Origin of the sequence: Nonomuraea antimicrobica (assembly GCF_039536965.1) — a bacterium.
Lineage (GTDB): Bacteria > Actinomycetota > Actinomycetes > Streptosporangiales > Streptosporangiaceae > Nonomuraea > Nonomuraea antimicrobica.
Genome location: NZ_BAAAZP010000033.1, coordinates 1 through 57,199, shown reverse-complemented (window position 1 = coordinate 57,199; position 57,199 = coordinate 1). Strand labels below are relative to the sequence as shown.

The 57,199-nt window shown below is 71.6% G+C and carries 51 protein-coding genes, 2 tRNA genes and 1 pseudogene (1 of these 54 cut by a window edge); 31 read left to right on the top strand and 23 right to left on the bottom strand.

Annotation, left to right across the window (positions count from 1 at the left end; genetic code table 11):
• Both ABD844_RS09980 and ABD844_RS09975 read left to right on the top strand, forming a co-directional pair.
• Positions 1-439 carry the 3' portion of a PH domain-containing protein gene (locus ABD844_RS09980; RefSeq protein WP_344875263.1) on the top strand. It extends 65 nt beyond the left edge of the window, so 439 of the gene's 504 nt are visible here — the last part of the coding sequence; its start codon lies off the left edge, out of view; its stop codon occupies positions 437-439.
• Complete coding sequence (locus tag ABD844_RS09975; RefSeq protein ID WP_344875261.1) at positions 436-2,028, top strand: PH domain-containing protein; 1,593 nt, start codon at positions 436-438, stop codon at positions 2,026-2,028. Before ABD844_RS09980 ends, ABD844_RS09975 begins: the two co-directional genes overlap by 4 nt.
• A gap of 74 nt (positions 2,029-2,102) precedes the next feature.
• Here ABD844_RS09975 and sepH read toward each other — a convergent pair whose 3' ends face one another.
• Entirely contained in the window at positions 2,103-5,408 is a 3,306-nt protein-coding gene (gene sepH / locus ABD844_RS09970; protein WP_344875259.1) for a septation protein SepH, read from the bottom strand.
• A gap of 160 nt (positions 5,409-5,568) precedes the next feature.
• Positions 5,569-6,516, bottom strand: coding sequence for a protease inhibitor I9 family protein (locus ABD844_RS09965; RefSeq protein ID WP_344875257.1), 948 nt, complete (start codon positions 6,514-6,516; stop codon positions 5,569-5,571).
• Positions 6,517-6,628: 112 nt separating this feature from the next.
• Here ABD844_RS09965 and ABD844_RS09960 point away from each other — a divergent pair, with 112 nt between their 5' ends.
• Positions 6,629-7,387, top strand: coding sequence for a hypothetical protein (locus ABD844_RS09960; RefSeq protein ID WP_344875255.1), 759 nt, complete (start codon positions 6,629-6,631; stop codon positions 7,385-7,387).
• 28 nt (positions 7,388-7,415) lie between these two features.
• Here the strand turns inward: ABD844_RS09960 and ABD844_RS09955 are convergent, their stop codons facing one another.
• The 3 genes from ABD844_RS09955 to ABD844_RS09945 all read right to left on the bottom strand — a co-directional run bounded on the left by ABD844_RS09955 (position 7,416) and on the right by ABD844_RS09945 (position 10,715).
• Positions 7,416-8,693, bottom strand: coding sequence for a D-arabinono-1,4-lactone oxidase (locus tag ABD844_RS09955; protein WP_344875253.1), 1,278 nt, complete (start codon positions 8,691-8,693; stop codon positions 7,416-7,418).
• Between the two features lie 42 nt (positions 8,694-8,735).
• The gene (locus ABD844_RS09950) at positions 8,736-9,413 is read right to left on the bottom strand and encodes a polysaccharide deacetylase family protein (RefSeq protein WP_344875251.1); all 678 of its coding nucleotides are present in this window, start codon (positions 9,411-9,413) and stop codon (positions 8,736-8,738) included.
• 99 nt (positions 9,414-9,512) lie between these two features.
• Positions 9,513-10,715 carry an MFS transporter gene (locus ABD844_RS09945; RefSeq protein ID WP_344875249.1) on the bottom strand — a complete coding sequence of 401 codons (1,203 nt, stop codon included), beginning with the start codon at positions 10,713-10,715 and terminating at the stop codon, positions 9,513-9,515.
• A gap of 92 nt (positions 10,716-10,807) precedes the next feature.
• On the opposite strand from ABD844_RS09945, the gene ABD844_RS09940 reads away from it, so the two are divergent.
• Positions 10,808-11,983, top strand: a complete 1,176-nt coding sequence (locus ABD844_RS09940) for a lytic transglycosylase domain-containing protein (protein ID WP_344875247.1) — start codon at positions 10,808-10,810, stop codon at positions 11,981-11,983.
• Here the strand turns inward: ABD844_RS09940 and ABD844_RS09935 are convergent.
• Positions 11,974-12,960: a ferrochelatase gene (locus ABD844_RS09935; protein WP_344875245.1), complete on the bottom strand. Its 987-nt coding sequence runs from the start codon at positions 12,958-12,960 to the stop codon at positions 11,974-11,976. The genes ABD844_RS09940 and ABD844_RS09935 overlap by 10 nt on opposite strands.
• 11 nt (positions 12,961-12,971) lie before the next feature.
• Here ABD844_RS09935 and ABD844_RS09930 point away from each other — a divergent pair, with 11 nt between their 5' ends.
• Together ABD844_RS09930 and ABD844_RS09925 are read left to right on the top strand one after the other, a co-directional pair.
• Complete coding sequence (locus tag ABD844_RS09930; protein WP_425568530.1) at positions 12,972-14,993, top strand: S9 family peptidase; 2,022 nt, start codon at positions 12,972-12,974, stop codon at positions 14,991-14,993.
• Positions 14,993-15,781, top strand: coding sequence for an inositol monophosphatase family protein (locus tag ABD844_RS09925; protein ID WP_344875242.1), 789 nt, complete (start codon positions 14,993-14,995; stop codon positions 15,779-15,781). The genes ABD844_RS09930 and ABD844_RS09925 overlap by 1 nt, the downstream gene beginning before the upstream one ends.
• Positions 15,782-15,856: 75 nt before the next feature.
• On the opposite strand, the gene ABD844_RS09920 is transcribed toward ABD844_RS09925, so the two are convergent.
• Positions 15,857-16,021 carry a hypothetical protein gene (locus tag ABD844_RS09920; protein WP_344875240.1) on the bottom strand — a complete coding sequence of 55 codons (165 nt, stop codon included), beginning with the start codon at positions 16,019-16,021 and terminating at the stop codon, positions 15,857-15,859.
• Between the two features lie 233 nt (positions 16,022-16,254).
• On the opposite strand from ABD844_RS09920, the gene ABD844_RS09915 reads away from it, so the two are divergent.
• The 4 genes from ABD844_RS09915 to ABD844_RS09900 all read left to right on the top strand — a co-directional run bounded on the left by ABD844_RS09915 (position 16,255) and on the right by ABD844_RS09900 (position 19,753).
• Entirely contained in the window at positions 16,255-16,908 is a 654-nt protein-coding gene (locus ABD844_RS09915) for a response regulator transcription factor (protein WP_344875238.1), read from the top strand.
• Between the two features lie 38 nt (positions 16,909-16,946).
• Positions 16,947-18,212 carry a sensor histidine kinase gene (locus ABD844_RS09910; RefSeq protein ID WP_425568532.1) on the top strand — a complete coding sequence of 422 codons (1,266 nt, stop codon included), beginning with the start codon at positions 16,947-16,949 and terminating at the stop codon, positions 18,210-18,212.
• Between the two features lie 321 nt (positions 18,213-18,533).
• Positions 18,534-18,833: a DUF4193 domain-containing protein gene (locus ABD844_RS09905; protein ID WP_020542847.1), complete on the top strand. Its 300-nt coding sequence runs from the start codon at positions 18,534-18,536 to the stop codon at positions 18,831-18,833.
• Between the two features lie 92 nt (positions 18,834-18,925).
• Positions 18,926-19,753: a hypothetical protein gene (locus ABD844_RS09900; protein ID WP_344875233.1), complete on the top strand. Its 828-nt coding sequence runs from the start codon at positions 18,926-18,928 to the stop codon at positions 19,751-19,753.
• Positions 19,754-19,818: 65 nt separating this feature from the next.
• Here the strand turns inward: ABD844_RS09900 and ABD844_RS09895 are convergent, their stop codons facing one another.
• The 3 genes from ABD844_RS09895 to paaI are packed head-to-tail and all read right to left on the bottom strand — an operon-like array spanning position 19,819 to position 22,104.
• Positions 19,819-20,424 carry a TetR/AcrR family transcriptional regulator gene (locus ABD844_RS09895; protein WP_344875231.1) on the bottom strand — a complete coding sequence of 202 codons (606 nt, stop codon included), beginning with the start codon at positions 20,422-20,424 and terminating at the stop codon, positions 19,819-19,821.
• A 4-nt stretch (positions 20,425-20,428) separates the two neighbouring features.
• A complete protein-coding gene (gene paaK, locus ABD844_RS09890) occupies positions 20,429-21,736 on the bottom strand; it encodes a phenylacetate--CoA ligase PaaK (RefSeq protein ID WP_344875229.1) in 1,308 nt (435 codons plus the stop codon).
• On the bottom strand, positions 21,733-22,104 hold the full coding sequence (gene paaI / locus ABD844_RS09885; protein ID WP_344875364.1) for a hydroxyphenylacetyl-CoA thioesterase PaaI: 372 nt from the start codon (positions 22,102-22,104) through the stop codon (positions 21,733-21,735). Before paaI ends, paaK begins: the two co-directional genes overlap by 4 nt.
• A gap of 110 nt (positions 22,105-22,214) precedes the next feature.
• On the opposite strand from paaI, the gene ABD844_RS09880 reads away from it, so the two are divergent.
• Genes ABD844_RS09880 through ABD844_RS09870 form a run of 3 tightly spaced genes read left to right on the top strand, consistent with a single transcriptional unit; the run spans position 22,215 to position 26,160 of the window.
• Positions 22,215-23,162 carry an MBL fold metallo-hydrolase gene (locus ABD844_RS09880; protein WP_344875227.1) on the top strand — a complete coding sequence of 316 codons (948 nt, stop codon included), beginning with the start codon at positions 22,215-22,217 and terminating at the stop codon, positions 23,160-23,162.
• Positions 23,159-24,700, top strand: a complete 1,542-nt coding sequence (locus tag ABD844_RS09875; RefSeq protein ID WP_344875225.1) for an FAD-dependent monooxygenase — start codon at positions 23,159-23,161, stop codon at positions 24,698-24,700. The genes ABD844_RS09880 and ABD844_RS09875 overlap by 4 nt, the downstream gene beginning before the upstream one ends.
• A 26-nt stretch (positions 24,701-24,726) precedes the next feature.
• Complete coding sequence (locus tag ABD844_RS09870; RefSeq protein WP_344875223.1) at positions 24,727-26,160, top strand: alpha,alpha-trehalose-phosphate synthase (UDP-forming); 1,434 nt, start codon at positions 24,727-24,729, stop codon at positions 26,158-26,160.
• On the opposite strand, the gene ABD844_RS09865 is transcribed toward ABD844_RS09870, so the two are convergent.
• Positions 26,093-26,377 carry a DUF4235 domain-containing protein gene (locus tag ABD844_RS09865; RefSeq protein ID WP_344875221.1) on the bottom strand — a complete coding sequence of 95 codons (285 nt, stop codon included), beginning with the start codon at positions 26,375-26,377 and terminating at the stop codon, positions 26,093-26,095. The two genes, ABD844_RS09870 and ABD844_RS09865, sit on opposite strands and share 68 nt — an antisense overlap.
• 78 nt (positions 26,378-26,455) lie before the next feature.
• Here ABD844_RS09865 and valS point away from each other — a divergent pair, with 78 nt between their 5' ends.
• Complete coding sequence (valS, locus tag ABD844_RS09860; RefSeq protein WP_344875220.1) at positions 26,456-28,966, top strand: valine--tRNA ligase; 2,511 nt, start codon at positions 26,456-26,458, stop codon at positions 28,964-28,966.
• Between the two features lie 5 nt (positions 28,967-28,971).
• On the opposite strand, the gene ABD844_RS09855 is transcribed toward valS, so the two are convergent.
• Positions 28,972-29,481, bottom strand: a complete 510-nt coding sequence (locus tag ABD844_RS09855; protein WP_344875219.1) for a helix-turn-helix domain-containing protein — start codon at positions 29,479-29,481, stop codon at positions 28,972-28,974.
• A 57-nt stretch (positions 29,482-29,538) separates the two neighbouring features.
• Here ABD844_RS09855 and ABD844_RS09850 point away from each other — a divergent pair, with 57 nt between their 5' ends.
• Positions 29,539-30,774: an MFS transporter gene (locus ABD844_RS09850; protein WP_344875217.1), complete on the top strand. Its 1,236-nt coding sequence runs from the start codon at positions 29,539-29,541 to the stop codon at positions 30,772-30,774.
• Positions 30,775-30,788: 14 nt separating this feature from the next.
• On the opposite strand, the gene ABD844_RS09845 is transcribed toward ABD844_RS09850, so the two are convergent.
• Complete coding sequence (locus tag ABD844_RS09845) at positions 30,789-31,661, bottom strand: aldo/keto reductase family oxidoreductase (protein ID WP_344875215.1); 873 nt, start codon at positions 31,659-31,661, stop codon at positions 30,789-30,791.
• A gap of 136 nt (positions 31,662-31,797) precedes the next feature.
• On the opposite strand from ABD844_RS09845, the gene ABD844_RS09840 reads away from it, so the two are divergent.
• Positions 31,798-32,658, top strand: coding sequence for a helix-turn-helix domain-containing protein (locus ABD844_RS09840; protein WP_344875213.1), 861 nt, complete (start codon positions 31,798-31,800; stop codon positions 32,656-32,658).
• 43 nt (positions 32,659-32,701) lie between these two features.
• Here ABD844_RS09840 and ABD844_RS09835 read toward each other — a convergent pair whose 3' ends face one another.
• Positions 32,702-34,852, bottom strand: a complete 2,151-nt coding sequence (locus ABD844_RS09835; protein ID WP_344875211.1) for a DUF6351 family protein — start codon at positions 34,850-34,852, stop codon at positions 32,702-32,704.
• A 216-nt stretch (positions 34,853-35,068) separates the two neighbouring features.
• Here ABD844_RS09835 and ABD844_RS09830 point away from each other — a divergent pair, with 216 nt between their 5' ends.
• From ABD844_RS09830 to ABD844_RS09800, 7 genes are all read left to right on the top strand, one after another.
• A complete protein-coding gene (locus ABD844_RS09830; protein WP_344875209.1) occupies positions 35,069-36,316 on the top strand; it encodes an AI-2E family transporter in 1,248 nt (415 codons plus the stop codon).
• 76 nt (positions 36,317-36,392) lie between these two features.
• Positions 36,393-36,947, top strand: a complete 555-nt coding sequence (locus tag ABD844_RS09825) for a PaaI family thioesterase (protein WP_344875207.1) — start codon at positions 36,393-36,395, stop codon at positions 36,945-36,947.
• Positions 36,944-37,435 carry a dUTP diphosphatase gene (dut, locus tag ABD844_RS09820; protein WP_344875205.1) on the top strand — a complete coding sequence of 164 codons (492 nt, stop codon included), beginning with the start codon at positions 36,944-36,946 and terminating at the stop codon, positions 37,433-37,435. The genes ABD844_RS09825 and dut overlap by 4 nt, the downstream gene beginning before the upstream one ends.
• 82 nt (positions 37,436-37,517) lie before the next feature.
• Positions 37,518-38,156: a DUF3710 domain-containing protein gene (locus ABD844_RS09815; protein ID WP_344875203.1), complete on the top strand. Its 639-nt coding sequence runs from the start codon at positions 37,518-37,520 to the stop codon at positions 38,154-38,156.
• A gap of 28 nt (positions 38,157-38,184) precedes the next feature.
• Positions 38,185-38,571, top strand: coding sequence for an OB-fold nucleic acid binding domain-containing protein (locus ABD844_RS09810; protein ID WP_344875202.1), 387 nt, complete (start codon positions 38,185-38,187; stop codon positions 38,569-38,571).
• 4 nt (positions 38,572-38,575) lie between these two features.
• Positions 38,576-39,244, top strand: coding sequence for a DUF3159 domain-containing protein (locus ABD844_RS09805; protein WP_344875200.1), 669 nt, complete (start codon positions 38,576-38,578; stop codon positions 39,242-39,244).
• Positions 39,245-39,536: 292 nt separating this feature from the next.
• A complete protein-coding gene (locus tag ABD844_RS09800) occupies positions 39,537-39,776 on the top strand; it encodes a hypothetical protein (protein ID WP_344875198.1) in 240 nt (79 codons plus the stop codon).
• A gap of 257 nt (positions 39,777-40,033) precedes the next feature.
• Here the strand turns inward: ABD844_RS09800 and ABD844_RS09795 are convergent, their stop codons facing one another.
• Positions 40,034-40,693 (bottom strand): potassium channel family protein, encoded by a 660-nt coding sequence (locus ABD844_RS09795; RefSeq protein WP_344875196.1) that lies wholly within the window; start codon positions 40,691-40,693, stop codon positions 40,034-40,036.
• Positions 40,693-41,358, bottom strand: coding sequence for a potassium channel family protein (locus tag ABD844_RS09790; protein ID WP_344875194.1), 666 nt, complete (start codon positions 41,356-41,358; stop codon positions 40,693-40,695). Before ABD844_RS09790 ends, ABD844_RS09795 begins: the two co-directional genes overlap by 1 nt.
• A 103-nt stretch (positions 41,359-41,461) precedes the next feature.
• On the opposite strand from ABD844_RS09790, the gene ABD844_RS09785 reads away from it, so the two are divergent.
• Entirely contained in the window at positions 41,462-43,513 is a 2,052-nt protein-coding gene (locus ABD844_RS09785) for an APC family permease (RefSeq protein ID WP_344875192.1), read from the top strand.
• Here ABD844_RS09785 and ABD844_RS09780 read toward each other — a convergent pair.
• Positions 43,500-45,131: an alpha/beta hydrolase gene (locus ABD844_RS09780; RefSeq protein ID WP_344875190.1), complete on the bottom strand. Its 1,632-nt coding sequence runs from the start codon at positions 45,129-45,131 to the stop codon at positions 43,500-43,502. The two genes, ABD844_RS09785 and ABD844_RS09780, sit on opposite strands and share 14 nt — an antisense overlap.
• Positions 45,132-45,198: 67 nt before the next feature.
• On the opposite strand from ABD844_RS09780, the gene ABD844_RS09775 reads away from it, so the two are divergent.
• The 6 genes and pseudogenes from ABD844_RS09775 (at position 45,199) to ABD844_RS09750 (ending at position 48,759) form a co-directional block, all read left to right on the top strand.
• Complete coding sequence (locus ABD844_RS09775) at positions 45,199-46,449, top strand: class I SAM-dependent RNA methyltransferase (protein WP_344875188.1); 1,251 nt, start codon at positions 45,199-45,201, stop codon at positions 46,447-46,449.
• Between the two features lie 323 nt (positions 46,450-46,772).
• A tRNA-Met gene (locus ABD844_RS09770) sits at positions 46,773-46,848 on the top strand.
• A gap of 74 nt (positions 46,849-46,922) precedes the next feature.
• Positions 46,923-47,011 (top strand) — tRNA-Leu (locus ABD844_RS09765).
• Between the two features lie 115 nt (positions 47,012-47,126).
• A pseudogene (locus tag ABD844_RS09760) lies at positions 47,127-47,273 on the top strand (class I SAM-dependent RNA methyltransferase); the annotation flags it as partial.
• A gap of 209 nt (positions 47,274-47,482) precedes the next feature.
• The gene (locus tag ABD844_RS09755) at positions 47,483-47,620 is read left to right on the top strand and encodes a hypothetical protein (RefSeq protein WP_344875186.1); all 138 of its coding nucleotides are present in this window, start codon (positions 47,483-47,485) and stop codon (positions 47,618-47,620) included.
• Positions 47,617-48,759, top strand: coding sequence for a methyltransferase domain-containing protein (locus ABD844_RS09750; RefSeq protein WP_344875184.1), 1,143 nt, complete (start codon positions 47,617-47,619; stop codon positions 48,757-48,759). Before ABD844_RS09755 ends, ABD844_RS09750 begins: the two co-directional genes overlap by 4 nt.
• 34 nt (positions 48,760-48,793) lie before the next feature.
• Here ABD844_RS09750 and ABD844_RS09745 read toward each other — a convergent pair whose 3' ends face one another.
• Complete coding sequence (locus tag ABD844_RS09745) at positions 48,794-49,108, bottom strand: DUF1330 domain-containing protein (RefSeq protein WP_344875182.1); 315 nt, start codon at positions 49,106-49,108, stop codon at positions 48,794-48,796.
• 73 nt (positions 49,109-49,181) lie between these two features.
• Between ABD844_RS09745 and ABD844_RS09740 the strand changes: the two genes are divergently transcribed.
• Positions 49,182-49,916 (top strand): TetR/AcrR family transcriptional regulator, encoded by a 735-nt coding sequence (locus tag ABD844_RS09740; RefSeq protein WP_344875180.1) that lies wholly within the window; start codon positions 49,182-49,184, stop codon positions 49,914-49,916.
• A 24-nt stretch (positions 49,917-49,940) separates the two neighbouring features.
• Here ABD844_RS09740 and mug read toward each other — a convergent pair whose 3' ends face one another.
• From mug to ABD844_RS09715, 5 genes are all read right to left on the bottom strand, one after another.
• Entirely contained in the window at positions 49,941-50,450 is a 510-nt protein-coding gene (mug, locus tag ABD844_RS09735; protein ID WP_344875178.1) for a G/U mismatch-specific DNA glycosylase, read from the bottom strand.
• Positions 50,451-50,460: 10 nt separating this feature from the next.
• A complete protein-coding gene (locus ABD844_RS09730; RefSeq protein WP_344875176.1) occupies positions 50,461-51,861 on the bottom strand; it encodes a sugar porter family MFS transporter in 1,401 nt (466 codons plus the stop codon).
• A 77-nt stretch (positions 51,862-51,938) separates the two neighbouring features.
• Positions 51,939-54,401 (bottom strand): polynucleotide kinase-phosphatase, encoded by a 2,463-nt coding sequence (locus tag ABD844_RS09725; RefSeq protein ID WP_344875174.1) that lies wholly within the window; start codon positions 54,399-54,401, stop codon positions 51,939-51,941.
• Positions 54,385-55,974, bottom strand: coding sequence for a 3' terminal RNA ribose 2'-O-methyltransferase Hen1 (locus ABD844_RS09720; protein WP_344875172.1), 1,590 nt, complete (start codon positions 55,972-55,974; stop codon positions 54,385-54,387). Before ABD844_RS09720 ends, ABD844_RS09725 begins: the two co-directional genes overlap by 17 nt.
• 87 nt (positions 55,975-56,061) lie before the next feature.
• Positions 56,062-56,976 carry an LLM class F420-dependent oxidoreductase gene (locus ABD844_RS09715; RefSeq protein ID WP_344875170.1) on the bottom strand — a complete coding sequence of 305 codons (915 nt, stop codon included), beginning with the start codon at positions 56,974-56,976 and terminating at the stop codon, positions 56,062-56,064.
• Positions 56,977-57,199: the final 223 nt, after the last annotated feature.

The window sequence follows — 57,199 nt, the reverse complement described above, 5'->3', positions numbered from 1 at the left end:
CGCGTTCGCGTTCTTCCTCGGCGGTGCGCTGCTGGTGTCGCAGTGGGTCGGCGGGAGCGGCTGGGCGTGGGTGCCGGAGTGGTTCGCCCGTGACTCCTGGCTGCTGCCCGCCGCGGTCGTGGTGCTGGTGCTGCCGTTCCTGGCGGCCGAGCCGTTCGTACGGTACGCCGTACACCGCTGGGAGCTCGCTGGGGACGTCGTCTACGCCCGGTCGGGCTACCTGACCAGGGAGTGGGTTTTCGTGCCCGTGAGCCGCATCCAGACGGTCGACAAGGGCCAAGGGTGGTTCGAGCGGATGCTCGGTGTGGCCACGCTGGAGGTCCGTACGGCGTCCCACGCCGGGTCTTCGACGATCAAGGGACTCGACTACAGAGTGGCGGCCGGGCTCGCCGAGCAGCTCGCGCGGCGGGCCGAAGAGCTGAGGGACGACGCGACGTGACCGGCCCCCACCCGGACGACCCGTCACCCTCCCGGGAAACCCGTCCAGGACCGCCGCAGTACGGCCCGTGGGAGGGCGGCCCGCCGCAGTACGCACCGGGGCAGGCGGCCCCGGTCGCGCGGGCGCCGCAGCACCTCAGCCCCAAGCTCCTGCTCATCGACCCCGTACGCATGCTGCCCTCCCTCCTCCTCCCCCTGGTCGGAGTCCTGTTCGTGGGCGGCTTCTCGGCCAGGTCGTACGGCTTCGCGGCGGTGGGCGTGGTCGGCGCCGTGGTGTTCTCGATCATCAGGTGGGCCACCTTCACCTACGAGATCGTCGGCGACCGTCTGGAGACCAAGCGGTCGCTGGTCAGCCGCTCCATCCGGACCATTCCGCTGGATCGGATCCGCGGCGTCGACGTGTCCACCCCGCCCCTGCACCGGCTGCTCGGCCTGGCCGTACTGAAGATCGACACAGGGGCGAGCGGCGACGAGGAGGAGGCCAAGCTCGACGGCGTCACCCTCGACGAGGCCGAACGGCTCAAAGTACTCCTCCTGCGCCGCACCGCCGAGCCCGAGCGGGATCAGGCGGCCGACGCCGCGACGCCCGCCGGTCCCAGGGAACGGCCCATCATCCGCGTGCCCCGCAAATGGCTGCTGTACGGGCCGCTGTCGGGCGCGTACCTGCTCACGCCCTTCGCGTTCGCCGGTGGCGCGGTGGGGCTGGCGTTCCAGCTCGGGGACAACTTCGGCATCAGCGGGGACACCGCCTGGAGCGCGGGGGAGTGGCTGTGGGAGCACCCCTACTTCCTGCTGGCCGTGGCGGTGCTGCTCGTGCTGGCCATGCCGTTCGCGGGCGGGCTCATGTACGCGATCTTCAACTGGGACTTCCAGCTCAAGCGCCGTGACGGCTACCTGGTGGCGGAGCGCGGGCTGGTCAACCGGCGCAGCGTGTCGCTGGAGTCCCAGCGGGTACGCGGCTACGAGATCGTGGAGGGCCTGCCAGAACGCTGGGCCGGGGTCGCCCGCGTCTGGGCCATCGTGACGGGGCTGGGCGACTCGGAGACGCGGGGGCAGCTCCTGCCGGACGTACCGCGCGAGGTGGCCTTCCAGGTGACCGGCGACGCGGTCGGGCCCTACCACGGCCCGCTCGGTGCCCACCCGCCCGTGGCGCGCAGGCGCCGTCTGTTCCGTGCGGTCTTCCCCTGGCTGGTCGTGGCCGTGCTGAGCGCCGCGGCGGCGTGGGCCACCGGGTCGATCCTGTGGTGGACCCTGCTGGTGTTCGCGCTGCTGCTGGCGGGCGTCGGGGTGCCGCTGGGGCTCGACCGGTACGCCTCGCTGGGCCACGGCTACGACGGCGTCCGGCTGGCGGTGCGGTCGGGGTCGCTGCGCCGCGCCCAGGCCGTGGTCGAACGCCGGGCCGTGGTGGGCTGGCGGCTACGGCAGACCTGGTTCCAGCGGCGGGCCGGGGTCCTCACGCTGATCGCGGGGGTGGGAGCCGGGAAGGGCGGCTACTCGGCGATCGACGTGTCGGTGAGCGAGGGGACGGCCTTCCCCACGGAGGTCACGCCCGAATGGCTGGCGCCGTTCCTGGAACGCGACGCGTCCTGACGCGGTGTGGCCCCGCAGGTCTCGTGGCGTGCGGCGTCCCGTCCAGGGCGTCCTGGCGTGGGTGGGAGCGGCGGTCAGTCCTGGCGGCGGGCGCCGAACATGATCTCGTCCCACGTCGGCACGGACGCCCGGCGGCCCCTCGACCCCTTGCGCGCCTGGCGGGCGGCCGGAGCGGGCGGAGGCGACGGCACCGGTACGGGCGGCTCCTCCTTGACCTCGTCCTTGCCCGTCCGCGCGGCCGGGACCGCCGGGGCGGGCTTCGGCTTCGGCGCGGGCCGCGGCGGCCTGGCCTCCGCGGCGGGCTGCTCGGGCTCCCGCTCGCGCTGAACGGCCTTCTTCTCGACGACCTTCTCGACGACGACGGGCTGCTCGGCGACAGGTTGCTCGGTGACCGGTTGCTCAGCGGTCGGCCGCTCGGAGGTCGGCGCGGTCGGCTGCTCGGGAGCGGCCGGTGTCTCCGTGGCGGTGGGCTTCCCGGGCGCGGGCGACGTCGTGGGCGAGGCAGGCTCGGCGGCGGTCTCGGCTGGGGTCGTCACGGCAGTGACGGTCGTGCCGCCATCGGTGCTCTCCGGCGTCTCCGGCTTGTCGGCCTTCTCGGTGGTCTTCTCGACGGTGTCGCGGGCCTCGGTGGTCTCCGTCTCGGGGGGCTGGGGCGTGGCAGCGGCGGCCGGGACGGTCTCAGCGGACGCGGCCGGGGCAGCGGGCTCGGTGACCGTGGGCTCGGCAGCGGGCTCGGCAGCGGGCTCGGCTGCGGTGGATGCCGCAGTGGGCTCAGCGACGGTGGACGTTTCGACGGGCTCGGCGGTCGTGGATGCCGCGATCGGGTCGGCGGCCGTGGATCCCGAAGCGGGTTCGGCAACAGAGGCGGCAGCGACGGACTCCGTGGCGGTCCTCGTGACGGACTCCGTGGGCGCACCGGCGGCGGTCTCCGTGGCGGCCGTCTCCGGCTGAGCGGCGGTGGTCGCCGCCTCGGCCGGTGTGGCGATAGCGGCTTCGGCCTTGGGCTCCGTAACGGGCGCAGACTGCACGGGCGCGCTCGGCAGGGCGACGGTGGCCGCATGCTCGGCAGCCGTCTCCTGGACCTTGGCCTCCTGGCGCTGCGCCTCTTGGACCTGCGCCTCTTGGACCTGCGCCTCTTGGACCTGCGCCTCTTGGACCTGGGGCCCGTCCTCCGACACGACATCCGCACGGGCGGCGGGCTCGGCGACGGCGGCGGGCGATTCCGCGACGGCAGCCGTCTCCGTGACCGCAGCCGTCTGCGGAGCGGTGGACGTCTGCGGGGTGGTGGACGCCTGAGGAGTGGCGGACGTCGTGGTGTGCTCCGGGACCGGCGTCACGGTCGCGTCCGGCGTGGGCTCGGTGTCCGGTTGCGGCGTCGAGGCGGCCGTCGCGGCGGGTCCGGTCGGAACAGTGGACGCGGCCGGTGCAGCCGACGCGGCGGATGCAGTGGACGCGGCCGGTGCAGGCTCGGCGGTCGGCTGAACCGCCATGGCGGCGGTGCCCTGGGCCGGTGTGGCGGCGGGCTGCGTCCCGGTCACGGCGGCGTCCGCGCTTGTCACGGCGGCGGCGCTCGGCGTGGCAGCGTGCTGGGCGGGTGCGGCAGCGGGCTGCGCTCCGGTCGCGGTGGTGTCGCCGCTCGCTACGGCGGTGTGCTGGGCCGGTGCGGCGGTGGGCTGTGCTTCGGTGGTGGCCAGGTCGCCGCTCGCCACGGTGGCGTGCGGGGTTTCCGGCGCGGGCTCGTCCCTGGCAGTCATGGCGGTGGTGCCCTGGGACGGCGTGGTTGGCCGGGCTTCGGGCGCGGTCCACTGGCCGGTCGGCGCGGGGCTCGGCTGGGGTGTCGAGGCGGTGGTCGGCTGGGCCGGGGTGGGGGTGCTCGGCTCGTCCTGGGCGACGGCCGACGTCTCCATCGGCTGCGCGGTCTGCCACTCCTGGGCTGCCGGACGGTGGTCCTGCGCGGCCGGACGATCGTGCGCGGCCGGGTAGCCCTGCGCGGTCGGCTCGCTCTGCGCGAGGGGACGCGTGTCGGCGGTGGGCGTCGCGTGCGCGGCAGGGGAGGGCGTCGGCGCGACCGGGGCGTCGAGGCGGGCGGCCGGCGGCTCCGGGCGTGCGGGCGGCCGGTCACGGTCGGTGGCGACGGTCGGCTGCTCCACGGCGGGCCGGGTGAAGTGCGGGGCTGCCGGGTCCTCGCCACCAGGCCGGGTGGCGTGCGGGTGGGCCTGGTTCTCCCCACCAGGACGGGCGGGGTGCGGGCCGGACATGTCGTCGACGGCGGGCCGGGTGGGGTGCGGTTGGGCCTGGTCCTCCCCGCCTGGGCGGGTGGGGTGTGGGCCGGAGGGGTCCTCGACGGTGGGGCGCGGGGTGGCCGGGGCATAGATGGAGTCGGTCTCACGGTCGCCGGTGCGTCCCGAGCCGAAGTCTGGCAGCCACGGCGAAGTCCCGCCGCGGCGGGACGAGGTGTCGCCGGGGCGGGCGTAGCCGGTCTCGCGAGCCGGTGGTTCGGGGCGGAAGGGCTCCGGGGACGGAGGTTCGTGGCGGAAGGGCTCCGGGGACGGAGGCTCGTGGCGCGGGCCGGGGTCGCGGTCGAAGGGCGTCTCGCGTGACGGCATGTCGGGCGCCCGCGTGTACGCCGTCTCCGGCGACCTGGGCGGCGGGTTGTAGCCGACCGCCGGCTCCTCGGGCTCGCGCCGCACCACGGACGGGAACGGCAGCGGGTCGGAGGCCAGCGGCGGCACCGGCTGCAGCTTGGCCACCCGGGGCGCGAACGGCGTCACCGTGGTGTCCTCCACCACGGGCGGCTCGGGGTCGAAGTCGGCGGCCGACAGCCGCAGGGCCTCGTCGTCGTGGGGCGTCACGTGGCGCTTGCGCGGGTCGAAGAGCCACTCGGCGTGGCGGGTGTGACCGTTCCAGACGTAGCCGAGCTTGACCCGCCACAGGCCGTCGTCGCGCTTGGCGGAGTCCCAGTCGATCTCGTCGGTGGGTACGCCGCGCCTGGTCAGCCGCTCCGCCACGAGGTCGCCGAGGGTGGGCCCTGGCGCGGACTCGCCGGGCATGCGTACGGACACACGTTGCGCCTGCTGGGCGACGTATTCCCGCTCCTGCAGCACCGGCCCCTCGAACCAGCGGACGCGCTCGACCGGGATCCCGGCGGTCGCGGCGATCTCCTCGGCCGTTTCTCCGGCTCGGATGCGGGCCTGGATCTCCTTGGGGCGCAACGGACTCTCCACTTCGATCTCGTACTGGCCGAGACGGGAGAAGTTGCCGCGGACGGCAGCACGGAGCCGGTCGTCCACGGGAAGGGTGAAGCGCGTGCCCCGCCCGGCAGTCGCCAGCACGAGATATGTGCCGTCCTCACTCACCGCGACGAGTCGGAGCTCCTGCATGCGAGTCCCTTCGTCAGCGTCGCCATTCTTCCCCCGGACCCTTGAGTCTCTCGCGTGTGCCGGTTGCCTGCCAGCACCGTACCCGGCATGTCCGAACATCGCCTTCCTGGGATAGCCCCGGGGTGATGTGACGCCGGTCACATTCGAGTTGTCCATTCCTCTAGAGCCCGCCGTTGCGCATGAGGAGGTTATTTGGCCCGGACGGGTTCTGGCGAATCGCGCCCCGGGCGGTGTCGCAGTTGAGCCGGGACGCCAGGACGGCGGGACCTGCGTTCGGGTGAAGCTCCAGGTGACGGGCGGCGGCCGCGGCCAGGTACGGCGCGTGCCCGGAGAACGCCCGGCCGTCGGACGTGACGCGGCAGGCGCCGCCGTCGGTCGCGGTCACCACGAACACCCCCGACTCCGACAGCGACCCGGCGGCCCTGGCCAGGGCGGGCGAGTCGGCGCCGTCGAACGACAGGGTCGCCACCGAGGGCCCGCGGGCGTGCCGGTGCACCCAGTCGAGCCCCGCCAGCACGTCGGCCAGCGTCCCCGAGCCGCCGCACCCGAGCACTCGCACCGAGGCGATCCCCGCCTTCGGCGCGCCGTCGTGGGCGCGGGAGGCGAGGCGGGTACCGTGGCCGCCGCAGTCGCGTCCGGTGCCGCCGGTGGCGTCGAAGGCGCGCCAGGCCCGGTCGCCGAACTCGTCCCGGCGCACCGCGACGCCGCTGTCGACGACGTACATGGTGACTCCGGCGCCGCTCGCCCGCCCGCCGGAGGGACGGGACGGGCCGCGCCCGGTCATCGCGTGGATCTCGCGGTCCGGCTCGATCGTGCGCACCCGTGTGTCGGCCCGCAACTCGGCCAGTTCGGCGGGGGTGAGGAAGGTCGCGAATCCCGGCAGCGCCGAGGTGTAGTAGCGGCGTACGCGCCAGCGCACCTCGCCGACAAGATCGCGGGCGGCCACCCGGTCACGGGCGGTGACGATGTAGGACCGGGCCGGCTCCACCGGGGCGGCGCGCAGGGCGAGTCCTGAGGCGGGCGTCATGGCCAGGGGTACGGCGGTCGTGGCGGCCGTTGCCACGGCCGCGGCGAGATACACGGAGGGCAGGCCGAGTCGTCGGGGCACGAGTTACAAGGGTGCCTGTCATGCAGGTCACAGGAACAACGGGACACGCACTCGCGTCTATTCACGAGACAGCTCTTTACCGAACGCATGACAGAGAGGACTGATCCGGGGGATGAGCGGCGGGCAGCGGAAGTTCGAGCTGAGCATGCCGCAGATCCTGGGCAGTGCCCTGGCGGCGGTGACGGCGGCCGTGGCGGCGTCGTACCTCGGCGTGGCGGGGACGGTGATCGGGGCGGCGGTGTTCAGCGTCGCCAGCACCGTCGGCACGGCGATCTACACGCACTACCTCAAGCGCACAGGAGAGCGGGTCAAGCAGCACGCGAGCCCGGCCCCACGCACGGAGGATTCCACGCTGGTCCTGCCCCGCGTGCGGCGGGACCGCCGGCTGCCCTGGGCGAAGGTCGGGGCCGCGGCGGCGATCGTGTTCGGGATCAGCATGGGGAGCATCCTGGTCTACCAGGCGGCGGCCCAGCAGACCGTGCACGAGCAGGTCACCGGCAAGACCCCGGCGAAGGCCCAGCAGCGGGACGACGACCGGGAGCCACCGGCCGGACGGGAGACGGAGAGCCGGGCGCCCGCGTACCCGCCGCCGCAGACCGGCGCGCCGTGGACCCCGGAGCCCGGCACGACCCCCACGCCGAGCAGGACGCCGAGCGCGCGCCCCACCCGGGAGCCGACGCCCACGCCCACGCCGACGCCCTCCTCGACACCCACGACCGAAGACCCGGGCTCGGGCTCGCTCCCGCCGTCGGACGATCCCGCCACGAGCACGCCGCCGCCGCAGGAGCAGGAGCCGGGTACGGGGGACGAGACGCCCGCCGTCCCGTCGCGGCCCGCGCCGGGCGGCGCGGGCGGGCAGCACCCGGGGTGAGCCGAGCCACCCGGCCGGGGTTCCCGAGTCAGCCGAGCACGGTGTCCAGGTAGGCGTTGGCGAACAGCCGCCCGGGGTCCAGCCGGTCGCGCAGGTCAACGAAGTCCGCGAAGCGCGGGTACACCGTGGCCAGGTAGGCGGCGTCCCTGGTGTGCAGCTTGCCCCAGTGCGGACGTCCGCCCAGGCGGGTCATGATCTCCTCGACGCCCTCGAAGTACGCGGGGTTCGGCGTCGGCCGGTAGACGTGGCAGGCGACGTACGCCGACGCCCGCCCGTACGCGGTCGACAGCCAGGCGTCGCTGGGCGGCGTCACCCGCACCTCCACCGGGAAGGTGATCTTCCAGTCCATCCGCTCGACGAGGTCGCGCGTCTCGCGCAGGGCCTGGGCCAGGCGGTCGCGCGGCACGGCGTACTCCATCTCCAGGAAGCGCACGTCCCGTCGCGAGGTGAACTGCCGGTACGAGACGTCCACCGACTCCGACTCCCCCAGCGCGGCCGCGCTGACCTCGTTGACGCGCGGGATCAGCCCAGGGAAGCGGGCCCCGAGCGCACAGGCCGCGCCGAACAGCGTGTTCTCCAGGAAGACGTTGTCCAGCCAGTGCCGCAGCGCACCGGGCGGCCGGGCCGGACCCGGGCTGCGGTTGCCGGTCTTGACCAGGCAGGCATCGGTGTGGGGCAGCCAGAAGAAGTCGAGGTGCTCGTTCGCGGAGGTCAGCTCGTCGAGTGAGCCGAGGATGTCGCCGAGCCCGAGTTTGCGCCGCCGGTGGTGCAGGAGGAAGGCCGGTTCGGCCCGTAACGTCACAGCCGTCAGCACCCCGAGGGCGCCGAGCCCCACCCGGGCGGCGTCGAACAGTTCCTCGCCCAGCGCGGCGCTGGCCACCGTGCCGTCGGCCAGCACCAGCTCCAGCGCGGTGACCTGGTCGGCGAGGCCGCCGCTGTCGCGTCCGGTGCCGTGGGTGCCGGTCTGGATCGCGCCGGCGACGGTCTGCTCGGTGATGTCGCCCATGTTGGCCAGGGCGAGGCCGCGTTCGTGGAGCAGTTCGTTCAGCGCCCGCACCGGTGTGCCCGCCAGTACGGTGACGCGGTCGTCCGCCCACGACCTGATCCCGGTCAGCGCGCCGGGGCGGAGCATGATGCCGTCGGTGAGGGCCACTCCGGTGAAGGAGTGGCCCGTGCCGACCATGCGGACCCGCCGCCCGGAGGCGGCGGCGTCGCGCACGGCGCGTACGACGTCCGGCACGGAGGCCGGAGTACGCACCTCGGCGGGGGTGCCCGACTGGTTGCGCGCCCAGTTCACGAAGGCCACGGAGCACCCCTCCAGCGTCGTCCGGCTAGACGCGAACGATACTCACTGCTCCCAGCCCGCGGGAACGGGGAAGATGTCGCCCGGCTCCAGCTTCTCGTTCTTGATCACGTCGGACACCGTCACCAGGTGGTAGCCCTTGTTCTTGAGTGTCTTGATCAGCGCGGGCATGCCGTCGACCGTCTGCTTCACCCAGTCGTGCATGAGGATGATGCCGTTCGGCTTGGCCACGGCCAGGGTCTGCTTCTGGATGGCCTCGACGTTCTTCGAGCTCCAGTCCTGCGAACCGGCGGTCCACAGGATCATCGGCATGCCGAACTCGGCGGCGACGTCGGAGGTCGCCAGGTCGGCCATCCCGTACGGCGGACGCAGCAGCTTGGGCTCGACGCCCGCCGCCTTCTTCACCGCGTCCTGGGTCTTCTGGATCTCGTTCTTGACCGCCCCGGCCTCGATCTTGGTGAAGTCGGGGTGGCTGTAGCTGTGGTTGCCCAGCTCGTGGCCCTCCGCGGCCATGCGCTTGACGTAGGCGGGGCGGCTCTTCACGTACTGGCCCTCGAGGAAGAACGTCGCCTTGGCGTCGTACTTCTTGAGTGTGTCGAGCAACGTGCCCGCGTACTTGCCGGGCCCGTCGTCAAAGGTCAGCGCGATGCACTTGACCTGCGTGCAGTCGACCGGCTCCTTCTTCTCCTGCTGCGCGAAGGCTGGGGCCGGCGCAAGGGTCACGCAAACAGCCGCGATAGCTAGAAGTGAACTGATGTGTCGGGACATAACTAGTGCTTCCAGTGTGATGGGTGTTGCGAGGGATCTCCCGACCGTAGCGGATCAGCTCTTCGGGGGTGAAGGAGCCTCGGGAAGTCTCAGCAAACCCGAACCTCCGATCCCCACGACCACGGCCACCGCCGCCGCCGCGATGGAGAAGCCGTACGCGGTGGAGGACCCGTACGTCTCCGTGAGCCGCCCGCCCGCCCACGCGCCGGCCGCCACGCCGAACCCGATGGCCGTCGAGATCCACGCCATGCCCTCGGTGAGCAGCGACTGGGGCACCAGCCGTTCGGTGAGCGAGAAGCACGTGATGAGCGTCGGCGAGATGGCGAAACCGGCCAGGAACAGCGCACCGGCCATGACCCACGGGAGGTTGATGAACATGATCGGCGTCAGCCCCACCACGAACAGCGCCAGCGCCCTGACGAAACGGGCGCGCAGCGAGATCCGCCAGTCGCGCGAGCCGAACCAGAGCCCCGAAACCATCGACCCGCCCGCGAACGAGGCCAGCAGGAACCCCGCGGCCCCCTTGGCCCCGTGCTCCTCGGCGAAGGCCACCGTGATCAGGTCGACCGAGCCGAAGACCGCGCCCAGGGCCAGGGAGACGCACGCCAGCAGCGCCACGCCCGGGATCAGGATGGGTGTGCCTTCCGTCGACCTGACCTGCTGGATCGGCGGCTGCGTACGCTGCTGCGACGCCAGCGCGAGGCAGCCGAGCAACATGCACACCAGCGCCACGATCAGCCCCGCGTACGGATTCACCGCGGTCGCCAGCACCGTCACCAGAGCGGGCCCGGTGACGAAGACGACCTCGTCGGCCACCGACTCGAACGCGAACGCGGCGTGCAGCCTGCCCGACCCGCCGTAGATGACCGACCATCGGGCCCGCACCATCGAGCCGATCGACAACGAGGTGGCGCCCACGATCAGGCCCGACGCGTAGAGCGTCCACTCGGGCAGCCCGGACCCGGCGAAGACCATGAGCGCCGCCAGCGCCAGCGCGTTGACGACGACGAACGGCGGGATGATCCGCCCCTGCCCGAACCTGTCCACCAGCCGCCCCGACAGGGGCGCCGCCACGGCGAAGGCGACATTGGTGGTGGCCGCGACCGCGCCGGCGGTGGCGTACGACTCGGTGAGCGTGGAGACCAGCAGAATGACGCCGATGCCCAGCATCGACATAGGCATCCGGCCGATGAGCCCGGCCAGCACGAACGCTTTGACTCCGGGCCTCTCGAACAACCCCCGGTAAGGCCCGACCACGTTCTTTCCTCCTTACGAAAGCACCCAACCATTACGCACCGTATGTCCTGCTGGCAAGTGCTTTACCGGCGGGGTGAGTTAACGTGTCCCGAGTGTCGGGTCTTCCCACGCTCCGTGCGGTCATGCTCATCGCCGCCGCTGTGCTCGCGGTCACGGCGGCGCCCGGCGGCGTTGTCGTGATCATGGGCGACGACCTGGTCAAGAGCGCGCGGGAACCCGCGCGCAGGCAGCCACTCGCCCAGCAGACCGCCGCCGCCGGCCTCGACCGGCTCGTCCCCAGCGCCGCGCCGGTCCAGGACTTCGGGCAGGGCGGCCCCGGCGTCACCCCGACCCCGCCGCGCGTGCTGGCCGTCGCCGCGGGCACCGTGCCGAAGGAGACCAGGTTCGAGCTGAGCGAGCTGGCGCACGTGCAGAAGGTGACGGTCGTGGACGCGGGCGCGGTCAAGGTGTCGGGCACCACGCTCAACCTGCTGGCCGTCGACCCGTCCGGCTTCCGCTCCTGGACGCCCGGGCCCGTCGCCGACCAGCCCGCCGTGTGGAGCGCGCTGGACAGGGGCGAGCTGGTGGTCGACGCCGGCTCGATGAAGAAGTTCGGGATGGTCCTGGGCGGCCTCTACCAGGTGGACGGCGGTCCCCGGCTGCGCGTCGCGGCCTCGGCCACGCTCGGGCTCTCCGGCGTCGACGGCCTGATCAGCGCGGACGCGGGCCGGTCACTGGGGTTCGCGCAGGGCGTCGCGGTGCTGCTGCACGGCAAGGAGGGCAAGATCAGCGAGTCGGGCGTGCGCAAGGCGCTCGGCAAGAACGCCCAGGTCGTCATGCTGGACGCGGCCGCCCGCACGCCCAAGCAGCAGCAGCCCGCCGAACAACCGCAGCAGGTCACGGTCGGCCGCCCTGGCAGCTACCTGGAGCTCTACAAGGCCGCCGCCACCCGCTGCCCTGGGCTGTCGTGGACGGTGCTGGCCGCGATCGGCCAGGTGGAGAGCGGGCACGGCCGCAACAACGGGCCGTCGAGCGCGGGCGCGCTCGGGCCCATGCAGTTCATGCCCGCCACCTGGAAGGCGTACGGCGTGGACGGCGACGGTGACGGCAAGAAGGACATCTGGAGCGCGTACGACGCCGTGCCCGGCGCGGCCAACTACCTGTGCGCCAACAAGGCCGGGCAGGGCGGCGAGAAGCTGCGCAAGGCGATCTGGTTCTACAACCACTCGTGGGACTACGTGAACAAGGTCATGGGGATCGCCGCGGCGTACGCCCGCACCTACACCTGAGGCGCCTGAGGCACGTGAGGCGCCTGAGCCGCCTGGGGACGCCTGCGCGGGGGCGGGCAGCAGGTGAGCGGGCACGGCACGGGCTCGGGCTCCTCCATCAGCTCACGCACCATCCGCACGAACCTCGGATGCGTGCCGGCCGTCGCCGCCCGCTCCATCGGCAGGCCCAGCTCCGCCGCCACCGCCCTGGCCTCGGTGTCGAGGTCGTAGACCACCTCCATGTGGTCGGAGACGAACCCGATCGGCACCAGCACCACCGAGCCGGCGTCGGTCTTGCGCAGGTGGTCGCACACGTCCGGCTCCAGCCACGGCACCTGCGGCGGCCCGCTGCGCGACTGCCACACCAGGTCCCACGGCTGCGTGCGGCCCAGCGCCTGGTTGACCAACTCGGCGCTCCTGCGGAGCTGCGCCTCGTACAGGCCGCCCGACGGGCCCGCGGTCTCGGCCATGGACACCGGGATGCTGTGGGCGGTGAAGACCAGCCGGGCGTCGTCGCGGCCGAGCCGCTCCAGCGCCGCCCGCGTGTGCTCGGCCATCGCCGCCACGAAGCCCGGGTGCTCGCCGTAGTGGCGCAGCTTCACCAGCTCGGGGCCGCCCTCGACCGAGATGCGGTCGATGTCCTCGTAGTACTGGCGGCAGCTCGAGTAGCCCGCGAACGCGGACGTGGCGAACACCGCGGCCTTCCTGACGCCGTCGGAACGCATCTCGCGCACGGTGTCCTCGCCGAACGGGTGCCAGTTGCGGTTGCCCCAGTAGACCGGCACCCCGGCGATCGGGCGCAGCGCCTCGACCAGGTCACGGTTTTGCCGGTTGATCGGGCTGACCCCGCCGAAGCTCTGGTAGTGCTCGGCCACCTCCAGCAGGCGCTCGCGTGGCACACCCCGGCCGCGCACGACGTTCTCCAGGAACGGCATCACGTCGTCGGGCCCCTCGGGGCCGCCGAACGACAGGACCAGCAAGGCGTCGTAAATTCCCACGTGACAACCCTATGGCGGAGTGTCCATGGTCACTCCCGGGAGGTAGGTTCGATCGAGTGAGCGCATTCAATGACATTCGTGACTATGTGGCCATCCCCCGGGTCCTCTCGCTGAGACTCTCTCCCGACGGCTCCAGGCTGATCTCCACCGTTCAGTCACTCAACCCCGACGGCAAGTCGTTCGGCACCGCGCTCTGGGCGATCCCACTGGACGGCGAACCGTACCGGCTGACGCGTTCGGCCAAGGGCGAGGGCGCCGCGGTCTTCACGGCCGCGGGCGACGTGCTGTTCACCTCCGCCCGCCCCGACCCCACCGTCAAGGACTCCGGCGACGAGGTCTCCTCGCTGTGGCTGCTGCCCCGCGCGGGCGGTGAGGCCCGCCAGGTGGCCACCAGGCCCGGCGGCATCGGCGCCGTACGCACGGCCGGCGACGTGGTGGTGTTCTCCGCCGACGTGCTCGACGGCGAGGAGTCGGCGGAGGAGGACACGCGCAAGGCCCGCAAGGACGCCGGGATCAGCGCCGTCCTGTTCGAGGGCTACCCGATGCGCTTCTGGGACCACGACCTCGGCCCCGGCCGCGCCCGGCTGTTCGCGGCCAGGCTCGGTGACGACCGGCTGGAGGACGTACGCGACCTGACCCCCGACGCCGGTGAGGCGCTGCGCGAGGGCGCGTTCGAGCTGACCCCCGACGGCGCCACCGTGATCACCACCTGGCGCACCTACCTGCCGAAGGGCGAATGGCGGGCCGACCTGGTGGCCATCGACGTGGCCACCGGCGAGCGCCGCGTGCTGCTCACCGACGCGGACCACGACTTCGGCGGCCCGCTGGCGATCTCCCCCGACGGCGCCAGGATCGCCTGCTCCCGCGAGCGCCACACCGGGCTGGACGTCTCGGCGCGCAGCGAGCTGTGGATCGCCGACCTCGCCACCGGGCAGGGTCGCGCGTACGCTCCCGATCTGTTCCCCGACGACGTCGCGTGGGCGCCCGACTCCTCGGCCGTCTACCTCACCGCCGACTTCCAGGGCCGCCGCCCGGTCTTCCGTGTCCCGCTGGACGGCGAGGCCACCCGGCTCACCGGCGACGACGCCGCCTACCGCGAGCTGAACCCGTCACCCGACGGCCGCTTCGTCTACGCGGTGCACAGCGCCGTCGACCTCGCGCCCGCCCCGGCCAGGATCGACGCCGTCACCGGCGAGATCGCCGCCCTGCCCTCGCCCGCGCCGCGACCCGCGGTGTCCGGCACGCTGACCGAGGTCACCGCCACCGCCGACGACGGCGCCACCATCCGCGGCTGGCTCGCCCTGCCCGAGGGCGCCTCGGCCGCCGACCCCGCGCCGTTCCTGCTGTGGATCCACGGCGGCCCGGTCGCCTCGTGGAACGACTGGCAGTGGCGCTGGCAGGCGTGGATCATGGTGCAGCACGGGTACGCCGTGCTCCTGCCCGACCCCTGCCTGTCCACCGGCTACGGCCAGCACATGATCGACCGGGGCTGGGGCGACTGGGGCCCGCGCACCCAGGCCGACCTCGACGCGATCGTGGACGCCGTCCTCGACAGGGACGACATCGACCGCGAGCGCATCGCCGCGATGGGCGGCTCGTTCGGCGGCTACATGGCCAACTGGCTCGCCGGTCACACCGACCGCTACAAGGCCATCGTCACCCACGCCTCACTGTGGCACCTCGACCAGTTCGCCGGCACCACCGACCTGGCCATGTACTGGCAGCGCGAGTTCGGCGAGCCCGGCTCCGAGCGCTACCAGCTCCTGTCACCGCACCACGCCCTGGACAAGATCACCACCCCGCTGCTCGTCATCCACGGCGACAAGGACTACCGGGTGCCGATCGGCGAGGCCCTGCGGCTGTGGTGGGACCTGCGGCGCAGCGAGGTGGAGTCGAAGTTCCTGTACTTCCCCGACGAGAACCACTGGATCCTCAAGCCCGGCAACTCCGTCGCCTGGTACGAGACGGTCCTGGCCTTCCTGGCCCACCACGTGCTCGGCCAGGAGTGGAAGCGCCCGGACTCGGTGGCCTGATGACGGCCTTCCTGCGGCTCGCCGCCGACATCGCCCGCGAGGCCGGTGACATGCTGCTGGCCAAGCGGCCCACGATGTCCGGCGAGGTCGAGACCAAGTCCAGCCCCACCGACGTGGTCACCGCCCTGGACAAGGCGTCGGAAGAGCTGATCCGCGAACGCATCCTGGCCGCCAGGCCCGGCGACCGGATTCTCGGCGAGGAAGGGGGAGAGGCGCCCGGCGAGTCCGACGTGCGCTGGATCGTCGACCCCGTCGACGGCACCGTCAACTTCCTGTACGGCCTGCCGGACTGGGCGGTGTCCATCGCCGTCGAGGTCGGCGGCCAGGTCGTGGCCGGGGTCGTCAACGTGCCGCAGCGCGGCGAGGTCTACACGGCGGCGCTCGGCGAGGGCGCCTGGCTGGGGAGCGAACGGCTGCGCTGCAACACCGGGGTGCCGCTGGCGCGGGCCCTGGTCGCGACCGGCTTCGGCTACTCCAAGGCGCGGCGCGAGGTCCAGGGCGAGGTGGTGGCGAAGGTGCTGCCGCGCGTACGCGACATCCGGCGCGGCGGCTCGTGCGCCATCGACCTCTGCTCGCTGGCGGCGGGCCGGGTGGACGCGTACTACGAGCGCGGCGTCAACTACTGGGACTACGCCGCGGCCGGGCTGGTCGCCACCGAGTCGGGGGCCCGGCTCGGCGGGCTGCGCGGCAGGCCGGTCAGCCCCGACTACGCGCTGTGCGCGGCTCAGGGCCTGTTCGAGGAGCTGCACGACCTCCTGGCCCCGCTGAACCCGGAACGCGACTCCTGACGCGAGCCTCGCCCGGGTGCCGTCGGGGATGGAGGCGCGAAACGGCCGGAGCCGGGCTCCGGCCGTTTCGCTCGGTCAACGGGGCAACGGGATGCCGTGATCGTCGGCCAGCCTGCGCAGATCCTCGATCTCGGCGGTGAGGGTGTCGGCGAGGTAGTCGTCGCCGACGATACGGGCCTCCCGGAGGCCCTTGTAAGCCTGGTCGAGGCGGTGTTCGATCGTGGTCGTGAACTCGCCCATCTCACCTACTCCCTGGGGGTTCGAACTGTGCGGGGGGTGAAGTCTCCCAATGCCGGATGAAGTCCGGGCAATGGGTGTCTCGCAGGCATACCCCGGCTGGTCACACCCCGAAACATGAATTTCTCCGTGCTTCGCCGCACCAGGGCGTACCAACGCCTGAACATGCCTTACCGTGCGCTTATCGATGCTGTGGGCAGAATGAGTGACCGGAACCGGAGAGAGGTGTGCCAGGCGTGCGCGTGCTGGTGGTAGAGGACGAGCGGGTGCTCGCGGACGCGATCGCGACCGGGCTGCGCCGCGAGGCGATGGCCGTCGACGTCGCGTACGACGGCGGGGGCGCCCTTGAGCGCACGTCCTACATCGACTACGACGTGATCGTGCTCGACCGTGACCTGCCGGTCGTGCACGGTGACGAGGTGTGCCGTCGGCTGGTGGAGCAACGGTCGGCCTCGCGCATCCTCATGCTGACCGCGTCCGGCGACGTGGACGACAAGGTCGAGGGGCTGGGCCTCGGTGCCGACGACTACCTGGCCAAGCCGTTCGTGTTCATCGAGCTGGTCGCCAGGGTCCGCGCGCTCGGCCGCCGCTCCGCCCCTGCCCTGCCGCCCGTGCTGGAGCGGGCCGGGATCCGGCTCGACCCGGGCAAGCGGCTGGTGGAGCGCGACGGCAGAGAGGTCGTGCTGACCAAGAAGGAGTTCGCGGTGCTCGAGGAGCTGATGCGGGCCGAGGGCGCCGTCGTCAGCCAGGAGGACCTGCTGGACAAGGCGTGGGACGAGAACATCGATCCCTTCACGAACGTGGTCCGCGTGACCATGATGACGCTGCGGAAGAAGCTGGGCGAGCCTCAGGTGATCGAGACCGTGCCCGGGGTTGGGTACAAGTTGTGACCGACAGGCCAGAGCGCGAGGCGGGCCCGACGCATCCGATGATCAGCCCGCATTCGTCCAGGAAGGCCACGCGCGTGCAGGAGGCCCCGCCGCCCGCCGGGCCGCCCGTGTGGGACGGCCCCCCTCCGTTTGGGCAACCGGCGGCCCCACGCTCCACTATGGAACGTGTGAAGGACCTTCCCGGCAAGGTCAGCATCCGGTGGCGGCTGACGCTCACCTATGGAGCGCTGGTGTTCGCCGCCGCGGCCGTGCTGCTCTTCTCCGTCTACGCCATCGTCGGCAACGCCATCAGCGAGGCGTGGCCCACCTTCCAGACCAACCTGTCGCCGACCTTCGACGCGCAGCTCCAGCAGGCCATGCGCGCCTTCCAGCCGGTGGCGGTGCAGTACGCCAGGGACGCGGTGCTCAGGAACTCGGTGATGGCGCTGGTGGGCGTGGGGATCCTGGCGCTCATCATCGGCTACTTCGTGGCCGACCGGGCGCTGCGGCCGGTGGCCAGGATGACGGCCACGGCGCGCAAGCTGTCCGAGAGCACCCTGGCCCACCAGCGCATCGCCCTCGAAGGTCCCAGCGACGAGCTGAAGGAGCTGGCCGACACCTTCGACGCCATGCTCACCAGGCTCAACGTCGCCTTCGACACCCAGCGCAGGTTCGTGGCCAACGCCTCGCACGAGCTGCGCACCCCCCTCACGATCAACCGGACGGTCCTGGAGATCGCCCTGTCGGACCCTGAGGCGTCGCAGGATCTCAAGGCGCTGGGCCGTACCCTCCTCGAGGTCAACGCGCGCAACGAGAAGCTCATCGAGGGGCTGCTGCTGCTCGCCAGGAGCGAACGCGAGCTGGCCGTGCGCAAGCCGCTCGACGTCAAGGAGGTCGCCCAGACGGCCGTGGAACAGGTCGCGCCCTTCGCCGAGGAGCACGGCGTGACCGTGAGCGCCGATCTGGTCAGCGCGCCTACCATAGGCGATCCGGTGCTCCTGGAGCGCTCGGTCAGCAACCTGCTCGAGAACGCGGTCAAGTACAACATTCCCGAAAATGGAAAAGTCTGGATCCGGACGGGAATGGCGGACGGTGCCTTGGTTGTTCAGGTGGCCAACACGGGGCAGCACGTCCCGGCGTACGAGGTGAACAGCCTGTTCGAGCCGTTCAGGAGACTCCACGCGGACCGTGTGGATTCGGCCAAGGGATCGGGTCTGGGGCTGTCCATCGTTCGTGCGGTGGTACAGGCGCACGGGGGCAACGTGACCGCCGTGCCGCGTGATGGTGGAGGGCTCGTCGTGACCATTCAACTGCCGAGGCGCTGACGTCCGTGCCATTCAGGGGCGTTCGTCCGCGCGCAGATGTGCGTGTTGAGCCCCGGGGGGCGTCTCATTCACGCCGCACATGTGGTTGGATGTGCCGTCGAACACGGTGGTGCATGACGCCAAGGCTGTGGGTTTCGCCATATTTGGCTAACCATTGCCATCGGCGGCAGGCCCGTCCGTGTTGGGAGGTTCGTTGTCCGTTTCCGCGGGGTACCGATGGGAAATCTCCCCGACGGAACGGGCACAAGATGGGCTTCCCGGACGTTACAAGACGCGCGGTGAGCGCGAAGACATATAGATGAGGGGGATGGAGTAAGCACAATGGCTACCGACTACGACAGCCCGCGCAAGACAGACGACGACCTGGGGGAGGACAGCCTCCAGGAGCTCCAGGCGCGGCGCACCGACAAGTCTTCAGGCAGCATCGACATCGACGAGACCGATCTTGCCGAGTCGCTCGAACTGCCCGGTGCGGATCTGTCGAACGAAGAGCTGTCCCTGCGGGTGATCCCCCGTCAGGCTGACGAGTTCACCTGCTCGCGCTGCTTCCTGGTGCACCACCGCAGCCAACTGGCCTCCGAGAAGAACGGCCAGCAGGTCTGCCGGGAGTGCGCCGCCTAATTTCTGGAGCGACAGACTCAGGCCAGTGGGAACACACCTCGGAAACCCGCCAGACCTGAGCGATCGCGACCATGAAGACACGGAGGCATCGCGTGGCCGTACCCGAGAAAGATCGGCAACCAGGCAGTGAGGTCGCCGACCCCGAACGTGAGGTCGGCGAGCTCGTAGGCAGGCTCACCACGTCCGGTGAGCTCGAGCCGGCCGAGCGGCGCAGGCTGCTCGGCCGCCTAGCCCATACGCTCTCCGCCGGGGCGAAGCGGGCACGGGCATCCGGCGCAGGCCGGGGACGCTGGCTGGCAGACGTCTTCCTCAACATCGCGCCGCGCATCCCGATCAGGGATCTGCACACTCTTGCCGAGCATCATCACGGCCTGACCGGCGAAGAACTCGCCGACGATCTGGTGCGTACCGCCCAGAAGGCCACGATGGCGGTCGGCGCGATCGGCGGAGCACTGGCGGCGGCCGAGTTCGCCGCGCCACCCCTCCTGCTCTCCGCCCCCGCCCAGCTCGTCGCCGAGACCATCGTCGTCGCCGCCGTCGAGGTCAAGCTGCTGGCCGAGCTGCACGAGGTCTACGGCGTACGCGTCGAGGGCTCTGGAGCCCAGCGCGCCGCCGCGTTCACCGCCGCCTGGGCCAGACAACGCGGCATCGACCCGCTCGCCCCCACGTCCGTCTCCCTGGCGCTCGGGGCGGCCACCAAGACGGCGCTGCGCAACCGCCTCATGCGTACGCTCGGGCGCCATCTGACCACGTTCGGGCCCTTCCTGACCGGCGCCGTCGCCGGGGGCGCGCTCAACCGCATGGCGACGAAGAAGCTCGGCGAGGCCGTCCGCAACGACCTGCGCGGCAAGCACCCGCTGGTCCGGGGGCCGCGGGGCCCGTCCGTCGAGTCGGACAGCCGCGGCGAGCTCGACCGCTGAGCCGCGGATCTTCCGCCCGTCACCCGGGTCCGGCCCCACGCGGGTCCCCGCGGCGGGTCCAGCCGTCAGGCCACGCCGGAGCGCAGGCCGTCGAAGGTCATCTTGAGCAGGGCGTCCGACAGGGCGTCGGCCGAGGCGCCACGGGCCGGCTGGTACCACTCCGTGATCGAGTTCACGGAGCCGAAGAGCAGGCGCGTCACCAGGCCGGGATCGACGTCGGCCCGGATGCTGCCCTCCTCCGCCGCCTCCTTGACCAGGCCGCTGATGAAGCGGTCGAACTCCCGCCGCCGCTCCAGCGCCGCCCGCTCGGTACGGCTGTTGCCGCGCACACGCAGCAGCAGCGTCACGTACGGCAGGCGGTCGACGAGGATGCGCACGCTCTGCCGGACGACCCACTCCAGCCGGTCGATGGCCGCCCCCGAGAGCGCGCGTTCGTCGGTCACCATCTCGAACAGCCCGTCCAGCGCCCGGTCCAGCGCACGGGCGAGGAGCTGCTCCTTGCCCGGCACGTGGTAGTAGATGGCCGACTTGGTGACGCCGAGCGCCCTGGCGAGGTCTTCCATGCTGGTGCCGTCGTAGCCGCGCTCGTTGAACACGCCCACGGCGATCGACAGCACCGACTCGGGGTCGTGCCCGCGCCTGCGCTGACGGGTGGGGCTCGAGGTGGCCATGTCGTCAATTATCACGCTTGTCGATGACTCGTTTGAGCTTGCCCACCGACCGCTCCAGCGTCTCCGGGTCGACCACCTCGACCTCCACGCTCACCCCGACGCTGTCCTTGACCGCCCTGCGCAGCGCCTGCCCGGCCCGCGCGCGCCCGTCGCCGAGGCCGGGACGCGCCTCGACCATGACCGTCATCACGTCGAGCCGATCGGGCCGGGTCAGGTGGAGCTGAAAGTGCGGCGACAGGCCCTCGACGCCCAGCACGATCTCCTCGATCTGGGTCGGGAAGACGTTCACGCCGCGCAGGATGATCATGTCGTCGGTCCGCCCGGTCACCTTCTCCATCCGGCGGAAGGCCGGTCTGGCGGTGCCGGGCAGCAGCCGGGTCAGGTCGCGGGTGCGGTAGCGGATGACCGGCATGGCCTCCTTGGTGAGGCTGGTGAAGACCAGCTCACCCGTCTCACCCTCCCCGACGGGCTCGCCGGTGAACGGGTCGACGGTCTCGGGGTAGAAGTGGTCCTCCCAGATGTGCAGGCCGTCCTTCGACTCGACGCACTCGATGGCCACGCCGGGGCCCATCACCTCCGACAGGCCGTAGACGTCCACGGCGTGCAGGTCGAAGCGTTCCTCGATCTCGGCGCGCATGCTGTCGGTCCACGGCTCGGCGCCGAAGATGCCGACCCGCAGGGACGAGGCGCGCGGGTCGAGGCCCTGCGCGGCGAACTCGTCCAGCAGGGCCAGCATGTACGACGGCGTGACCATGATGATGTCGGGCCGGAAGTCGGTGATGAGCCGCACCTGCCGGGGCGTCATGCCGCCCGAGACCGGCACCACGGTGCAGCCCAGCCGCTCGGCCCCGTAGTGGGCGCCCAGCCCGCCGGTGAACAGGCCGTAGCCGTAGGCCACGTGCACGATGTCGCCGGGCCGCCCGCCGGAGGCGCGGATCGAGCGGGCCATGACCTGCGCCCAGACGTCGAGGTCGGCGCTGGTGTAGCCGACGACGGTCGGACGGCCGGTGGTGCCGCTGGAGGCGTGGATCCTGGCGACCTGCTCGCGGGGCACGGCGAACATGCCGAACGGGTAGCCGTCGCGCAGGTCCTGCTTGGTGGTGAAGGGGAACTTCGCCAGGTCGGCGAGTTCCTTGCAGTCATTGGGGTGCACCCCGGCCCGGTCGAACTTGTCCCGATAGACGGGGACGTTGTGGTAGGCGTGGCTGAGGGTGCGCCGCAGGCGCTCCAGTTGCAGCGCCATCAGCTCGTCGCGGGACACCCGCTCGATCGGGTCGAGCTCGTGCGGGGCAGGGGGATCTCCGAGTCTCACTTCAGCTCCCGGCTCCGGCCGCGGAACTCCGCGACCACCTGACCGTCTTCCTGTCTTCTGACGGTGACGTCGTAGATGCCGCTGCGGCCGAAACGGGTCCGCTCGGCGGCCTCGGCCACCAGCACGTCGCCCAGGCGGGCGGGGGAGACGAAGGCGATCTCCGCGCCGGCCGCGACCGTGACCGGGCCGCGGCTGTTGCACGCGCATGCGAACGCCGTGTCGGCCAGCAGGAACACATAGCCGCCGTGGCATATGTCGTGCCCGTTGATCATCTGGCGGGTCACGGTCATGCGGCACACGGCGCGGCCCTCGCCCAGCTCCGTCGGTTCGATGCCCAGGGCGGCGGAGGCGGTGTCGGCGTTCATCATGCGACGCGCGCTCTCCAACGCAGTTCTCCCTTGTCAACTGACCGAATGTTCGGTAACAAATCATCGTCCGGACTTCACTGTCAAGAGGGCGGACGACGGGAGGAGGAGCGATGGCCAAGCCGTTCGCCTCGTCGGCGGATCTCGGCGAGAAGAGGCAGTCACTGGAGATGCCCGCCCCGGGCGTGTACGCGCTGACCGCCGAGGGCGACCCGAACGTCGGCGCCATCGAGGGCGAGGACTTCCTCGTCTGCTTCGAGGCGCTGGCCACCCCGGTGGCCGCCCGCGCCTGGCTGGCCCGGCTGCGCGAGCACACCGGCAAGCCGATCAGATACCTGGTGCTGTCGCACTACCACGCGGTCAGGGTGCTGGGCGCGTCGGCGTTCGACGCGGACGTCGTCGTCGCCCACGAGAAGACCCGCGACCTGATCGCCGAGCGCGGCGCGGAAGACTGGGCCAGCGAGTACGCCAGGATGCCCCGCCTGTTCCAGGAGCCCGCCTCGATCCCGGGCCTGACCTGGCCCACGGCGACGTTCAGCGACCGGTTCACCATCGACCTCGGCGGCGGGCGCGGCGACCTGGTGCTCCAGTACTGCGGGCGCGGCCACACCGAGGGCGACCTGGTGGCCTGGCTGCCCGAGCAGCGGATCCTGTTCGCCGGCGACCTGGTGGAGTCGCAGGCCGCCCTCTACACCGGCGACGCCTTCCACCGCGACTGGGCCTCGGCGACGCTCGACCGGGTGGCCTCGTTCGGGGCCGAGACGCTCATCGGCGGCCGGGGCGTTCTGGCCAGGGGCAGCGACGGCGTGGCGGCGGCCATCGGGCAGACCCGCGACTTCCTGACCGTGATGCTGCGCGAGGTGGGCGCGGCGGGGTCGCTGAAGGAGGCGTTCGAGCGGACGCACCGGGCCCTGGAGCCGCGCTACGGGTCCTGGCCGATCTTCGAGCACTGCCTGCCGTTCAACGTCTCCAGGCTCTGGGACGAGCTGCACGGCGTCGAGCGGCCCCGCGTCTGGACCGCCGAGCGCGACCGGCTCGTGTGGGACGAACTGCAGCCGTGATCCCCGAGACGAGCGGCGCGCAGGTCATCGTGATCGGGGCGGGCCCGGTGGGGCAGAGCGCCGCGCTGCTGCTGGCCCGCTGGGGCGTCCAGGTGCTGGTGCTCGACCAGCGCCCGGCACGGGGGCCGAGCGGCTCGAAGTCCATCTGCCAGCAGCGTGACGTGCTCGACATCTGGGCCGCGGCGGGCGCGGGCAGGGTGACCGAGGAGGGGCTGGCCTGGACCACGGCCCGCACCTACTACCGCGACCGCGAGCTGTTCTCCTGGTCGTTCGAGCGGGAGGGGCCGCTACCGGCGTGCGTGAACATCTCGCAGACCCGTACCGAGCAGATCCTCGACGAGGCGATCGCCGCGCAGCCGCTCATCGAGGTGCGCTGGGGGCACGAGGTGACCGGCCTGGCCCAGGACGCCTCCGGCGTCACCGTGCACTGCGGCCGGCGGCTGCTGCGCGCCCCCTACGCGCTGGCCTGCGCGGGCGCCAGGGCCCAGTCCGTACGGGCGGCGCTGGGGGTCTCCTTCGGCGGGGAGACGTTCGGCGACCAGTTCCTGATCTGCGACATCAAGGCCGACCTGCCGGGGTGGGAGAACGAGCGCCGCTTCTACTTCGACCCCGTCTGGAACCCGGGCCGGCAGGTGCTCATCCATCCCTGCCCAGGGGGCACGTACCGGATTGACTGGCAGATCCCGCCAGACTCCATCCCAACAGATGTTGAAATAGCGCGAAAAATCCGGCAAATCATCGGGGCCCGCCCGTACGAGCTGCTCTGGCACAGCACTTACCGCTTCCACTCCCGCATCGCCTCCCGCATGCGCGTCGGACGGGTGCTGCTGGCGGGCGACTGCGCCCACCTGGTGGCCCCGTTCGGGGCGCGGGGGCTCAACTCCGGCGTGCCGGACGCCGAGAACGCGGCCTGGAAGCTGGCCTCCGTGCTCAACGGGTGGGCGGGGGAGGGGCTGCTGGAGTCGTACCACGCCGAGCGGCACGCGGCCGCCCTGGAGAACCTGCAAGTGACCGGCGCCACCATGCGCTTCCTCGCGCCCAGGAGCGCCGAGGAGCGGATGCGGCGGCGGGCCGCGCTGGAGGGCGGGCGGGCCGCCGAGGTGGACTCGGGGCGCTTCGCCGAGCCCTTCTGGTACGTGGACTCCCCGCTCACCACGCCTGAGCCCGCACGGCCCTTCCCCGGCCGCCCGCCGAAGGGCACGCCGTGCCCACCCGTGCCCGGCGTGATCCTGCCCGACGCCCCGCTGCCGGGAGGCCGGTTGCGGGAGCTTTCTCGGGATGGATTCCTGGTGTTGCTGGGTGATATGTGTAATTCGCGTTTGTTTGTACAGGTCTTGGGCAAGGTCATTACGGCGCCACTCGCCGTACGCGGGCTCGCGGAGATGGACGGAACCGGCTCACTCGCTGAAAGGCTCGGCGCCGGGCCGGATGAGGCATGGCTCATCAGGCCCGACTCCCACATCGCCGCGATCATCCCCCACGCGGGGCCCGATGCGGTGGTGGCCGCCATGGGCCGCGCGCTCGGCGGTCCTGTCTGACACATGACCCCATAGAGGAGGAGCGCGTGACTGGCCGTAGCTCGTTTCTGATCGTCGCGAACCGGTTGCCGGTGGACCGGACGATCGAGCCGGACGGAACGGCCTCGTGGCGCAGGAGTCCAGGGGGGCTCGTCACCGCTCTCTCTCCGGTGATGAAGCGCCGCCACGGAGCCTGGGCCGGCTGGCACGGCGCGCCGGACGAGGAGCTGGAGCCGTTCGAGCAGGACGGGATGAGCCTCATCCCCATCCCGCTGTCGGCCCGCGAGGTGGAGCTGTACTACGAGGGCTTCTCCAACGCCAGCCTGTGGCCGCTCTACCACGACGTGGTGGTGACGCCGGTGTTCGAGCGGGAGATGTGGGAGACGTACCGCAGCGTCAACCAGCGCTTCGCCCAGGCCGCCGCCGACGCGGCCGAGGAGGGCGCGGTCGTCTGGGTGCAGGACTACCAGCTCCAGCTCGTGCCCGCCATGCTGCGCAAGCTCAGGCCCGACCTGCGGATCGGGTTCTTCCTGCACATCCCGTTCCCGCCGACGGAGCTGTTCTGGCGGCTGCCGTGGCGCAAGGACCTGGTCGAAGGGCTGCTCGGGGCCGACCTGGTGGGCTTCCAGCTCCCCGGCGGGGCCTCGAACTTCCGGCGGCTGTGCCGCAGGCTGCTGGGGCTGCCGTACAAGGGGAACGAGATCTTCCTCGACGACCGGACCGTGACCACGCAGGCGTTCCCGATCTCCGTCGACTTCGCCCAGCTCGACTCACTGGTACGCGAGCCGCAGATCGTGGCGCGGGCCAAGGAGATCAGGGTGGAGCTGGGCGACCCCGAGCACGTCCTGCTGGGCGTGGACCGGCTCGACTACACCAAGGGCATCGGGCAGCGCCTCGAAGGCTTCGGCGAGCTGCTCAACGACGGGCGGCTGCACCCCGGCGAGGCCGTGTTCGTGCAGATCGCCACGCCGAGCAGGGAGCGGGTGGAGGAGTACCGCAAGCTGCGCGACGACATCGAGCTGCAGGTCGGCCGGATCAACGGCGAGCACGCCCAGCTCGGCTACCAGCCCGTGTGGTACTTCCACCAGTCGTACGACCACGAGGAGCTGGCGGCGCTCTATCTCGCCGCCGACGTGATGGTCGTCACACCCCTGCGCGACGGCATGAACCTGGTGGCCAAGGAGTACGTCTCCTGCCACCACGACCTGCACGGGGCGCTGGTGCTGAGCGAGTTCGCCGGGGCGGCCGACGAGCTGCGGCAGGCATACCTGGTCAACCCGTACGACGTGGAGGACCTCAAGCGCCAGATGCTGGCGGCGATGCGGGCCACGCCGCACGAGCTGGCCCGCCGCATGCGTACGATGCGCCGCCGGGTCGCCACCTACGACGTGGACCGCTGGGCGAGTGAGTTTCTCACGGCCCTGGAGTCACCTGCTTCAGCGACTTCCACGCGTCGTAACGCTTCTTGGCGGTCCGGTTGACCACGATCTGGGCCACCGACATGCCCACGCCCATGACGACCGCGTAGCCGATCGCCTCTCCCATGCTGACCTCGGGCGAGTCGGTGTCGATGGGCGGCTCCTTGCCGGTCGCCTTCTGCCAGGCGAACCCGAGGACCTTCCTCGCCGCCCACGCGGTCACCAGACCCACCAGGCCGCCGATGACGCGCCAGGCGATATCTGGCTTCTCCTCCGCCATGTCGATCTCCCTTCCCCTTTGTAACGAACCTTAGTCTCTACCTCTTGCCACGCCCGCGACGCCGTACCATACGGAGGCATGACTCAACAGCGACTACGCCATTCCGCCATGCCCGACAAGCCGACCCTTGACGGCTTGGAGCAGGTATGGGTAGCGCGCTGGGAGACCGAGGGCACCTACCGCTTTGACCGCTCCAAGCCTCGTGAGCAGGTCTACGCGATCGACACGCCGCCACCGACCGTGTCGGGGTCGTTGCACGTCGGTCACGTCTTCTCCTTCACCCACACCGACATCGTGGCCCGCTACCAGCGGATGACCGGAAAGTCGGTGTTTTACCCCATTGGCTGGGACGACAACGGGCTGCCCACCGAGCGCCGGGTGCAGAACGTCTACGGCGTGCGCTGCGACCCCTCGCTGCCCTACGACCCCGGCTTCGTCCCGCCTGACAAGCCGGGCAAGCGCGAGATCTCGATCTCCCGGCGCAACTTCGTGGAGCTGTGCCACAAGCTGACCGCCGTCGACGAGCGGGCGTTCGAGGAGGTCTGGCGGCGCGTCGGGCTGTCGGTCGACTGGTCGCTGCTCTACACCACGATCGGCGACGAGTCACGGGCGATCTCACAACGGGCGTTCCTGCGCAACCTGATGCGCGGTGAGGCGTACCTCGCCGAGGCGCCGACGCTGTGGGACGTCAGCTTCCGCACCGCCGTGGCCCAGGCCGAGCTGGAGGACCGGGAGTGGCCCGGCGCCTTCCACAAGATCTCCTTCTACGGCGAGAAGGGCTCGGTCTGGATCGAGACCACCCGGCCCGAGCTGATCCCGGCCTGCGTGGCGCTGGTCGCCCATCCCGACGACGAGCGCTACCGGGACCTGTTCGGCACCTCGGTGCTGACGCCGCTGTTCGGGGTGGAGGTGCCGGTGCTGGCCCACCGGCTGGCCGAACCCGACAAGGGCACCGGCATCGCGATGATCTGCACGTTCGGCGACGTCACCGACGTCACCTGGTGGCGGGAGCTGCACCTGCCCACCCGCCCGGTCATCGGCTGGGACGGGCGGATGCTGCCCGAGCCGCCGGAGGGCGTGGATGCGGAGCCGTACAAGGAGCTGGCCGGCAAGACCGTGCACAGCGCCCGCGAGCGCATCGTGGAGCTGCTGCGCGAGTCCGGCGACCTCGACGGCGAGCCCCGGCCCGTGCGGCGCGCGGTGAAGTTCTACGAGAAGGGCGACCGGCCGCTCGAGATCGTCACCACCCGCCAGTGGTACATCCGCAACGGCGGGCGCGACGAGGAGCTGCGGCGGCGGCTGCTCGACCGCGGGCGCGAGCTGACCTGGCACCCGCCGCACATGCGCGTGCGCTACGACAACTGGGTCGAGGGACTCACCAGCGACTGGCTGATCTCGCGACAGCGCTTCTTCGGCGTGCCGTTCCCGGTGTGGTACCCGATCGACGCGTCGGGGCAGCCCGTGCACGACGCGCCGATCCTGCCCGCCGAGGACCTGCTGCCCGTCGACCCGTCCTCCGACGTGCCGCCCGGCTACACCGAGGAGCAGCGCGGCGTGCCCGGCGGGTTCATGGCCGACCCCGACGTCATGGACACCTGGGCCACCTCGTCGCTGACCCCGCTGATCGCCGGCCGCTGGGGTGCCGACGACGACCTGTTCCAGCGGGTCTACCCGGCCGACCTGCGGCCGCAGGCCCACGAGATCATCCGTACCTGGCTGTTCTCGACCGTGGTCAGGTCGCACGACGAGTTCGACGGGCTGCCCTGGAGCGACGTGGCGATCTCGGGGTGGATCCTCGACCCCGACCGCAAGAAGATGTCCAAATCCAAGGGCAACGTGGTCACCCCGCTCGACCTGCTGGAGCAGCACGGCTCCGACGCGGTGCGCTACTGGGCGGCCAACGGGCGCTACGGCGTCGACACCGCCTTCGACCCGGGCCAGCTCAAGATCGGGCGGCGGCTGGCCATCAAGATCCTGAACGCCTCCAAGTTCGTGCTGGGGCTGGCCGAGAGCGACGGCGCCGGCGTCACCGAGCCGCTCGACCTGTCGATGCTGGCGGCGCTGTCCGACGCGGTGCGCGAGGCCACCGAGGCGTTCGACGCCTACGACCACACCCGGGCGATCGAGGCCGTCGAGCGCTTCTTCTGGGCGTTCTGCGACGACTACGTCGAGCTGGTCAAGGCCCGCGCGTACGAGTCGGGGGCCGCCTCGGCCTCGGCGCACGCGGCGCTGCGGCAGGCGCTCGACGCGCTGCTGCGGCTGTTCGCGCCGTTCCTGCCCTTCGTGACGGAGGAGGTGTGGTCGTGGTGGCGCGAGGGCTCGGTGCACCGGGCCTCCTGGCCGGCCGTGGAGCGCGGCGCGGGCGACCCCGCCGTGCTGGCCGTGGTCTCGGAGGTGCTCGGGCAGGTGCGCAAGGCCAAGTCGGAGGCCAAGGTGTCGATGCGGGCCGAGGTGTCGCGGCTGATCGTCTGGGCGCCCGACGTCGAGGTCGTCCGGCGGGCACAGGACGACCTGTGCGCGGCGGGCAACGTCGAGGAGTTCGTGCTCGACCACGGTGACACTCTGAAGGTGGAGGTCCACCTGGGCTGACGCGCTCAGGCGTCCCGGGTCACGTCGCGGTGCAGGGCCACGAACACCGAGTACGCCTCCCCGCCCGGCTCGGGCCCCAGGTCGCGGAAGTGGTCGAGCAGCTCCTGCAGCCGCCTGCGCAGTTCGTCGTGCCGCTCGGGGGTGAGGCGCAGGCCGAGCCGGGTGAAGTCGCCCTCCTCGACGTCGGCCAGCCTGACCTCCTCCAGGAACGCGTCGAGCATGGCGCTGCTCACGCCGCTCTCGCGGATGTCCATCTCCCATGACTTGCCGGTGGCCCGGTAGGGGATCTCGGTGGAGCCGCGCGGCCCGGGGCGGCTCGGCGCCGCCGCCAGGAAGCCGGTCTCGACGAGCCTGCGCACGTGGTGCAGGGTCGTGGCCGGGTTCGCGCCGAGCCGGTCGGCGATCTCCTTGTTGGTGAGTGCCTGGTCCAGGCAGAGCCGCAGGATGCGCAGCCGTGTGGAGGAGGCCAGCGCGCGGGCCTCCGCCTCGGTGGCGGGGCGGCGTTTGGTGCCCATGGCACGCCACCCTATAACCGGTTGATTTTTCTCAATCGGTTATGGAAGCTTTTGCGTGTGCGCCTCTTACGCGATCACGACTTCCGCGGCCTGTTCCTGGCCGACAGCGCCAGCCAGGTGGGCAGCCAGCTCCTGCTGCTGGCGCTGCCCCTGGTCGCCGTGTCGGCGCTGCACGCCTCGGAGTTCGAGGTCGGGCTGCTCGCCGCGTGCCAGACGCTGGCGTTCGTGGTGATCGGGCTGCCCGCGGGCGCGATCGTGGACCGGCTGCGCAAGCGCGCGGTGATGATGGTCAGCGACTGGGCGCGGGCCCTGGCGCTGGCCTCCGTGCCGGTGGCCTGGTGGCTGGACGTGCTGACGATCCACCAGCTCTACGCCGTCGCGCTCGTCCTCGGGGTGTTCACCGTGTTCTTCGACTCGGCCTACCTGAGCTATCTGCCGCACCTCGTCGGGCGCGAGCGGCTGGTCGAGGGCAACTCCGTGCTGGAGGGCGTGCGTACGGTGGCGCAGCTCGGCGGGCCCAGCGTCGGCGGCTACCTGGTCCAGTTCCTCACCGCCCCGTTCGCGCTCGTCGTCACCGTGCTCGGGTACGCCTGGTCGGGCCTGTGCCTGGCCGGCATCCGCAAGCGGGAGGAGCGCCAGGAGCGCCGCGGCGCCCATCTGGGCAAGGAGATCGGCGAGGGCGTCAGGTTCGTGCTCGGGCACCCGCTGCTGCGCTGCATCGTGGCCTGCGCCGCCACCGCGAACCTGTTCGCCAGCATGGCCCAGCCCCCGATCCTGCTGCTGCTGGCCAGGGAGCTGGGCCTGGCGGCGGGCACGATCGGGCTGCTGCTGGCCGCGGGCGGGCTCGGCGGCATGATCGGCGCGCTGGTCAACCGCCGGGTGGTCGCCCGCTTCGGTCAGGGGCCGACGATCTGGCTCACCGTCGGGCTGACCGCGCCGCTGATGTTCCTGGTGCCGTGGGTGGAGGCCGACTGGCGGCTGGGCCTGTTCGTGGTGTTCGAGCTCTGCTTCGCGGCGGGCGCGGTCGTCTTCAACATCACGCAGCTCAGCTTCCGTCAGGCCATCACGCCCGAGGCGCTGCTCGGGCGCATGAACGCCACCTTCCGCTTCCTCGTCTGGGGCACCATGCCGCTCGGCGGGCTGGCCGGCGGGGCGCTGGGCGGGCTGATCGGGGTCAGGAACACGCTGGTGGTGGCCGCGGCCGGGGCGTGCCTGGCGTTCCTGTGGGTGTTCGCCTCGCCCCTGCGCACGATGCGGGAGCTGCCCGCCAGACAGGCGCTCGCCGACCGGTGACGTGCCGTACGGCGCTAGTCGTCGGCCCTGATGGCGTCCAGGTCGGCGAGGGCGTCGGCGGGCAGGTCGAGTGCCGCGCCGACCAGGTTCTCGCGCAGGTGCTGCACCGATGACGTGCCGGGGATGAGCAGCACGTTCGGCGAGCGGCGCAGCAGCCAGGCGAGCGCCACGGACAGCGGCGTGCTCCCCAGCCGCGCGGCGACCCGCCGCAGGGCGTCCGACTGCAGCGGCGACATGCCGCCCAGCGGGAAGTACGGCACGTACGCGATGCCCTGCCGGGCCGTGCTGTCGATCAGCCCGTCGTCCTGCCGGTGGGCGACGTTGTAGTAGTTCTGCACGCACACCACCGGGGCGATCGCCTGTGCCTCGGCGAGCTGTTCGGCGTCGACCGTGCTCAGCCCGAGATGCCGGATCAGCCCCCGCTCGCGCAGCTCGGCGAGCGCGCCGAACTGCTCGGCGATCGAGCCGGGCTCGGGCGAGTCGAAGCCGCCCACCCGCAGGTTCACCACGTCGAGCGCGTCGAGGCCGAGCCGCCGCAGGTTGTCGTGGACCTGCTGCGTCAGCTCGGCCGGGGTGCGGGCGTGCGGCCACCCGCCCCGCTCGTCGCGCCGGGCGCCGACCTTGGTGACGATGTGCAGGCCGTCCGGGTACGGCGCGAGCGCCTCGCGGATGATCTCGTTGGTGACGTGCGGGCCGTAGAAGTCGGCCGTGTCGATGTGCCGGATGCCCAGCTCGACGGCCGTGCGCAGAACGGCGATCGCGGCGTCGCGGTCCTTGGGCGGGCCGAAGACGCCAGGCCCGGCCAGTTGCATGGCCCCGTAGCCGAACCGGGTGAAGGTGAGGTCGCCCACGCGGTACGTGCCGCCGGGAAGCTCGTCGCCTGGCATGTTTCCCTTCCGCTCACCGGCGTCTCCGGGAGCGGTCTCACGGTAACGAGCGCTGACGGACACAGCCGGTACCCCGCCCATCCTGGGAGTGGCAGGACCAGGCACGATGCCCGCTCCGGCCCGTACGATCGGGGGCATGAGCAGGCCGAACGCGCTCGGGGATTACCTCAGGGCACGCCGTGAGCTGATCGACCCGGCCCAGGCGGGGCTGCGGATCGTCGGCGTACGCCGCACCCCTGGGCTGCGCCGTGAGGAGGTCGCCACCCTGGCCGGGATCAGCGCCGACTACTACCTCCGGCTGGAGCAGGGCCGCGACCGCAACCCGTCACCGCAGGTGCTGGAGGCCCTGGCCCGGGTCTTCAAGCTGGACGCGACCGCCACGCGACACCTGCTGAGCCTGTCCACCGCCCGCCCGGCCGCGCCCCGGCGGACGCGCCGCGAGGTGGTGCCCGCCGGGATCAGGCAACTGCTCGACGTGATCAACCTGCCGGCGTTCGTGGAGAGCAGGACGTTCGACGTGCTCGCCGCGAACCGGCTGGCCACCGCCGTGTCGGCCAACCTCCGGCCCGGGGTCAACCGGCTGCGCGCGATCTTCCTGGACCCCGCCGACCGGCAGCTCTACCTGGACTGGGAAGAGGCGGTCAGGGGCATGGTCGCCGGGTTCCGCGCCTCCGTGGGCGGCGACGTCGACGACCCGCGGATCGTCCGACTGGTCGGCGAGCTGTCGCTGGCCAGCGAACCGTTCCGGCGGCTGTGGGCCAGGCACGACGTCACCGCGCTGGCCGGAGGCGCGATGCGGCTGCGCCACCCCGAGGTCGGCCTGCTCGAACTGCGCAGGGAGAAGCTGCCGCTCAGCGACTCGGGCGGGCAGATCCTGGCGGTCTACCACGCCGAGCGGGGCTCGGAGACGGCCCGCCTGCTCGACTCGCTCGCCGCGCGGGCCGCCGCGGAAGAGGGCCGTCCGCCCGAGGCCGACGCCGACACCGGGATCGCGTGAGCGTCCGGATCATGCGCTCCGGCCCTCTCCGGGCAGCGGCGGGCTAGTAGTCGCACACCCCCGTGGGGAAGATCTGCTTCAGCCGGGCGCGCTGGTCGGGCGAGGGCCGCCAGGAGCCGTACAGGCCCCGCGCGACCGCCCGGTCGACCGGCTGGAGGCGGCACTTGTAGACGCCGCCCTCGATCGGGCCGCCCGCCACGACGCGGGAGGTCGAGTAGAGCGGGAAGCGCTGAGTGCAGGCGCCGGGCGGGCGGCGGTCGAGGACCCCGTCCCAGACGCGCGGCCCCGCCGCGATCTCGCTGCCGTTGGTGGCGAAGCAGCGGTCCACGGCCTGGGACGGCTTGTTGCCCTCGACACCGCGCGCGGGATGTCTGCGGATGTTGGCCATCCACTCGTCGATCACCCGCAGCGCCTCGGGCGTCTGGTCGAACCTCGGCCCGTCCGGACGGGCGTCGGTGAACCAGATCACCTGGTTGCCCGCCCGTCCGTCGTGGTCCAGCATCCGCTTCCTGGAGGCGAACGACTGGTGCGCGTTGTGCATGTCCAACTGGTCGTCCAGGTAGTGGCGCCAGTCGATCACCGGGAGGTCGATGTCGCCACCGAACACCAGGCCGCTGCGCTGCACGTTCCTGATCGCCACGGGGTCGCCCGCCCGCCTCGGGGCCGGGTCGCCCAGACGGACGTTGCGGCTGCTCCACGGGTCGAGGTCGGCAGGGCAGGCGGACGGCACGAACGGGCACCCCTCCTGGACCATGTCGGCCGCCTCCTTCCACGAGCCGACCTCGGCGTTGACGTCGAGGAACTCCTCCGGCGTGATCACGCCCCCGGTGAGCGCGCTCAGGCCGTACTGGACGCCCACGTTGTCCCAGGTCGAGCGGGCGTGGCCGGTCTCGTCCACGCCGTAGACCGTGCGCAGGTCCTCCCAGTGCGTCCACCGGACGGTGTCCTTGACGCCGGGCGGGTCCATGCGCTGCCACTCGGGGTCGTTGTTGGACGTCCACAGCGGGTTCATGGTCAGCGGGGTCAGGCCGCGCCAGCCGTTGACGCACTCGTCGGAGCCCGGCCTGCCGGTGTACGGGTTGGCCACGGTGTCGCTGGCGTTCATGCCGATGAGTGCCATGCGGTCCTCCCACCTCGCCCACCGGGGGTTGTGGTCCATGTAGCGTTCGAGCAGCTCGCAGTCGCCCACGTGGATGGTCTGGGTGACCATGTCCGGGTAGGAGTACTGCGGGATGGCGGCGTCGATCACCCGGTCGCCGTGGTTCTGGCCGTAGATGTACTGCTGGATCCCGCCGCCCGAGCCGCCGACGCCCACCGTGTAGAGCGGCGGGCCGTGCCGCTCGACGAAGCGCTCCTTGACCATCAGGGCCGTCTCGCCGCCCAGGATCAGGTTGTAGTGGGTGGAGGTGCGGGTGCCCGAGGAGTGCAGGATCGCGTAGCCCTTGCCCAGTCCGTACGGGTCGAGGGCGGCGCTGCCCAGCGTGCCCTGGTCGTGGCCGATCGCCACGCCGCCGTCGAAACGGTAGATCGCCCTGCCGTTCCAGCCGTCCTCGAGTATGGCGATCGAGTAGAGGAAGCGGTTGATGACGCCGCGCTCGCGCCGGACGACGAAGTCGACCGTCCGGCCGTCCAGCAGCGTGGTCGTGGCCAGGTCGGCGGGGCGCTCCGCGGGCATGAGCTTGTACGTGCCGTCCGTGGAGCGGTAGAGGCGGTCGGTGACCGTCGGGGCGAAGCAGTCCCTGCTCCAGCCGTCGCTCACCCGCATGCCCTGACCGTCCTGGTTGTCGGCGACCGGCGGGCCGAGGCCGCTGCGCTCGGTCTTGCAGAGGAACGGGTACTGGTGGGCGCCGGAGAAGATCGGGCCCTGGATCGGGTGGTTGCGTACGTTGATGCTCTCCCGGCGGCGCCCGGCCACGGCGGTGATCGTGTTGTCGCCGTTCTTCAGGCCGGTCACCAGGCCGGTGAGCACGTCCCCGGTCCGGGTGAAGGCGGAGGTGACGTCCTCGCCGTCACGCAGCACCCTGGGCTCGGCCTTCGCGCCACGGGACTGGCGGACCCTGATCAGCGCGTCGCCGCCGCTCACCTGGTCGGGGCGGCTGGAGAGCACCTCCAGGGCCAGGGAGCCGCCGGTGGGGGTGGTGGCGGGTGCGGTGATGAGGGACGTCAGGAGGGTGAGGACCATCACAGCCTTCATGACCACGACGGTGACACGGCCGCCATCGCTTGCCCAGACCCGATCTCGGGCCCGCGCGCGTGGGGCTCTGCCCCTGCTCAGGCAGGGGTGTTCCCGCGCCCCCGGTGTATCCGGGAGGCGGCGGAGCGTGGCCGGACGGCGTCGTACGGTTACGCTCTGAGCTGCGGGCCGATTATCGGCGCGCATCCCGGGCCCGGACGTGCCAGTCTGGAACACGTGCTGTCCGACCGCCCAACCAAGCTCGTGCCGCCCGTGCTGGCCAAGATGGCCACCTGGTCCGCGTGCCTGATCCTCGTCGGCGTGGTCGTCTACTTCATCGTCCAGGCCATCGCGCGGCTCGCGTTCGTGGCGCTGCCCGTGGCGATCGCGCTGCTGCTGACCGCGCTGCTGTTCCCGCTGACGAAGGTCCTGCGCAACGCGGGCCTGCGGCCCATCTACGCCACCTGGATCACCATGCTGGTGGCCCTGGCCGTGCTCGTCGGCACGGGCTGGCTGGTCGGGGCGCGGGCCGGCGAAGAGTTCACCAACCTGGTCCGGCAGGTGCAGGAGACGGCCAGATCCGTGCAGGAGTGGCTGATCACCGGCCCGCTGCACCTCAAGGAAGCGCAGATCACCGGCTACGTCGACGAGATCGCGGCGATGGTCAACGCCCAGCGCACGGCCATCACCGGCACGGTGCTGTCCGCGGGGGCGGTGGCGGTCGAGGTGCTCGCGTCCATCGTGTTGCTGCTGTTCGTGACGTTCTTCCTGCTCAAAGACGGTGACCGGATCTGGGTGTGGTTCCTGAAGGCGTTCGGCGGGGTCGCGCCGCGCGTCGACCGGGCGGGGCGGGCCGCGTGGACCACGCTCTCCCACTACGTCCAGGGCACCGTGGCGGTGGCGGCGGTGCACGGGCTCGTCATGGGCATCGTGCTGGCGGGGATGGGGGTGCCGTTGTGGGCGCCGCTGGCCGTACTGATCTTCTTTGCCAGCTTCATCCCGATCGTCGGCATCTTCTTCGCCGGCACGGTCGCCACCCTCGTCACGCTGGGCGCCAAGGGGCTCGTCTACGCGTTGATCTTCCTCGGCATCCTCATCGTGGAGCAGCAGCTCGAGAACCACGTCCTGCAGCCGCTCATCGTGGGGCGGGCGCTCAACTTCCATCCGCTGGCGATCATCCTGGTGCTGTCGATCGGCGGCATCCTGGCGGGCATCGCCGGCGCCGCCGTGGCGGTGCCGGTGGCGGCGGTGATCTACCGGGCGCTGCCGGAGCTGAGACATGGTCCACCCGAGCTGCCACCCGGCCACGACGACCTCGCCTCCAGCGGCCCACCACCGCCAGGGGCGGACGACGGCCGCCCCGGCGGCGACACCGGTCCCGGCGGGCCGCGCCCGGCTGCCGCGCCCGACGCCGCCGATGGGCCGAGTGGGGCCGAGGGGCTGCGTGATGCGTCCGGGGCGGATGACGTTCTCCGGGCCAGGTGAGGCCCGCAGGCGTGACCCCGGAGCGGATGGGCGGGTGTGATGGAAGGGTGGGGGAGAGCGAGTAACCTCGTCACCCGTGACGCGTTCCTCCCTCACCACCCCACCACCAGGGGCGGTCCCGCCCGTGACCCAACCTGGGACTCCAGCTCCGGGCACTGCTCTGGACTCTCACTACAGCCAGTGCTTCGGGTGCGGCGCCGGGCATCCGACCGGGCTGCATCTCAAGGCCGCGACCCCCGACGGCGCCACCGTCGAGGCGGAGTTCACGGTCGGGGAGGCGCATCAGGGCGCGCCTCGGCTGGCGCACGGCGGGGTGCTGGCCGCCGCGATGGACGAGGTCATCGGAATGTCCGTCTACCTCTTCCGTAAGCCCTATGTGACGGGGCGCCTGGAGACCGACTACCTGCTTCCCGTTCCCGTGGGCACGACACTCCACCTGCGTGCCTGGTGCAACGGCATCATGGGCAGAAAGGCGTACCTTGAGGCTGAGGGGCGAATCGGTGCCCCTGACGGACCGGTCGCCGTCCGCGCGGCAGCGCTGTTCGTCGAGGTGAACATGGAACACTTCGCCAAGCACGGCGATGTCGCCACCATCGCCGCCGAACACCACGACTACGAGGTGAATCCTTGAGCAACGCAGGTGCCGGCTCCGCCGGTCGCGGCGGGCCGCAGCAGCAGGCCGCGACCGTGGAGGTCCTGATCCAGCGGCTCGACGCCGAGCTGCCGCTCCCGTCGTACGCCCACGCGGGCGACGCGGGAGCCGACCTCTACGCGGTCGAGGACGTCGAGCTGATGCCCGGCGACCGGGCGGTCGTCGGCACCGGGGTGGCGATCGCCCTGCCCGACGGCTACGCGGCGTTCGTGCATCCGCGTTCCGGGCTGGCGGCCAGGCACGGTGTCACGCTGGTCAACGCCCCCGGCACGGTGGACGCCGGTTACCGGGGGGAGATCAGGGTGACGCTGATCAACACCGATGTGAAGGAGCCGTTCCGGCTTCGGCGGGGCGACCGCGTGGCCCAGCTCGTCGTGCAGCGGGTGGAGCGCGCGGGGTTCTACGAGGTCGAACGGCTGCCCGGGTCCGTACGCGGCGCCAACGGGTTCGGATCGACCGGGCGCTGACCGGTGAGCGGCAAGGGGCCCGACAGGGGCCCGACGAACAACGGGCCGGACCACGGCCCGACGAGCAGGGAGAGTGAGGAACGTGTTCCGACGTCGTCGTCGTGAGCAGCCGGATCAGTTGGCCGAGCGGGAGGCCGCCGCACCCACGCGCGATTCCGGCCCGTGGGACGCCGACGAGCCCCACCCCGAGGCCGACCGGATCGACCTCGGCGGTCTGCGACTGCCACACAACCCGGACTTCGACGTACGGCTGGCCTCGGTAGGAGACCAGCACGTCGGCGTGGTCGTCCTGTACGACGAGAGCTCGCTGCAGCTCCAGGCCCTGGCGGCCCCGCGCAGTTCGGGGCTGTGGGACGAGGTCAAGACCAAGATCCTCGCCCAGGCCGATCACCTGCACCAGCAGGACGGGCCGTTCGGCACCGAGCTGAGCGGCGAGATGAGGGTCGACGGCGACAGCCGACCGGCCCGCTACGTGGGCATCGACGGCCCGCGCTGGTTCCTGCTCGCGGTGATCTCGGGCAAGGCGGCGGTCGACGATGCCACGGCCGAGCCGTACATCGACTTCATCAAGGACGTCGTCGTCGTGCGCGGCGACGAGCCGATGGCACGTGAGGAGGCGATCCCGCTGCGCCGGCCCAACGAGCAGAGCAGCGCGGAGACGCCCGAGGGGCCCGGCTTCAACCCGTTCAAACGAGGACCTGAAATCAGCGAGATTCGCTGAGGGCTTACATCACATAGGCTGATGCATCATGAGTACGGCAGAGCCCCCCAAACGCGGGGGATTGCGCGGGTTCTTCAGTCGGCTGGCCTCCACCCAGTCCGAGATCGAGGCCCAGGAGCTACGGGAAGACGCCGATGAGGTCGGTGCGACCCCGATCGTCTCGTGTGGCGGTCGCCGCCGCTTCTGCGTGGCGGGTACGCTACGTACGGTGACACTGCGTCCGAGGGGCGGTGCCCCCGCTCTGGAGGCCGAGCTCTACGACGGGTCCGACGTGATCGACCTGGTCTGGCTCGGCCGCCGCAAGATCGCCGGCATCGAGCCCGGCCGCACCGTCAAGGCCGAGGGCCTCGTCAGCATGCAGGACGGGCGCAAGGTGATGTTCAATCCGCGTTACGAGCTGCGCCCAGGGAGTTGATCAGGTGAGTGCTGAGGCCGAAGAGGTCGCCCACGACACCGTCGAGGCGGCGGTGCGGGCACAGCTCGCCAAGGCGTTCGGCGGTGTCCGCGGCATCATCGAGGCGGCGGTCCCGACGGTGGCGTTCACGCTGTCGTGGATCTTCACCGAGGATCTGAAGCTGTCGCTCATCATCAGCATCTCGCTGGCGGTGCTGCTCCTGCTCGTACGGATCGTCCAGCGGTCCACGCCGCAATTCGTGATCAACAGCCTGATCGGCATCGCGATCGGCGCCTTCTTCGCCAGCCGTACAGGCGACGCGAAAGACTACTTCCTGCCCGGCATCCTGTGGAACGCCGGCTACATGGTGGGGATGCTCATCTCGATCGTCACCCGGTGGCCGGTCGTCGGCTTCCTGATCGGCTCGGTCACGGGCGATCCGACCGCCTGGCACAAGGATCCGGGCATCGTGAAGCTGTGCACCCGGCTGACCTGGCTGCTCATGCTGCCCTGTGCGGTCAGGGTGGCCGTGCAGGGGCCCGTCTACCTGTTCGGCGGCGACCAGGCGGTGGCGGCGCTCGGGTTCGCCAAGATCGTGATGGGCTGGCCGCTCCAGGTGGCGGCGCTCGGGGCGATGCTGTGGGTGCTGGGCCGCGGTCGCACCCCGCTCAAACCGCCGGTGGCGTCCGCCTGAGCCTTCGATCGAACCGCCGCCGGCGTCCGCCCGAGATCCGATCGGGCGGCCGGTGGCGTCCGTCTGAGTTCGGTGGGCGTGGTGGTCATGGCCAGTCGGGGCCGAAGTCGGCGTGGGGCCGGCTGCATGGTCGGGTCCCGCTGGTAGGGCGCGCGCGGTCGGCGGGCGCGGTCGGCGGGCCGGTCGCGCGGCTGAGGTAAAGATCTACGGGCCGAACGCTTAACCACTTGATCCACGCGTGCGGGTACGAAGCCTGGCGGAAGATCGCTTCACACCCTATCGGGGGACCACCATGTACAGAAGTGTCATCGCCGCCGTCACCATGACCGCCGCCGCCCTGCTCCTCGCCTCGGCGCCCGCGATCGCCGACGACGACGACTTCAGAGGGCCGCACATCGGGTGCGAGAAGGAGGCCGCGGGCTTCGTCAAGCTGCGCGCGCCGCTGGTGATCTGGTTCGGCGGCTCCGACGACTGCAAGGACGAGGAGCACGAGGAGCACCACGACGAGTGGTACGAGCGCCGCATGCGGTGAGGTCGTACCGGGCCAACGGATCTCGTCTCGGCCCTGGGGCGCCGGGCCCCGGCGCGGGCCCGGCGCCCGCGCCGCCCCGGTGGCCGGGTGCGAGGCGGGCGCATCCCCCGCAGCACCGAGAGCCCGCAGCACCGAGAGCCCGCGGCGCAGGGAGCCCGCGGCGCCGAGAGCCCGGCGCGCCCTCAGCCCTCGACGCCCCCTCAGCCTGCCGCAGAGCGCCCCGCCGGCCCTGGCGCGTCCTCAGGTCAAGGCCGGGCTCAGTGCTGGGAGAGTAGGTGGGCCAGCTCCTGCTCGACCTCCTGGCTGGCCACGAAGAGCAGCTCGTCCCCCGCCTCCAGTGGATCGTCGGCCGTGGGCACCAGGACCCGGCCCTCGCGCAGGATCGCCACCAGCGCCGAGTCCACCGGCCACGGTACGGACCCCGCCCGCTGCCCCACCACCGGCGCGTCGTCGGCCAGCGTGAGCTCCACCAGGTTCGCCTGCCCCTGCCGGAACGTCATGAGCCGGACGAGGTCGCCGACGCTGACCGCCTCCTCCACCAGCGCGCTCAGCAGCCGGGGCGTGGACACGGCGACGTCGACCCCCCACGACTCGTTGAACAGCCACTCGTTGTTGGGGTGGTTGATGCGGGCCACCACGCGGGGCACGCCGTACTCGGTCTTGGCCAGCAGCGAGACCACCAGGTTGACCTTGTCGTCGCCGGAGGAGGCGACGACGACGTGGCAGTTGTTGAGACCGGCCTCGTCGAGGGAGGCGATCTCGCACGCGTCGGCCAGCAGCCACTCGGCGCGGGGCACGCTGTCGATCTTGATGGCCCGGGGGTCCACGTCGATGAGCAGGACCTCGTGGCCGTTCTCCAGGAGCTCGGAAGCGATGGAGCGGCCCACGGCGCCCGCTCCGGCGATGGCGACGCGCATCACTCGTCCTCTTCCGGTGCCGCGGCGAGCACCTTGTTGATCCGGTCCATGTCGTTCTCCGCGGCGATGACGTGCAGCACGTCGCCTTCCTGGACCACGGTGTCGTCGCCGATGGTCACCGCCTCGCCCATCCGGTTGATGAAGGCGGCGCGCGCCTTGGCCCGCGCTTCGAGGTGGGTGACGCGGGTGCCGATCCAGGACTGGTGGACGGTGACCTCGGCCAGGATGACGGTGCCCGTGGGGTCGCGCCAGAGCGGCTCGGCGCCCTCGGGGAGGATGCGGCGCATGATCTGGTCGGCGGTCCAGCGTACGGTCGCCACCGTGGGGATGCCCAGCCGCTGGTAGACCTCGGCGCGGCGGGGGTCGTAGATGCGGGCCACCACGTTGTCGACGCCGAACGTCTCGCGCGCCACCCGCGCGGAGATGATGTTGGAGTTGTCGCCGCTGGAGACCGCCACGAAGGCGGTGGCCGACTCGACGCCGGCCTCGGTGAGCACGTCGCGGTCGAAGCCGATGCCGGTCACCCGACGCCCACGGAACCCGGCGCGCAGCCGCCGGAAGGCCTGCGGGTCGCGGTCGATGATGGCGACGGAATGGCCGCTGTCTTCGAGGATGTGCGCGAGGGTCGACCCGACCCGCCCACAGCCCATGATCACTATATGCATTTCCCCCCGCAGCTTCGCGGTCGGTCGGTGTGCTCGACACCAGTATGGCCCGATCGGGGAGCGCCTCGTTGAGGCCCACCATCGAGGACTAGCATCTCGTTACGTGGCGAAGGTAACGGATCTTGTCAAACGCTTGCTCGTGGGGCGCGCCCTGCGCAGCGGGCAGCTTCACGAGCAACTACTCCCCAAACGGATCGCACTGCCGGTTTTCGCGAGCGACGCACTCTCCTCCGTCGCGTACGCGCCGCAGGAGATTCTCGTCATCCTGTCCCTCGCGGGCGTCTCCTTCTTCTCCTACAGCCCCTGGGTGGCCGCCGCCGTCGTGGTCGTGATGCTCACGGTCGTGGCGTCGTACCGGCAGAACGTGCACGCCTATCCCAGCGGCGGCGGCGACTACGAGGTCGCCACCACCAACCTCGGCAAGAACGCCGGGCTCACCGTGGCCAGCGCCCTCATGGTCGACTACGTGCTGACCGTCGCGGTGTCCGTCGCCAACGGCGTCGACTACGTCGGCGCGACGATCCCGTTCGTGGGCCAGCACAAGCCCGCCGTCGCCATCGCCATCGTCATCCTGCTCACCGTGGTCAACCTGCGCGGCATCCGCGAGTCCGGCGCCGCCTTCGCCATCCCCACGTACGCGTTCATGATCGCCGTACTCGGCCTGGTCGCCTGGGGCGGGTTCCGGCTGCTGGTGCTGGGTGAGGAGATCGCCGCGCCGAGCGCCCAGTTCACGATCGAGCCCGAGCAGACCAACCTCACCGCCTTCGCCGCCGCCTTCCTGGTGCTGCGCGCGTTCTCGTCCGGCTGCGCGGCCCTGACCGGTGTCGAGGCGATCAGCAACGGCGTGCCCGCGTTCAGGAAGCCCAAGAGCAAGAACGCCGCCACCACGCTGCTGCTGATGGGCCTGGTCGCGGTCACGATGTTCAGCGGCATCATCGGGCTCGGCCTGGCCTCCGGGGTGAAGATGGCCGAGCCCTCGGTCGTCGCCCACGACCTGCTCAAGCCGGACGGCACACCCGTCGGCCCCGGCTACTACCAGCAGCCGATCATCTCGCAGGTGGCCGACGCGGTCTTCGGGGGCGGGTCGCTGCCGTTCGTGGTCATCTCGGCGGTGACCGCGCTCATCCTCTTCCTGGCGGCCAACACGGCGTTCAACGGCTTCCCGGTGCTCGGCTCGATCCTGGCGCAGGACCGTTACCTGCCGCGCCAGCTCCACACCCGGGGCGACCGGCTGGCCTTCTCCAACGGCATCATCATCCTGGCGCTGGGCGCCTGCCTGCTGCTGTGGGGGTTCAACGCCGACGTCAGCCGCCTGCTGAACCTGTACATCGTCGGCGTCTTCGTCTCGTTCACGCTCAGCCAGACGGGCATGGTCATCCACTGGACCCGCCACCTGAAGACGGAGACCGACCTCAGGATCCGCCACCAGATGCACCGCTCCCGCGTGATCAACTTCTTCGGCGGGGTCATGACGGGGCTCGTGCTGATCGTCGTACTGCTGACGAAGTTCCTGGTCGGGGCGTGGATCGTGGTGATCGCGATGCCGATCCTGTTCCTCATGATGAAGGGCATCAGGCGGCACTACGACAAGGTGGCGGCCGAGCTGGAGATCACCGAGGACTACGAGCCGGCCATGCTGCCCGCGCGCAACCACGCGATCGTACTCGTCTCGAAGATCCACAAGCCGACCATGCGCGCCCTCGCGTACGCCCGCGCCACCCGCCCGTCCACGCTGGAGGCCGTCACCGTCGGCGTCGAGGGCGAGGAGGCCACCAAGCTGCAGGAGGAGTGGGAGCGCCTGCGCATCCCGGTGCCGCTGAAGATGCTCGACTCCCCCTACCGCGAGATCACGCAGCCCGTCCTCGACTACGTCAAGACGCTGCGCAGGCGCTCGCCGCGCGACGTGGTGACCGTCTTCATCCCCGAGTACGTGGTCGGCCGCTGGTGGGAGCACCTGCTGCACAACCAGAGCGCGCTGCGGCTCAAGGCGCGGCTGCTGTTCAAGCCGGGCGTCATGGTGACCAGCGTGCCCTGGCAGCTCCACTCCTCCGACCGGCTCATGGGCAGGCCGGAGCCGTTCGCGCCGGGCTCTGTGCGCCGGCCGTGGCACCAGACGGTCAAGGACGAGGAAGACGGCCAGATCACGACCAGTTGATCAGGGCCCGCAGCCGCCACGTCTCGTGCCCGCTCCAGCCGGGCGGGGCGGCGACCGCGGCCCAGCCGTCCACGATGTTGGCGCCGTAGCGGTGACCGTGTCCGGGCGGGACGTCGAGCGCGGCCGTCATGTCCACCAGCACCTGCCAGAACGTCACCAGCGGGAACCAGTTCATCTGCGGGTTCACGCCGGGCCCCCGCGCGCCCTCCAGCCACGCCGGCCGGTGGTAGAGCAGCCTCGGTGACCACCACACCACCGGGTCGGTGGAGTTCTGCAGGTAGACCACGCGGGGGTGCGGCCACGGCGCAGGCGGCCGGCCGAGGTCGCCGGGGTCCTGCGCGAACCGGGCCGTCCGGCCCGAGCGGTAGACGGGCCGCCATACAGGGCTGCCGCGCCGGCGGCCGTTGGTGAGCTGCTGCCAGATCCGGTTGGCGTTGGGCGGGCCCACGAACACCGCCCCGTCGGCCCTGGCCACCAGGTCGGACAGGCCGTGGAAAGCCTCCTCCAGCTCGTACGACCCGAGGCTCTCGCCCGACAGCAGCAGCCGCGGCCGCGACCCGGCGGGCAGCCGGGACCACCGCTCGCGCACGGCCTCGAACAGCGCCCGCCCCGACGCCGCCGCCTTGTCCCGGTCGACCATGAACGACACCCAGCTCGGCAGGTACGAGTACTGCAGCGCGACCATGGCGGAGCGCCCGTTGTACATGTACTCCAGCGGGTCGGCGATGTGCGGGTCGACCCAGCCGGTGCCCGTGGTGCCCAGCACGGCCAGCACGGGCCGGCCGAACGCGCCGGTGCGCTCCAGCTCGCGTACCGCCAGCGCCGCCTGGGCCCGCGGGGAGGAGGTGCCGTTGAGCCCGATGTACACCCGGATCGGCTGGGCCGCCGGCCGTCCCGAGAACGCCGACAGCCGGGCCGGCGTCGCGGCGGTGCCGGTGAAGCGGCGCCCCTCCCTGCCCAGCGACTCCCAGGTCACCAGCGAGCCCGGCCCGCCCGACACGTACGCCGAGGTGGGCCGGCTCACGCCAGGATGGGTGCCCTGGTTGGCGACCGAGGAGACGTCGCTCACCCGGGCCACGAACCCGTTGAACAGCACGTCGTTGGCGAACACCGCCACCAGCAGCCCGATGACCAGCGCGCCGACGGCGTGGCCCAGGTAGGTGGGGACGTAGTGGTCGAGCCAGGCGTTGAGCCTGCGGCCCCCGAGGCGTACGAGCCTGGCCGTCAGCAGGGCCAGGCCGAACAGCACGAGCGTCACGGCCAGGATCACCGGCGGGAACCAGGTGATCCGCGTGTCCATCCCCATGAGCGCCCGCAGGTCGCGCTGCCAGTCGAAGCTGTACCACAGCGTCACGACCGCCAGCACGGCGCAACCGGCGAGCATGACCCGCCAGGCGATGCGCCGCCCGCGCTCCGGCGGCCGGTAGGGGATCAGCGCCCGCCCCAGCGCCCCGAGCGAGGCGCCCGCCGCATAGCCGAGTATGCCGGTGACCGCGCCCATCACGCCCTGGTAGAGCCATGGGCGGGGCAGCAGCGACGGCGTCAGCGAGGCGCAGGCGAACAGCGTGGCCAGCAGCGTGCCGCCGAAGCCGAGCCGCCGGCGCACCACCCTCTCCATGGACACTTAGAGTAGTGGGTCAAGTCGAATGCGTGGTCGTCCAGATATGGGCACTAAGGTGTCGAACGTGAAACAGGCATCTCTCGAGCTAACGGTCGGTCCGGTCGCCCACGGCGGCTGGTGTGTGGCGCGCCACGAAGGGCGGGTGGTGTTCGTCCGGCATGCGCTGCCGGGCGAGCGGGTGATCGCCGAGGTCACCGAGGAGACGTCCCGTTTCCTGCGGGCCGACGCCGTGGAGATCCTGGAGCCCTCTCCCGACCGGGTCGTCCCGCCCTGCCCCTACGCCGGGCCGGGGCGCTGCGGCGGCTGCGACTGGCAGCACGCCACCCTGGACGCGCAGCGGCGGCTCAAGGCCCAGGTCGTGGCCGAGCAGTTGAGCCGGCTCGCGGGCATCGAGCGCGAGGTCGTCGTGGAGGAGGTGACGGGGGCCAAAGACGGGCTCGGCTGGCGTACGCGGGTGCAGTTCGCCGCCCTGCCCTCCGGTGAGCTGGGCTTTCGCCGGCACCGTTCGCACGACGTCGAGGTCGTGGACGCCTGCCTGATCGCCCACCCCGAGGTGGAGGCGGTCGGCGCGGAGGGCCACCGGTGGGAGGGGGCCGCCGGGGTCGAGGTCATCGCCTCCTCCGAAGGCGACCGGGCCGTGGTGGTCTCGCCCCGGCCGCGGCGCAGCGTCACCGTGCCCGAACTGGACGCGCCCGCCTCGATCCTGCTCGACCAGGGCAAGGGCCGTACGGTGCCGCGGCGCGGCTCGGGCGTGCTGCACGAGCAGGTGGGCGACCGGGAGTTCCGGGTGGCGGGCAGCGGCTTCTGGCAGGTGCACCCGGGGGCCGCCGAGACGCTGCTCGACGCGGTGCTCGCCTATGCGGCGCCGGAGCCGGGGGAGTGGGCGCTCGACCTCTACTGCGGGGTCGGGCTGTTCGCCGCCGGGCTGGCCGAGGCGGTGGGGCCGGAGGGGGCGGTGTTCGGGCTGGAGTCGGAGGCGGCGGCCGTCCGCGACGCGCGGGCCAACCTGCGCGACCTGCCGCAGGCCCGGGTGGAGCGGGGCCGGGTGGAGGAGGCGCTCGACCGCTTCCAGATCGAGCGGGCCGACATCGTGGTGGTGGACCCGCCGCGCGCCGGGCTGGGGCGCGAGGTGGTGGAGCGGATCGCGTCGCTGGAGGCCCCGCGCATCGTGTACGTCTCCTGCGACCCGGCCACGCTCGCCCGCGACCTGGCCTGGCTGGCGGAACGCGGCTACCCGCTCTCCGACCTGCGCGCCTTCGACGCCTTCCCGATGACCCACCACGTGGAGTGCGTGGCACTGCTGGTCAAGGAGTGAGACGTGGCTCTGACCGGCAGTGGGATAACGGAATGAGTCTCATGTTGTATCAGGGCGTCTCGAGGATTCTCAAGATCATGACGCACCTGTGACGCACGATCATGACCGCGCCCCGTCACCCCCAACCGAGGGGTGACGGGGCGCAGTCGATGGCGAGGGCGTCATCATCGCCGCCCTCGCCGCGGTGATGGGGCTGATGCTGCGACAGAACCAGAAGCCGAAGGAGACGGCGCTCACGAACGCAAGGCACGTCAGGTGTCCAACAGCCTCTCGGCGAAAAGAGGTGGAAGTCACCTCTTCCCTCTGGGATAGTCGAGACGCACGCCTGCATAGCTCAGTTGGTGAGAGCGCCGCACTCATAATGCGGAGGTTTCCCAGGTTCGAGTCCTGGTGCAGGTACGCCGAGAACCTCGCAACGCCCGCCTCTGCTGCAGGACGCTGTGGCACCCGCTTGAGCGGTTCAGCGGCGGGGCGCTCTCGTCGTCTAGTGGCCCAGGACGCGGCCGCAGTAGGGCCTGGCTCCCTGCTGGCTGAAACGCCGGTTCGAATCCGGTCGAGAGCGACGAACGGGGCCGGGTCACCCACGGGTGGCCCGGCCCTCTTTCGTCCGACCTAGCCTTCGGACATCGATACCCGCCATGGTGGGAACGTGAAGCCTGTCTCGATCACGGTGGCCGTTTTCGGTCTCCTGCGACCCGGCCACGCTCGCCCGCGACCTGGCCTGGCTGGCGGAACGCGGCTACCCGCTCTTCGACCTGCGCGCCTTCGACGCCTTCCCGATGACCCACCACGTGGAGTGCGTGGCACTGCTGGTCAAGGAGTGAGACGTGGTCCTGACCGGCAGCGGGCCAACAGCCTGTTTCGGGCTGTCTCATGGTGTCTCTGGGATTCTCGATGTCATGACGCATGCGTGGCGCGAGCCCAGGGAGAGACAGTCGCCTGTCGGCGAAGGCTGGAGCCGGTGCCATTCCTTGCTCGCCTCAGACCGTAGCCATATGGTCACAGCAAGCAACTCGTCGAGACGGAGGCCGGCATGGGCGGTAAGCACAAGGGCGAGGAGCCCCGCCTGAAGCCGTTCGCTCCCCCAGAGCAGAAGAAGAGCCAGGGCGACGGAGACGGCGGCGGGGGCAAGCGCGGCGGTGGTGACGGGGACAGGAAGGACGGTAAGTGATCCTCGGCCTGAACGCGCGCATCGATGGCCTGATCGACGTCGTCGGCGAGCGTCGCCCGGTCAGCGGAGCCATCGAGCAGGCGCTGCGGGCCGTGCCCCGGCATCGGTTCGTGCCCCTCGCCGGGGTCGCTCTCACCGAGAGCGGCCCACGGCTCATCGACCAGGACGCCGACCCGGACACCTGGTGGGCCACCGTGTACGGACCCGACGCCATCGTGACGCAGCTAGACCAGGGCGCGACTGACATCCACGAGGTGGACGGGCGCTACACCTCCTCCAGCTCCGCCCCGGGAACCGTCGTCGACCTGCTCACCCTGCTCGGTCCTGAGCCGGGTGACCGGGTGCTGGAGATCGGCACGGGGACGGGCTGGACCGCCGCGCTGCTGTCCCACCTGGTCGGTGACGCGGCCCTGGTGACGTCGATCGAGGTCGATCGGGCGGTTGCCGAGCAGGCGGGGAAGTCGCTGGCCTCGTCCGGCGTGCAGCCGCGCCTGATCGTCGGCGACGGGGCGGACGGATGGGCCGGGGAAGCGCCGTACGACCGGGTGCACGTCACCTGCGCCGTCCACACGGTGCCGTACGCGTGGGTCGAGCAGACCCGGCCGGGGGGCGTGATCGTGGCGCCGTTCTCGCCGGGCTTCGACGTCGACCTGTCCGTGCGGCTCGTGGTCCTGCCGGACGGGGTCGCCGTCGGCCGGTTCCCGGGCCGCACGTCGTACATGATGATGCGCTCGCAGGACGGGTCCGCTGTCTCAGAGGACGACGGCAGCGGCCGGTGGTCCACGACCCCGGTGGATCCGCGTACGATCGCGCACGCGCCGGCGGGGGCGGGGCTGGCCATGTCGGCTCTCACCGGCCTGCACGTCCGCGAGAGCGACGAGGGTGACCGCTTCGTGCTCTACGTCGTCGACCCCGCCGACCCGGCCCACTGGGCGGCGGCAGTTCACGACCCGGACGGTGACCATCTCGCGTACCAGCTCGGCGGTCGTCGCGTGTGGGATGAGATCACCGACGCCTACGCCCAGTGGGTGTCGTGGGGTGAGCCGGGCGCGGAGCGGTTCGGCATGACCGTCGCGCGGGACGGCCGGCGGATCTGGCTGGACACTCCGGAGCGTGCGCTGGGCCCTGTCGGGGCCTGATCCTGCGAACTTCGGCGGCGGGGGAGTTCACGGTCTAGGAGGGAAGGGTGAAGCCCTCGGGCGGCGTGCCCTCGGCGAAGAGCATGCGCACCCGGGCCGCGTCCTTCCGTATCTCGCGGGCCCGGCGGTACTCGGGGGAGTCGTACCACTCCCTGGCCCGGTCCAGGTCGGGGAACTCGATGATGAGCAGCCGGGAGAAGTCCCAGGCGCCCTCGACCGCGTCGGACGTGGGGCCTGCCACGAGGTAACGCCCGCCGTGGCTGAGGATGGACTGCTGGGCCGGGGCGGCGTAGGCAAGAGCGGTCTCGTGGTCGAGCACGTCGACCCCGACGATGACGTAAGCGGGCACGGCTGTCTCCTTAGGACACGGTGTGTACTTTTGTCACGCCGAAACCTAATGTACTGCTGTAACCTAGGTCAACGTGAGCGAGAACGAGGGCGAACGCGTCGTGGCGACGGCCAGCCGCAGGGAGCGCCTGCGGGCGGAGGCGACCCGTGAGATCAAGGCCATCGCGCTGCGGCAGATGGCCGACGGCGGGCCGGGGGCGATCTCCCTGCGCGGCATCGCCCGAGAGATGGGGATGACCGCCCGCGCGATCTACAGCTACTTCCCCACCCGGGACGACCTGGTCACGACGCTGATCAGCGAGATCGGCGCCTCGATCTCCGAGGCGGTGGAGAGCGCCTGCGCCGCCGTGCCCGGCACCGACCCCGGCGGCCGGCTGATCGCCTGGGGGCTGGCCCTGCGGGAGTGGGCGCTGGCTCACCCGGAGAGCTTCCGGCTCTTCTACGGCCACCCCGTCCCCGGCTACCAACCCCCCGAGGACGGCCCGGTCGACCAGGCGGCCCGCCGGGTGTGCCACGGCCTGACCCGTCTGGTGGCCGCCGTGTGGTCACCGGCCCGCCACCGGCAGCCCGAGGACCCCTCCTGGTCCGACCTGCACCCCGACTACGCCGCCAAGATCCAGGCAGAGCTTCCCGACGTGCCGCCCGCCGCGGCGGCCATGGCGCTGCGCGTCTGGGGCCGGATGCACGGCCTGGTGGCACTGGAGATCGACGGCCACATCAGTCCCGTCGCGGGCAACCCCGCCGCGCTGCACCGCGCCGAGCTGCTCGACCTGGTCAGATCGCTGGGGCCGACCCACACCGGCCGTTGATCGGGCCTCGGCCTGGGACGGGGTTCACCGCCGGTGCCCGTCGAGGGAGGCGCGCAGGCGGCCGAGTTCGGCGGCGATGGTGGGCAGGGTCCAGTGGGCGTTCAGGCCGCTGGGGTTGGGCAGCACCCACACCCGGGCCCCGCCGACGGGCTCGGCCTGCGGCCCGATGCGGGCCTTGGGCCGGGCGAAGGCCGTCCGGTACGCCGAGACGCCCAGCACCGCCAGTACCCGCGGAGCGACCCCGGCCACCCTCTCCGCCAGCGCGGCACCGCCCGCCGCCAGCTCCTCCCGGGTCAGCTCCGCGGCCTTGGCGCTGGCCCTGGGCACGATGTTGGTGATGCCCAGCCCGTACGAGGGCAGCAGGTGCTGCTCGGCCGGCGCCAGCAGGCGGGGCGTGAACCCGGACAGGTGCAGCGCCGGCCAGAACCGGTTGCCAGGCCGGGCGAAGTGGTGGCCGGTGGCCTCGGACATGAGGCCGGGGTTGATGCCGCAGAACAGCACGTCGAGCGAGGGACCGAGGACGTCGTCGAGCACGTGCCGGAGACTAGCCCATGTCTTCGAGTTTGCGCCCCTTGGTCTCCTTGACCCGCGTGGCCACGAAGAGGAACGACAGGAGCGCGAACATGGTGTAGACGGCGTACGTGATCGGCAGGTTCCACTCCGCCATGGCCGGGAAGGACACGGTGACCGCCCAGTTGGCCAGCCACTGGGCACCCGCCGAGACGCCCAGGGCGGCGGCGCGGAGGCGGTTGGGGAACATCTCGCCGAGCAGCACCCAGACCACCACCCCCCACGACAGCGCGAAGAACAGCACGAACGCGTTGGCCGCGACGAGCGCGATCGCACCCTGCGGGTCGGGCAGGGAGACCTCCCTGCCCTCGCCCACGGCGAAGCTGAACGCCCACGCCGCCGTGGCCAGCGAGATCGCCATCCCGGCCGAGCCGACCAGGAGCAGCGGCCGGCGCCCGATCCGGTCCACCAGCGAGATCGCGATGAACGTGCCGACGATGTTGATGATCGAGCTGGAGAAGCTGATCAGCAGGGAGTCGCTCTGGTTGATGCCGACCGACTGCCACAACACGGACGAGTAGTAGAAGATCACGTTGATGCCCACGAGCTGCTGGAAGACTGAGAGCAGGATGCCGATCCACACGATCGGCAGCAGCCCCAGCGCCGGCCCGCGCAGGTCCTTCAGCCCCGGTACGCGCTCGGTGCGCAGCACGCGCTGGATCTCCGCGATGCGGTCGTCGAGATCGACGTCGTCGGCCTCGATCTCGGCCAGCACCTCGCGGGCCCGCCGCGTCCGCCCCGACATGATCAGGTAGCGCGGTGACTCGGGGATGCTCAGGGCGAAGAACAGGAACACCCCGGCCGGTACGACGCACGCGCCCAGCATCCACTGCCACGCCTGCAACCCCCACAGGGGGTTGTTGACGTCACCGCCGGCCAGCCGCGCGAACACGTAGTTGACGAGCTGCGAGACCGCGATCCCGAGCACGATCGCGAGCTGCTGGAACGACCCCAGCCGCCCCCGGTAGGCGGGCGGGGACACCTCGGCGATGTACGCGGGCCCGAGCACCGACGCCATCCCGATCGCGAAGCCCGCGACCACCCGCCACAGCCCCAGGTCCCAGATCGCGAACGGCACCATCTGCCCGATCGAGCTGACCGCGAACAGCAGCGCCGCCACCTGCATCGACCGCGTACGCCCCCACCGGTCGGCCAGCCCGCCGCCCGCCCACGCGCCCACGGCGGAGCCCAGCAGCGCGATCGCCACCACGAACCCGGTCTCGAAGGACCCCACCTGGAAGTACCGCTGGATCCCGACCACGGCGCCGTTGATGACCGAGCTGTCGTACCCGAACAGGAACCCGCCGACCGCGGCGGCCGCCGTGATGAACACCACGTGACCCAGCGGCTCATGCCGGGTGTATTGAGTGGCCATTCAGGTCCTTCCCCCTATGATCGGGAACTACCCAAAGATCACTCACGTATGCCCAGCTAGAAGGCCCGCAGAGCCGGTCAGAGGCGAGGGTCGACCGGCTCCGACTCCAGCGCCAGCACGGCGAAGACCGGCTCGTGCACCCGCCAGGCCGCCTCGCCGTCCGCCAGCCGCGACAGCGCCTCCAGGCCGAGAACGTATTCCCGCAGCGCCAGCGAGCGCTTCTTGCCGAGGAAGCGCCGGCGCAGCACGTCGAGCGACTCGGTGTAGTCGGGGCCGTAGATGATGCGCAGGTATTCGCGCCCGCGCACCTTGACCCCCGGCTGCACCCGGCCCGGCGTGTACGCGGCGGGCTTGACCACCATGCCCTCGCCCCCATCGGCCGTCATCGACTCCCACCAGGCCGTCGCCTCGGCCCTGGACCCGGGGGAGTCGAGCGTGACGAAGCGGTGCCGGGTCGGCGTGATCAGCGGCGAGTCGAGCCGGGCCAGCATCTCCAGGTGCCAGGCGTGCGGCTCCAGCGCCGTGGCCCGCCCCTCGCAGGCCAGGATCTGGAACGGCGCCACCCGGATGCCGTCGAGCCCGTGGACCGGCCAGCAGTAACGCGCGTACGCGTCGCGGAAGAGGACGGCGTTGCCGGCGCGGCGGCGGGTGCGGTCGAGCAGGGCGGCCACGTCCAGGCCGCGCCCGGCCGCCGCCTCCAGGGCCGAGACCGCCTCGGGCAGCGCGGCGCGGGCGGCCGCCCCGACGGAGGCGTACTGCGACCTGATCAGCTCGCCGGCCTTCGCCGACCAGGGCAGCAGCTCGCAGTCGAGCACCACCCAGTCGGAGCCCAGCTCGGCCCAGAGCGGCTCGCAGGCCTCGCGCAGCCGGTCGACGAGCGCCGTGGTGTCGGCGAAGAACGGCCGCCCGGTGCGCGTGTAGAGCGCGCCCGCGCTGCCGTCGGCCACCCCGAACCTGGCCGCGGCCACCTCCGGGGTCCGGCACAGCACGGCCACGGCCCGCGAGCCCATGTGCTTCTCCTCGCACACGACCTCGCGCACCCCGGCCGCGGCGAACTCCTCGAACGCCTCGTGCGGGTGCTCCAGATGGCCGTCGAGCGTGGAGGTCTCCGGCGGGGCCATGGTCGGCGGCAGGTACACCAGCCAGCGCGGGTCGACCGCGAACCGGCTCATGACCTCCAGCGCGGCGGCGGCGTTCTGGTCGACGACCTTGACCCGGCTGCCGAACCTGGTCTCGACGTGCCGGGTGCCGATCACGTCGGTGATGTCGAGCATGCCAGGATCGCGGCCGGCTCCGGCGGACAGCGGCTTGGCCGGTTCGTACCAGACCTTCTCCGCCGGTACCTGGACGATCTGCCGCTCCGGGTAGCGCAGCGCGGTCAGGTGACCGCCGAACACGGCGCCGGTGTCGAGGCAGATCGTGTTGTTGACCCATTCGGGCCGCACGGTCGGGGTGTGGCCGTAGACGACCATGGCCCGGCCGCGGTATTCGTCGGCCCATGGGTAGCGGACCGGCAGGCCGTACTCGTCGGTCTCGCCCGTCGTGTCGCCGTACAGGGCGAACGCGCGTACCCGGCCGGAGGAACGGCCGTGGTAAGCCTCCTTGAGTCCCGCGTGCGCGACGACCAGCCTGCCGCCGTCGAGGCGGTAGTGGCTGAGCAGGCCGGTCATGAACGCCGTGGCCCGCTCCACGAACTCGGGCGGCTGCGCGGCGAGCTGGTCGAGCGACTCCCGCAGGCCGTGCGCCACCTTGACCTTGCGGCCGTTGAGCGCGCGGACCAGCTTCTGCTCGTGGTTGCCGGCCACGCAGACCGCGGTGCCCGCCTCGACCATGTCCATGACCAGGCGCAGCACGCCGGGCGTGTCGGGGCCGCGGTCGACCAGGTCGCCGACGAACACCGCGGTGCGGCCCTCCGGGTGGCGCAGCCCTCGCCAGCCCAGCTCGCCCAGCAGCGTCTCCAGCTCGGAGCGGCAGCCGTGCACGTCGCCGATGATGTCGAACGGGCCGGTCAGCTCGGTCTTGTCGGACCACGCCCGCTCGTAGGCGATCTCGGCGGCGTCGATCTCCTCCAGGCCGCGCAGCACGTGCACCCGCCTGAACCCGTCGCCCGAGATCTTGCCCAGCGAGCGGCGCAGGTCCTTGCGCTGCCGGATCACCACGCCGGGCCCGAAGTCGCGGTCGGGCCGGACGGAGTTGCGCTCGATCGCCACCTCCTCCGGCACGTCGAGGACGATCGCGTCGGCCAGCACGTCGTGCCGCTTCGCCAGGTCGAGGAGGCCGCGGCGGGCGGCGTACTGGACGTTGGTGGCGTCGACGACGGTGAACAGGCCCCTGGCCAGGCGTACGCCGACGATGTGGTGCAGCAGGTCGAAGGCGGCCGGGGTGGCGGACTGGTCGTTCTCGTCGTCGGAGACCACGCCGCGGCAGAAGTCGGAGGAGATGACCTGGGTGGGCTTGAAGTGCTTGCCGGCGAACGTGGACTTGCCGCTGCCGGACACGCCGACGAGCACCACGAGCGACAGCTCAGGAACGCTGATCACGGGTGAAGACTCCCATCTGCGTGGGCGGGCCGACCTCGGGGTCGTCGTCGCCGACCGGCTCGAAGGCGACCTGGTAGCCGTACCGGCCGGCCACGCGGGTGGCCCAGGCGGCGAACTCGGCGCGGGTCCACTCGAAGCGGTGGTCGGGGTGGCGCAGCCCGGTCAGGAACTCGTAGCGGACGTTGTGCTCGATGTTGGGGGTGGTGACGAGCACGTGGCGGGGCTGGGCGCGGCCGAACACGACGTGTTCGAGCGCGGCCAGGCGGGGTGGGTCGACGTGCTCGACCACCTCCATGAGGATGGCGGCGTCGTAGCCGGACAGCCGCCTGTCGGCGTACGTCAGCGCGCCCTGGAACAACGTGAGCCTGGCCCGCACGGCGTCGGGCATCCGGTCGAGGCGCAGCTTGCGGGCGGCGATGGTGAGGGCCATCGGCGAGACGTCCATGCCGCCGACCCTGGTGAAGCGGGGCCTGGCCAGCAGCGCGCCGACCAGCTCGCCCCGGCCGCAGCCGAGGTCGATCACGCTGGCCGCGCCCAGCTCCGCCAGCTTCGCCAGCACCGCCTCCCGCCGCCTGACACTGAGCGACCCCGCCTTCGCCCCCGAGCCGCGCCCGGCCTCTGCGCCGTGCCCGGCCGCTGCGTTCTGTCCGGCCTCTGCGCCGTGCCCGGCCTGCGCGCTCTGCCCGTCCGCCGAGCCGGGCTCGGGCTCCTGGCCGGGCGCGGCCTCCGGGGTGTCGCCCTGGGCCTCGGCCTCCGCGGCGGGGGCCTCGTCGGCGGCGGTCACCTCGGCGGGCGCCTCCTCCTCGACCGCGGGCTCCAGCTCCTCCTCGGTCTCGTCGCCCAGCTCCGCCAGCCTGGCCAGCGCGGTGCGGGCCAGCGCCCAGCGCCGCCCCAGGTAGCGCCGGGTGATCAGGCCGCGCTCCGGATGGCCGCCGAGCCAGCCCGCGCCCGCCCTGATCAGCTTGTCGACCTCGTCGGGGGCGATCCAGTAGTGCTTGCCGTCGTCGAGCACCGGCAGCAGGACGTACAGGTGGTTGAGTGCCTCGGACAGGCGGGTGGTGCCACGCAGGGTGAGCCCGACATATCGCGACTCACCCCACTCGGGGATGCCCTCGTCCAGCGGCAACGGGCGCGCGTCCACCTCCCAGCCGAGCGGCTCGAACAGTTGCCGCGCCAGCTCGGGCCCGCCCCGGCAGGGCAGCGCGGGCAGGCGCAGCTCCAGCGGCAGCGGCGTGCCGGGCAGCTCGGGCCGGGCCGTGCAGCGGCCCGCCCGCGCCGTGCGGAACACGTCGGCCAGCGCCACGGCCAGCAGGGACGAGGCCGCGTAGGGGCGGTCGTTGACGTACTGCGACAGGCTGAAGTCGGGCGAGCCCTTGCCACGTGACCTGACCAGGGCGATCGGGTCGACCTCGAGCATGAGCGCCACCGTGCAGCGCTCGTCGCCGGCCTCCGGATAGAACACCGTGGCCGTGCCGAACGACTGGCCGAACTCCTGCACCCTGCCGGGATGCTTGTGCAGGAGAAAGCCCAGGTCGGTGGCGGGTCTCGCGGTGTTCGTGATCGTCAGCAGCACGCCCCAAGTCTGCCGCAGGCGTGCGAGGCGCCGCCATCCGATTACCGGATGTACGCCGACATGGATGGATAGCCGATGGACGGCGGCTTACACGTGCGGGAGCACCTCGGCGGCGATCAGCTCCAGGTGCTCCAGGTCGTGGAGGTCGATGATCTGCAGGTAGAACCGCTCGGCCCCCAGCTCGGCGTACTTCCCGATCTTCTCCAGCACCTCGGCCGGGGTGCCCGCCAGTCCGCTCTCGCGCAGCGTGTCGGCGTTCTCCCCGATGGCCGCCGCGCGCCGCTCGACCTCCGCCCGGTCCGCCCCGACCACCGTGGTCTGCGCCACCGACATCAGTACGGACCGCCCGGTCACCTCGCAGGCCGCCCGCACCCGCGCGAACGCCTCTCCGGTGTCGGCCGGGCTGTGGAACGGCACGTTGTACTCATCGGCGTACGTCGCCGCCAGCCGCGGCGTGCGCTTGACCCCGAAGCCACCGATGATCAACGGCGGCCGCGGCCGCTGGACCGGCTTGGGCAGCGCGGGGGAGTCGGCCAACCGGTAGTAGCGGCCTTCGAAGGAGTAGCCCTTCTCCGCGGTCCACAAACCCGTGACGATCTCGAGCTGCTCCTCGAACCGGCCGAACCGCTCGCCCGTGGGCGGGAACGGGATGCCGTACGCCGAGTGCTCACTGTCGTACCAGCCGGTGCCGAACCCCAGCTCAACGCGTCCGCCGCTCATCTGGTCAACCTGCGCCACGCTGATCGCCAGCGGGCCGGGCAGCCGGAACGTGGCCGGCGACACCAATGTCCCCAGCCGGATCCTGGACGTCTCCCTGGCCAGGCCGGCAAGTGTGATCCACGCGTCGGTCGAGCCCGGGCCCGGGTCGCCGGGGGTGATGCGCTGGTAGTGGTCGGACCGGAAGAACGCGTCGAAGCCCAGCCGTTCGGTGGCCTGGGCCACGGAGAGCAGGTCGTCATAGGTGGCGCCCTGCTGGGGCTCGGTGAAGATCCGCAGCTTCATGACCACATTATCCGCACACAACGGACGCGAACCGGAAAAGGCCCGCGCCACACCGTTCGCGCTTGCTAGCGTTCACCCCGCTAGTGCCGTACGTAGTCGATCGACCACATGGGGTGGCCCATGCCTCGGCGCAGGAGGGAGCCCGGAATGCTCCCACGCCCTCTCGCCGTTCTCTCGGCGCTCGCCCTCGCCGCGGGGACCGCCGTCGCGATCCGCCTGCTGC

Coding starts and splice junctions, on each gene's coding strand:
- sepH (WP_344875259.1), bottom strand. CDS start 5,408: ATGCAGGAGCTCCGACTCGTCGCGGTGAGTGAGGACGGCACATATCTC.
- ABD844_RS09960 (WP_344875255.1), top strand. CDS start 6,629: ATGAGCGGCGGGCAGCGGAAGTTCGAGCTGAGCATGCCGCAGATCCTG.
- ABD844_RS09930 (WP_425568530.1), top strand. CDS start 12,972: ATGGCGGAGTGTCCATGGTCACTCCCGGGAGGTAGGTTCGATCGAGTG.
- ABD844_RS09925 (WP_344875242.1), top strand. CDS start 14,993: ATGACGGCCTTCCTGCGGCTCGCCGCCGACATCGCCCGCGAGGCCGGT.
- ABD844_RS09920 (WP_344875240.1), bottom strand. CDS start 16,021: ATGGGCGAGTTCACGACCACGATCGAACACCGCCTCGACCAGGCTTAC.
- ABD844_RS09910 (WP_425568532.1), top strand. CDS start 16,947: ATGATCAGCCCGCATTCGTCCAGGAAGGCCACGCGCGTGCAGGAGGCC.
- ABD844_RS09905 (WP_020542847.1), top strand. CDS start 18,534: ATGGCTACCGACTACGACAGCCCGCGCAAGACAGACGACGACCTGGGG.
- ABD844_RS09895 (WP_344875231.1), bottom strand. CDS start 20,424: ATGGCCACCTCGAGCCCCACCCGTCAGCGCAGGCGCGGGCACGACCCC.
- paaI (WP_344875364.1), bottom strand. CDS start 22,104: ATGATGAACGCCGACACCGCCTCCGCCGCCCTGGGCATCGAACCGACG.
- ABD844_RS09880 (WP_344875227.1), top strand. CDS start 22,215: ATGGCCAAGCCGTTCGCCTCGTCGGCGGATCTCGGCGAGAAGAGGCAG.
- ABD844_RS09865 (WP_344875221.1), bottom strand. CDS start 26,377: ATGGCGGAGGAGAAGCCAGATATCGCCTGGCGCGTCATCGGCGGCCTG.
- valS (WP_344875220.1), top strand. CDS start 26,456: ATGACTCAACAGCGACTACGCCATTCCGCCATGCCCGACAAGCCGACC.
- ABD844_RS09855 (WP_344875219.1), bottom strand. CDS start 29,481: ATGGGCACCAAACGCCGCCCCGCCACCGAGGCGGAGGCCCGCGCGCTG.
- ABD844_RS09845 (WP_344875215.1), bottom strand. CDS start 31,661: ATGCCAGGCGACGAGCTTCCCGGCGGCACGTACCGCGTGGGCGACCTC.
- ABD844_RS09840 (WP_344875213.1), top strand. CDS start 31,798: ATGAGCAGGCCGAACGCGCTCGGGGATTACCTCAGGGCACGCCGTGAG.
- ABD844_RS09835 (WP_344875211.1), bottom strand. CDS start 34,852: ATGAAGGCTGTGATGGTCCTCACCCTCCTGACGTCCCTCATCACCGCA.
- ABD844_RS09810 (WP_344875202.1), top strand. CDS start 38,185: ATGAGTACGGCAGAGCCCCCCAAACGCGGGGGATTGCGCGGGTTCTTC.
- ABD844_RS09800 (WP_344875198.1), top strand. CDS start 39,537: ATGTACAGAAGTGTCATCGCCGCCGTCACCATGACCGCCGCCGCCCTG.
- ABD844_RS09795 (WP_344875196.1), bottom strand. CDS start 40,693: ATGCGCGTCGCCATCGCCGGAGCGGGCGCCGTGGGCCGCTCCATCGCT.
- ABD844_RS09790 (WP_344875194.1), bottom strand. CDS start 41,358: ATGCATATAGTGATCATGGGCTGTGGGCGGGTCGGGTCGACCCTCGCG.
- ABD844_RS09780 (WP_344875190.1), bottom strand. CDS start 45,131: ATGGAGAGGGTGGTGCGCCGGCGGCTCGGCTTCGGCGGCACGCTGCTG.
- ABD844_RS09755 (WP_344875186.1), top strand. CDS start 47,483: ATGGGCGGTAAGCACAAGGGCGAGGAGCCCCGCCTGAAGCCGTTCGCT.
- ABD844_RS09730 (WP_344875176.1), bottom strand. CDS start 51,861: ATGGCCACTCAATACACCCGGCATGAGCCGCTGGGTCACGTGGTGTTC.
- ABD844_RS09715 (WP_344875170.1), bottom strand. CDS start 56,976: ATGAAGCTGCGGATCTTCACCGAGCCCCAGCAGGGCGCCACCTATGAC.